The 56761-nt window shown below is 65.3% G+C and carries 52 protein-coding genes and 1 tRNA gene (2 of these 53 running past the window's edge); 27 read left to right on the top strand and 26 right to left on the bottom strand.

Going from position 1 to position 56761, the window contains the following annotated elements:
- The 10 genes from mdh to JQ633_RS16095 form a co-directional block, all read left to right on the top strand.
- A protein-coding gene (mdh, locus tag JQ633_RS16050) for a malate dehydrogenase (RefSeq protein ID WP_211985998.1) crosses the window boundary here: on the top strand, positions 1–222 show its final stretch. 747 nt of this gene lie to the left of the window's left edge; 222 of the gene's 969 nt are visible here — the last part of the coding sequence; its start codon lies off the left edge, out of view; it ends in the stop codon at positions 220–222.
- Between the two features lie 161 nt (positions 223–383).
- The gene (gene sucC / locus JQ633_RS16055; RefSeq protein WP_211985999.1) at positions 384–1580 is read left to right on the top strand and encodes an ADP-forming succinate--CoA ligase subunit beta; all 1197 of its coding nucleotides are present in this window, start codon (positions 384–386) and stop codon (positions 1578–1580) included.
- A 2-nt stretch (positions 1581–1582) separates the two neighbouring features.
- Positions 1583–2059, top strand: a complete 477-nt coding sequence (locus tag JQ633_RS16060) for a DUF1579 family protein (RefSeq protein WP_211986000.1) — start codon at positions 1583–1585, stop codon at positions 2057–2059.
- A gap of 4 nt (positions 2060–2063) precedes the next feature.
- On the top strand, positions 2064–2435 hold the full coding sequence (locus JQ633_RS16065; protein WP_211986001.1) for a hypothetical protein: 372 nt from the start codon (positions 2064–2066) through the stop codon (positions 2433–2435).
- 49 nt (positions 2436–2484) lie between these two features.
- Complete coding sequence (sucD, locus tag JQ633_RS16070; protein WP_211986002.1) at positions 2485–3366, top strand: succinate--CoA ligase subunit alpha; 882 nt, start codon at positions 2485–2487, stop codon at positions 3364–3366.
- 266 nt (positions 3367–3632) lie between these two features.
- The gene (locus tag JQ633_RS16075; RefSeq protein ID WP_211986003.1) at positions 3633–6593 is read left to right on the top strand and encodes a 2-oxoglutarate dehydrogenase E1 component; all 2961 of its coding nucleotides are present in this window, start codon (positions 3633–3635) and stop codon (positions 6591–6593) included.
- A gap of 160 nt (positions 6594–6753) precedes the next feature.
- Complete coding sequence (odhB, locus tag JQ633_RS16080) at positions 6754–8001, top strand: 2-oxoglutarate dehydrogenase complex dihydrolipoyllysine-residue succinyltransferase (protein ID WP_211986004.1); 1248 nt, start codon at positions 6754–6756, stop codon at positions 7999–8001.
- Positions 8002–8073: 72 nt separating this feature from the next.
- Positions 8074–8823: an SDR family oxidoreductase gene (locus JQ633_RS16085; RefSeq protein WP_211986005.1), complete on the top strand. Its 750-nt coding sequence runs from the start codon at positions 8074–8076 to the stop codon at positions 8821–8823.
- An 87-nt stretch (positions 8824–8910) separates the two neighbouring features.
- Entirely contained in the window at positions 8911–10311 is a 1401-nt protein-coding gene (gene lpdA / locus JQ633_RS16090) for a dihydrolipoyl dehydrogenase (protein WP_211986006.1), read from the top strand.
- 120 nt (positions 10312–10431) lie between these two features.
- The gene (locus JQ633_RS16095; protein ID WP_211986007.1) at positions 10432–10962 is read left to right on the top strand and encodes a hypothetical protein; all 531 of its coding nucleotides are present in this window, start codon (positions 10432–10434) and stop codon (positions 10960–10962) included.
- A 113-nt stretch (positions 10963–11075) separates the two neighbouring features.
- Here the strand turns inward: JQ633_RS16095 and JQ633_RS16100 are convergent, their stop codons facing one another.
- Both JQ633_RS16100 and JQ633_RS16105 read right to left on the bottom strand, forming a co-directional pair.
- Positions 11076–11666, bottom strand: a complete 591-nt coding sequence (locus JQ633_RS16100; RefSeq protein WP_211986008.1) for a DUF4337 domain-containing protein — start codon at positions 11664–11666, stop codon at positions 11076–11078.
- Positions 11667–11777: 111 nt separating this feature from the next.
- Positions 11778–12749 (bottom strand): tyrosine recombinase XerC, encoded by a 972-nt coding sequence (locus tag JQ633_RS16105; protein WP_211986009.1) that lies wholly within the window; start codon positions 12747–12749, stop codon positions 11778–11780.
- A 91-nt stretch (positions 12750–12840) separates the two neighbouring features.
- Here JQ633_RS16105 and JQ633_RS16110 point away from each other — a divergent pair, with 91 nt between their 5' ends.
- Positions 12841–15051 (top strand): primosomal protein N', encoded by a 2211-nt coding sequence (locus JQ633_RS16110; protein WP_211986010.1) that lies wholly within the window; start codon positions 12841–12843, stop codon positions 15049–15051.
- 164 nt (positions 15052–15215) lie between these two features.
- Here the strand turns inward: JQ633_RS16110 and JQ633_RS16115 are convergent, their stop codons facing one another.
- Entirely contained in the window at positions 15216–15701 is a 486-nt protein-coding gene (locus JQ633_RS16115) for a septal ring lytic transglycosylase RlpA family protein (RefSeq protein ID WP_211986011.1), read from the bottom strand.
- A gap of 634 nt (positions 15702–16335) precedes the next feature.
- On the opposite strand from JQ633_RS16115, the gene JQ633_RS16120 reads away from it, so the two are divergent.
- From JQ633_RS16120 to JQ633_RS16145, 6 genes are all read left to right on the top strand, one after another.
- Complete coding sequence (locus JQ633_RS16120; protein WP_211986012.1) at positions 16336–16896, top strand: F0F1 ATP synthase subunit delta; 561 nt, start codon at positions 16336–16338, stop codon at positions 16894–16896.
- A complete protein-coding gene (atpA, locus tag JQ633_RS16125; protein ID WP_211986013.1) occupies positions 16896–18425 on the top strand; it encodes a F0F1 ATP synthase subunit alpha in 1530 nt (509 codons plus the stop codon). Before JQ633_RS16120 ends, atpA begins: the two co-directional genes overlap by 1 nt.
- Positions 18426–18516: 91 nt before the next feature.
- Complete coding sequence (locus tag JQ633_RS16130; protein ID WP_211986014.1) at positions 18517–19395, top strand: F0F1 ATP synthase subunit gamma; 879 nt, start codon at positions 18517–18519, stop codon at positions 19393–19395.
- 27 nt (positions 19396–19422) lie between these two features.
- On the top strand, positions 19423–20865 hold the full coding sequence (gene atpD / locus JQ633_RS16135; protein WP_076864736.1) for a F0F1 ATP synthase subunit beta: 1443 nt from the start codon (positions 19423–19425) through the stop codon (positions 20863–20865).
- Between the two features lie 116 nt (positions 20866–20981).
- Positions 20982–21389 carry a F0F1 ATP synthase subunit epsilon gene (locus JQ633_RS16140; RefSeq protein ID WP_211986015.1) on the top strand — a complete coding sequence of 136 codons (408 nt, stop codon included), beginning with the start codon at positions 20982–20984 and terminating at the stop codon, positions 21387–21389.
- Between the two features lie 364 nt (positions 21390–21753).
- The gene (locus tag JQ633_RS16145; RefSeq protein ID WP_211986016.1) at positions 21754–22749 is read left to right on the top strand and encodes an AraC family transcriptional regulator; all 996 of its coding nucleotides are present in this window, start codon (positions 21754–21756) and stop codon (positions 22747–22749) included.
- Here the strand turns inward: JQ633_RS16145 and JQ633_RS16150 are convergent.
- The 12 genes from JQ633_RS16150 to JQ633_RS16205 all read right to left on the bottom strand — a co-directional run bounded on the left by JQ633_RS16150 (position 22695) and on the right by JQ633_RS16205 (position 34184).
- On the bottom strand, positions 22695–23207 hold the full coding sequence (locus JQ633_RS16150) for an RNA pyrophosphohydrolase (protein ID WP_211986017.1): 513 nt from the start codon (positions 23205–23207) through the stop codon (positions 22695–22697). The genes JQ633_RS16145 and JQ633_RS16150 overlap by 55 nt on opposite strands.
- Before the next feature lie 220 nt (positions 23208–23427).
- Positions 23428–23931: an RNA pyrophosphohydrolase gene (locus tag JQ633_RS16155; RefSeq protein WP_211986018.1), complete on the bottom strand. Its 504-nt coding sequence runs from the start codon at positions 23929–23931 to the stop codon at positions 23428–23430.
- A gap of 81 nt (positions 23932–24012) precedes the next feature.
- A complete protein-coding gene (locus JQ633_RS16160; RefSeq protein ID WP_211986019.1) occupies positions 24013–25239 on the bottom strand; it encodes a divergent polysaccharide deacetylase family protein in 1227 nt (408 codons plus the stop codon).
- 151 nt (positions 25240–25390) lie between these two features.
- Positions 25391–26755 (bottom strand): S41 family peptidase, encoded by a 1365-nt coding sequence (locus JQ633_RS16165; protein WP_211986020.1) that lies wholly within the window; start codon positions 26753–26755, stop codon positions 25391–25393.
- Positions 26752–28143: a murein hydrolase activator EnvC family protein gene (locus tag JQ633_RS16170; RefSeq protein ID WP_433995655.1), complete on the bottom strand. Its 1392-nt coding sequence runs from the start codon at positions 28141–28143 to the stop codon at positions 26752–26754. Before JQ633_RS16170 ends, JQ633_RS16165 begins: the two co-directional genes overlap by 4 nt.
- Before the next feature lie 38 nt (positions 28144–28181).
- Positions 28182–28664, bottom strand: coding sequence for a 23S rRNA (pseudouridine(1915)-N(3))-methyltransferase RlmH (rlmH, locus tag JQ633_RS16175; protein ID WP_211986081.1), 483 nt, complete (start codon positions 28662–28664; stop codon positions 28182–28184).
- Positions 28665–28714: 50 nt separating this feature from the next.
- Positions 28715–29083, bottom strand: a complete 369-nt coding sequence (gene rsfS / locus JQ633_RS16180; protein WP_211986082.1) for a ribosome silencing factor — start codon at positions 29081–29083, stop codon at positions 28715–28717.
- A gap of 186 nt (positions 29084–29269) precedes the next feature.
- Positions 29270–29893: a nicotinate-nucleotide adenylyltransferase gene (locus tag JQ633_RS16185; RefSeq protein WP_211986083.1), complete on the bottom strand. Its 624-nt coding sequence runs from the start codon at positions 29891–29893 to the stop codon at positions 29270–29272.
- A 42-nt stretch (positions 29894–29935) separates the two neighbouring features.
- Positions 29936–31228 carry a glutamate-5-semialdehyde dehydrogenase gene (locus JQ633_RS16190; protein ID WP_211986022.1) on the bottom strand — a complete coding sequence of 431 codons (1293 nt, stop codon included), beginning with the start codon at positions 31226–31228 and terminating at the stop codon, positions 29936–29938.
- A gap of 114 nt (positions 31229–31342) precedes the next feature.
- A complete protein-coding gene (gene proB / locus JQ633_RS16195; RefSeq protein ID WP_211986023.1) occupies positions 31343–32485 on the bottom strand; it encodes a glutamate 5-kinase in 1143 nt (380 codons plus the stop codon).
- A 68-nt stretch (positions 32486–32553) separates the two neighbouring features.
- Entirely contained in the window at positions 32554–33603 is a 1050-nt protein-coding gene (obgE, locus tag JQ633_RS16200) for a GTPase ObgE (protein ID WP_211986024.1), read from the bottom strand.
- Positions 33604–33704: 101 nt separating this feature from the next.
- Positions 33705–34184 carry a MaoC family dehydratase gene (locus tag JQ633_RS16205; protein ID WP_211986025.1) on the bottom strand — a complete coding sequence of 160 codons (480 nt, stop codon included), beginning with the start codon at positions 34182–34184 and terminating at the stop codon, positions 33705–33707.
- Positions 34185–34348: 164 nt separating this feature from the next.
- On the opposite strand from JQ633_RS16205, the gene JQ633_RS16210 reads away from it, so the two are divergent.
- On the top strand, positions 34349–35263 hold the full coding sequence (locus tag JQ633_RS16210; protein ID WP_211986026.1) for a DMT family transporter: 915 nt from the start codon (positions 34349–34351) through the stop codon (positions 35261–35263).
- 95 nt (positions 35264–35358) lie between these two features.
- Here JQ633_RS16210 and JQ633_RS16215 read toward each other — a convergent pair whose 3' ends face one another.
- The 4 genes from JQ633_RS16215 to JQ633_RS16230 form a co-directional block, all read right to left on the bottom strand.
- Positions 35359–35955, bottom strand: a complete 597-nt coding sequence (locus JQ633_RS16215) for a GNAT family N-acetyltransferase (RefSeq protein ID WP_211986027.1) — start codon at positions 35953–35955, stop codon at positions 35359–35361.
- Between the two features lie 171 nt (positions 35956–36126).
- Entirely contained in the window at positions 36127–36396 is a 270-nt protein-coding gene (gene rpmA, locus JQ633_RS16220) for a 50S ribosomal protein L27 (protein ID WP_211986028.1), read from the bottom strand.
- 117 nt (positions 36397–36513) lie between these two features.
- The gene (gene rplU / locus JQ633_RS16225) at positions 36514–36894 is read right to left on the bottom strand and encodes a 50S ribosomal protein L21 (RefSeq protein WP_211986029.1); all 381 of its coding nucleotides are present in this window, start codon (positions 36892–36894) and stop codon (positions 36514–36516) included.
- Positions 36895–37150: 256 nt separating this feature from the next.
- Positions 37151–38101: a GlxA family transcriptional regulator gene (locus JQ633_RS16230; RefSeq protein ID WP_211986030.1), complete on the bottom strand. Its 951-nt coding sequence runs from the start codon at positions 38099–38101 to the stop codon at positions 37151–37153.
- A gap of 126 nt (positions 38102–38227) precedes the next feature.
- Between JQ633_RS16230 and JQ633_RS16235 the strand changes: the two genes are divergently transcribed.
- Together JQ633_RS16235 and JQ633_RS16240 are read left to right on the top strand one after the other, a co-directional pair.
- Entirely contained in the window at positions 38228–39031 is an 804-nt protein-coding gene (locus JQ633_RS16235; RefSeq protein WP_211986031.1) for an SDR family NAD(P)-dependent oxidoreductase, read from the top strand.
- 107 nt (positions 39032–39138) lie between these two features.
- Positions 39139–40287: an ROK family protein gene (locus tag JQ633_RS16240; RefSeq protein WP_211986032.1), complete on the top strand. Its 1149-nt coding sequence runs from the start codon at positions 39139–39141 to the stop codon at positions 40285–40287.
- 207 nt (positions 40288–40494) lie between these two features.
- On the opposite strand, the gene JQ633_RS16245 is transcribed toward JQ633_RS16240, so the two are convergent.
- Entirely contained in the window at positions 40495–41358 is an 864-nt protein-coding gene (locus JQ633_RS16245; RefSeq protein ID WP_211986033.1) for an alpha/beta fold hydrolase, read from the bottom strand.
- A gap of 214 nt (positions 41359–41572) precedes the next feature.
- Between JQ633_RS16245 and JQ633_RS16250 the strand changes: the two genes are divergently transcribed.
- Positions 41573–41662, top strand: a tRNA-Ser gene (locus JQ633_RS16250).
- A 699-nt stretch (positions 41663–42361) separates the two neighbouring features.
- Here JQ633_RS16250 and JQ633_RS16255 read toward each other — a convergent pair.
- Both JQ633_RS16255 and JQ633_RS16260 read right to left on the bottom strand, forming a co-directional pair.
- Positions 42362–43951: an ABC-F family ATP-binding cassette domain-containing protein gene (locus tag JQ633_RS16255; protein ID WP_211986034.1), complete on the bottom strand. Its 1590-nt coding sequence runs from the start codon at positions 43949–43951 to the stop codon at positions 42362–42364.
- Between the two features lie 137 nt (positions 43952–44088).
- The gene (locus JQ633_RS16260) at positions 44089–45408 is read right to left on the bottom strand and encodes an Hsp70 family protein (protein ID WP_211986035.1); all 1320 of its coding nucleotides are present in this window, start codon (positions 45406–45408) and stop codon (positions 44089–44091) included.
- Positions 45409–45645: 237 nt separating this feature from the next.
- Between JQ633_RS16260 and JQ633_RS16265 the strand changes: the two genes are divergently transcribed.
- Positions 45646–46395, top strand: a complete 750-nt coding sequence (locus JQ633_RS16265; RefSeq protein WP_211986036.1) for a class I SAM-dependent methyltransferase — start codon at positions 45646–45648, stop codon at positions 46393–46395.
- A 31-nt stretch (positions 46396–46426) separates the two neighbouring features.
- Here JQ633_RS16265 and JQ633_RS16270 read toward each other — a convergent pair whose 3' ends face one another.
- A complete protein-coding gene (locus JQ633_RS16270; protein ID WP_211986037.1) occupies positions 46427–47386 on the bottom strand; it encodes a LysR family transcriptional regulator in 960 nt (319 codons plus the stop codon).
- A 105-nt stretch (positions 47387–47491) separates the two neighbouring features.
- Between JQ633_RS16270 and JQ633_RS16275 the strand changes: the two genes are divergently transcribed.
- Together JQ633_RS16275 and JQ633_RS16280 are read left to right on the top strand one after the other, a co-directional pair.
- Positions 47492–48673, top strand: a complete 1182-nt coding sequence (locus JQ633_RS16275; protein ID WP_211986038.1) for an MFS transporter — start codon at positions 47492–47494, stop codon at positions 48671–48673.
- Between the two features lie 16 nt (positions 48674–48689).
- A complete protein-coding gene (locus JQ633_RS16280; RefSeq protein ID WP_211986039.1) occupies positions 48690–49724 on the top strand; it encodes an aldo/keto reductase in 1035 nt (344 codons plus the stop codon).
- 30 nt (positions 49725–49754) lie between these two features.
- On the opposite strand, the gene JQ633_RS16285 is transcribed toward JQ633_RS16280, so the two are convergent.
- Positions 49755–50657, bottom strand: a complete 903-nt coding sequence (locus JQ633_RS16285; RefSeq protein ID WP_211986040.1) for a helix-turn-helix domain-containing protein — start codon at positions 50655–50657, stop codon at positions 49755–49757.
- 296 nt (positions 50658–50953) lie between these two features.
- On the opposite strand from JQ633_RS16285, the gene JQ633_RS16290 reads away from it, so the two are divergent.
- From JQ633_RS16290 to JQ633_RS16300, 3 genes are all read left to right on the top strand, one after another.
- Positions 50954–52594, top strand: coding sequence for a flavin-containing monooxygenase (locus tag JQ633_RS16290; RefSeq protein ID WP_211986041.1), 1641 nt, complete (start codon positions 50954–50956; stop codon positions 52592–52594).
- 139 nt (positions 52595–52733) lie between these two features.
- A complete protein-coding gene (locus JQ633_RS16295; RefSeq protein WP_211986042.1) occupies positions 52734–53927 on the top strand; it encodes a serine hydrolase domain-containing protein in 1194 nt (397 codons plus the stop codon).
- Positions 53928–54004: 77 nt separating this feature from the next.
- Positions 54005–55153: a PLP-dependent cysteine synthase family protein gene (locus JQ633_RS16300; protein WP_249159340.1), complete on the top strand. Its 1149-nt coding sequence runs from the start codon at positions 54005–54007 to the stop codon at positions 55151–55153.
- Between the two features lie 10 nt (positions 55154–55163).
- On the opposite strand, the gene JQ633_RS16305 is transcribed toward JQ633_RS16300, so the two are convergent.
- A complete protein-coding gene (locus JQ633_RS16305; RefSeq protein WP_211986043.1) occupies positions 55164–56297 on the bottom strand; it encodes a threonine synthase in 1134 nt (377 codons plus the stop codon).
- A 32-nt stretch (positions 56298–56329) separates the two neighbouring features.
- Positions 56330–56761 carry the 3' portion of an acetoacetate--CoA ligase gene (locus JQ633_RS16310; protein WP_211986044.1) on the bottom strand. It continues 1611 nt past the right edge of the window, so only the last 432 of its 2043 coding nucleotides appear in the window; the start codon falls outside the window, past its right edge — the gene reads right to left on this strand; it ends in the stop codon at positions 56330–56332.

A 56761-nucleotide genomic window follows, 5' to 3' on the forward strand; every position in this document is an offset into this window, starting at 1 on the left:
AAGAAGCGCGTGCTGCCCTGCGCCGCCTATCTCAACGGCGAATACGGCGTGAAGGACATGTATGTCGGCGTACCCGTCGTGATCGGCTCCAAGGGTGTCGAGCGCATCGTCGAGATCGAGCTGGCCGGCAAGGACCGTGAAGGCTTCGACAAGTCGGTTGCCTCGGTGCAGGGCCTGGTCGACGCCTGCAAGAAGATCGCGCCCGATCTGCTCGGCAAGTAATCTGGTCTGGCAATGACCCGATAGGCGATTGCGATCGTCTATCGGGTGCAAGATGATGAAATTCTGGCGGATTTTGTAGTTGCGCGAGCGTTGGTATATGGTATGCCAGTCGCAAGGCTGACGTGAAAGTTCGCCGCACGAGGGTTCGGGAGCGTCCATCCATGAATATCCATGAGTACCAGGCCAAGGCACTGCTGCATGAGTTCGGCGTGCCGATTTCGCGCGGCGTTCCGCTGCTGAAGCCGGAGGAGGCCGAGGCGGCCGCCAAGCAGCTTCCCGGTCCGATCTGGGTGGTGAAGAGCCAGATCCATGCCGGCGGCCGCGGCAAGGGCAAGTTCAAGGAAGCATCCGCCGGCGACAAGGGCGGCGTCCGCATCGCCAAGTCGGTCGGCGAGGTCGGCGAGTACGCCAAGCAGATGCTCGGCGCGACCTTGGTCACGATCCAGACCGGCCCCCACGGCAAGCAGGTCAATCGCCTCTACATCGAGGAAGGCTCCGAGATCGACAAGGAGTTCTACCTCTCGATCCTGGTCGACCGTGAAACCAGCGAAATCTCCTTCGTCGTCTCGACCGAAGGCGGCGTGAACATCGAGGACGTGGCGCACAACACGCCCGAGAAGATCGTCACCTTCTCGGTCGATCCGGCCACCGGCATCATGGCTCACCACGGCCGCACCGTCGCCGAGGCGCTGAAGCTGACCGGCGACCTCGCCAAGCAGGCCGAGAAGCTGACCAGCCAGCTCTATGCCGCCTTCGTCGCCAAGGACATGGCGATGCTCGAAATCAACCCGCTCGTCGTCACCAAGCAGGGCGCGCTGCGCGTGCTCGATGCCAAGGTGTCGTTCGACAGCAACGCGCTCTATCGTCATCCCGACGTGATGGCGCTGCGCGACGAGACCGAGGAAGACGCCAAGGAAATCGAGGCGTCGAAGTTCGACCTCAACTACGTCGCGCTCGACGGCAATATCGGCTGCATGGTCAACGGCGCCGGCCTCGCCATGGCGACCATGGACATCATCAAGCTGTACGGCATGTCGCCGGCGAACTTCCTCGACGTCGGCGGCGGCGCCAGCGTGGAGAAGGTCGCGGCCGCCTTCAAGATCATCACCGCCGATCCGAACGTGAAGGGCATCCTGGTCAACATCTTCGGCGGCATCATGAAGTGCGACGTGATCGCCGAGGGTGTGGTGGCCGCGGTGAAGCAGGTCGGCCTCAAGGTGCCGCTGGTGGTGCGCCTCGAAGGCACCAATGTCGACGCCGGCAAGAAGATCATCCGCGAAAGCGGTCTCAACGTCGTGCCCGCCGACAATCTCGATGACGCAGCACAGAAGATCGTGAACGCCGTCAAGGGAGGCTAACGATGGCCGATCATCTCGACGCACCGGCACCGCTGGAAGAACACCGCAAGCTCGCGGTTTTCGAAGGCGAGTGGAGCGGCGACGAGATGGTCTATCCCTCGCGCTGGACCAAGGGTGGTCCAGCGACCTCGCATGTTTCGGCGCACATCGCGCTGAACGGCTTCTATCTGATCCAGGACACGGTGCAGATGCGCGACGGCAAGCAGAGCTTCGCCACTCACGGCGTCTTCACCTATGACCGCGAGGATCGGACCTACAAGCTGTTCTGGCACGATTCGCTCGGCTACTACCCGCCGTCGCCGGCTTCCGGCGGCTGGATCAACAAATCGCTGATCCTGGTGCGCGGTTCGCTGCGCGGCAATGCCCGTCACGTCTACGAGGTCGTCGACGACAATACGTACAACATGAAGATCCAGTTCTCGCCTGACGCGGAAGGGTGGGCCGACGTGCTCACCGGCGTGTACCGGCGGGTGCAGTGAAGCCATGTCCATGCGGATTAGCGATGCGACGTTGCGCCAGAGTCTGATATGGAGCGTGCCTGCGCTGCTCTATGGCAACGTCACGTTTGCGGATGACGCCAAGAAAATCGCGGAAGCGCAAGCGGCGTGCGTGAAGCTCGCGACGACCTACCTTGACACGGTCTCTCAGCGCGACCGTTACGCCTTTGTCGAGACGGCCAACGTCTCGTCGGATCCGACTGACAACATTTTCCAGTTTCGCTGGGAAAACGCGAACTGCCAAGGCAATGCTGATCAACGCAAGATCACGCACCTATCCATTGGAAGCAAAGACCTGGCCTGCAGTACGCCAGACGATGATCTTCGCCTGACAGCGGCCTGCGCGCTCAGCTACTGACCCGTCCGAATGACGACCACGCACTAATCACAAGTTCGAAGGTGAATGTATGTCCATCCTGATCGACAAGAATACCAAGGTCATCTGCCAGGGCTTTACCGGCAAGAACGGCACCTTCCACTCGGAAGCGGCGATCGCTTACGGCACCAAGATGGTCGGCGGCGTGGCGCCGGGCAAAGGCGGCGCGACGCATCTCAACCTGCCGGTGTTCGACACCGTCGCGGAAGCGCGTGCGAAGACCGGCGCCGACGCCAGCGTCGTCTACGTGCCGCCGCCGGGCGCCGCGGACGCGATCTGCGAGGCGATCGACGCGGAAATCCCGCTGATCGTTTGCATCACCGAGGGCATTCCGGTGCTCGACATGGTGCGCGTCAAGCGCTCGCTGTCGGGATCGAAGTCGCGGCTGATCGGGCCGAACTGCCCGGGCGTGATGACCGCCGGCGAGTGCAAGATCGGCATCATGCCGGCCAACATCTTCAAGCCCGGCTCGGTCGGCATCGTCTCCCGCTCCGGCACGTTGACCTATGAGGCAGTGTTCCAGACCACCCAGGAAGGCCTCGGCCAGACCACTGCGGTCGGCATCGGCGGCGACCCGGTCAAGGGCACCGAATTCATCGACATGCTCGAGATGTTCCTGGCCGACGAGAACACCAAGTCGATCGTCATGATCGGCGAGATCGGCGGCTCGGCCGAGGAAGACGCCGCCCAGTTCCTCAAGGACGAGGCCAAGCGCGGTCGCAAGAAGCCGATGGTCGGCTTCATCGCCGGTGTCACCGCACCTCCTGGCCGCCGCATGGGCCATGCCGGCGCGATCATCTCCGGTGGCAAGGGCGACGCCGGTTCCAAGACCGCGGCGATGGAAGCCGCAGGTATCAGGGTGTCGCCGTCGCCGGCGCGCCTCGGCAAGACGCTGGCCGAGATGCTGAAGTAACCCGTCGGTCGACTGACGGTCAGCCTGCTTCTTCACTTTTGCGCGCGCTTCCCGGCGGTTCAGGCCTCCGGAAGCGCGCGTTTTACGTTTGTGGCCGGTGTTCGCGGCGCGACAACATGCTTCGAAATCGAATTCATTTCTTGGTTCTTTTAGGCAGGATTATCCGACCTAGATAGGGTAAAGGGTATCTATCCAGCCGGCCCCACTTTCCCAGACCGGCATGCGCCGTCTTCTACGCGCCAACCAAAAATCACCAGGACTTCCGCATGTCTCGCCAAGATGCGAACGCCGCTTTTGCCCTCTCGTCATTCCTGCAGGGCACCAACGCTGCCTACATCGATGACCTCTATGCCCGCTACGAGCAGGACCCGTCGTCCGTCGACGCCGAATGGCAGGAGTTCTTCAAGAGCCTGAAGGACGCCCCCGCCGACGTGCAGAAGAACGCCGAGGGCGCCTCCTGGAGCCGCGACAACTGGCCGGTGACGCCGCAGGACGATCTGACCTCCGCGCTCGATGGGAACTGGGCCCAGGTCGAGAAGGCGGTCGGCACCAAGCTCGTCGCCAAGGCACAGGCCAAGGGCGCCGAGCTCTCCGACGCCGAGGTCCATCAGGCCACCCGCGATTCGGTCCGCGCGCTGATGCTGATCCGCGCCTACCGGATGCGCGGCCACTTCCACGCCAAGCTCGATCCGCTCGGCATCGAGGCCCCGCGCGACCGCGAGGAGCTCGATCCGCGCTCCTACGGCTTCACCGAGGCCGATTTCGACCGCAAGATCTTCCTCGATCACGTGCTCGGCCTCGAATACGGCACCCTGCGCGAGATCGTGCAGATCTGCGAGCGCACCTATTGCCAGACGCTCGGCGTCGAGTTCATGCACATCTCCAATGCCGCGCAGAAGGCATGGATCCAGGAGCGCATCGAGGGGCCGGACAAGGAAATCAGCTTCACCCCCGAGGGGCGCCGCGCGATCCTCAACAAGCTGATCGAGGCCGAAGGCTTCGAGAAGTTCTGCGACGTCAAATTCACCGGCACCAAGCGCTTCGGCCTCGACGGCGGTGAATCGCTGATCCCCGCGCTGGAGCAGATCATCAAGCGCGGCGGCAATCTCGGCGTGAAGGAAGTCGTGGTCGGCATGCCGCATCGCGGCCGTCTCAACGTGCTGACCCAGGTGATGGCCAAGCCGCACCGCGCGCTGTTCCATGAATTCAAGGGCGGCTCGGCCAATCCGGACTCGGTGGAAGGCTCCGGCGACGTCAAATATCACCTCGGCGCATCCTCGGACCGCGAGTTCGACGGCAACCGGATCCATCTGTCGCTGACCGCGAACCCCTCGCATCTCGAGATCGTCGATCCCGTCGTGCTCGGCAAGGTGCGCGCCAAGCAGGATCAGCACGGCGATCCGCCCGACATGCGCATCTCGGTGCTGCCGCTGCTGATGCATGGCGACGCGGCGTTCGCGGGCCAGGGCGTTGTCGCGGAATGCTTCGGCCTCTCGGATCTGAAGGGCTACCGCACCGGCGGCTCGCTGCACTTCATCGTCAACAACCAGATCGGCTTCACCACCTATCCGCGTTACTCGCGCTCCTCGCCGTATCCGTCCGACGTCGCGAAGATGATCGACGCGCCGATCTTCCACGTGAACGGCGACGATCCCGAGGCCGTGGTGTTCGCCGCCAAGGTCGCGATCGAGTTCCGGCAGAAATTCCACAAGCCGGTCGTCATCGACATGTTCTGCTATCGCCGCCACGGCCACAACGAGGGCGACGAGCCGGCGTTCACCCAGCCGGTGATGTACAAGCGGATCGCCTCGCAGCCCTCCACGCTCGAGATCTACGCCAAGCGGCTGATCGCCGACAAGGTGATCACCGAAGGCGAGGTCGAGAAGGCCAAGGCCGACTGGCGCGCGCGACTCGATGCCGAGTTCGAGGCCGGCACCGGCTACAAGCCGAACAAGGCCGACTGGCTCGACGGCAAATGGGCCGGCTTCAAGATCGCCGACCAGGAAGAGGACGCCCGCCGCGGCGTCACCGGCGTCGACATCGCGGTGCTGAAGGACATCGGCCGCAAGATCACCAAGGTGCCCGACGGTTTCCGCGTCCACCGCACCATCCAGCGCTTCCTCGACAATCGCGCCAAGGCGATCGACACCGGCGTTGGCATCGACTGGGCGACCGGCGAGGCGCTGGCGTTCTGCACGCTGCTGCAGGAAGGCCATCACGTGCGGCTGTCCGGCCAGGACTCCGAGCGCGGCACCTTCTCGCAGCGCCATTCGGTGCTGATCGACCAGGAAGACGAGAGCCGCTACACGCCGTTCAACCATCTCGGCGGCGATGACACCGGCCACTACGAGGTCATCAACTCGCTGCTGTCGGAAGAGGCGGTGCTCGGCTTCGAGTACGGCTACTCGCTGGCCGAGCCGAATGCGCTCGCGATGTGGGAGGCGCAGTTCGGCGACTTCGCCAACGGCGCGCAGGTCGTGTTCGACCAGTTCATCTCCTCGGGCGAGCGCAAATGGCTGCGCATGTCGGGGCTGGTCTGCCTGCTGCCGCATGGCTACGAAGGGCAGGGACCGGAGCACTCCTCGGCGCGCCTCGAGCGTTATTTGCAGATGTGCGCGGAAGACAACATGCAGGTGGTGTATCCGACCACGCCGGCCAACTACTTCCACGTGCTGCGGCGCCAGCTGCATCGCGAGATCCGCAAGCCGCTGATCCTGATGACGCCGAAGTCGCTGTTGCGCCACAAGCGTGCAGTGTCGCGGCTCGACGAGCTCGGCCAGAACGCGACGTTCCATCGCATCCTGTACGATGACGCCCAGATGCTGCCGAACGAGGCGATCAAGCTGCAACCCGACGACAAGATCCGTCGCGTCGTGCTGTGCTCCGGCAAGGTCTATTACGACCTCTACGAGGAGCGCGAGAAGCGCGGCATCGACGACATCTACCTGATGCGCATCGAGCAGCTCTATCCGGTGCCGCTCAAGGCGCTGGTGCAGGAACTCGGCCGCTTCAAGGGTGCCGAGATGGTCTGGTGCCAGGAAGAGCCGCGCAACATGGGCTCCTGGCACTTCATCGAGCCCTATCTCGAATGGGTGCTGAACCAGATCAACGCGCCGAACAAGCGTCCGCGCTATGCCGGCCGTCCGGCCGCGGCGGCAACCGCCACCGGCTTGATGTCGAAGCATCTGGCGCAGCTCAAGGCGCTGCTCGACGACGCACTGAACTAACGACCTTCACTGAAGCCATGCCCCGACTCGCGCGGGGCATCCGGTACCCCGCGTCATCCAGCTCAATTGCTGTCGTCACGGAGTACCGGATCGTTCGCTGTTGGCGGACGGTGGTGGCCGCACAAGTTTCATGACCGCAGGGTTATCTGAGGAAAAGACCATGACTGAAATTCGCGTTCCAACGCTCGGCGAATCCGTGACCGAGGCCACCATCGGCCGCTGGTTCAAGAAGGCAGGCGAGGCCGTCGCGGTGGACGAGCCCTTGGTGGAGTTGGAAACCGACAAGGTCACGATCGAGGTGCCGGCGCCGGCCGCGGGCACGCTCGGCGAGATCATCGCCAAGGACGGCGAGACGGTCGCCGTCGGCGCGCTGCTCGGCCAGATCAATGACGGCGCGGCTGCGGCCAAGCCTGCTGCCGCTGCCCCGGCCGCCAAGGCTGCGGCGCCCGCCGCGGCCCCTGCCGCCGCGCCGGCAGCCGCCGCTGCGCCGAAGGCGCCGCCGGTCGATGCGCCGCTCGCGCCCTCGGTCCGCAAGCTCTCGGCCGAGAGCGGCATCGACGCCTCCACCGTGCCCGGCTCGGGCAAGGACGGCCGCGTCACCAAGGGTGACATGCTGGCCGCGATCGAGAAGGCCGCCTCGGCGCCGACCCCGGTCAACCAGCCCGCCGCCGCCGTGCAGGTCCGTGCGCCGTCGCCGGCCGACGATGCCGCCCGCGAGGAGCGCGTGAAGATGACCCGGCTGCGCCAGACCATCGCGCGCCGCCTCAAGGACGTGCAGAACACCGCCGCGATGCTGACGACCTTCAACGAGGTCGACATGACCAACGTCATGGCGCTGCGCGCGCACTACAAGGATGCGTTCGAGAAGAAGCACGGCTCGAAGCTCGGCTTCATGGGCTTCTTCACCAAGGCCGTGGTGCAGGCGCTGAAGGACATCCCGGCCGTCAACGCCGAGATCGACGGCAGCGACCTGATCTACAAGAACTACTATCACGTCGGCGTTGCGGTCGGCACCGACCGCGGCCTCGTGGTGCCGGTGGTGCGCGACTGCGATCACAAGTCGATCGCCGAGATCGAGAAGTCGATCGCCGATTTCGGCCGCCGCGCCCGCGACGGCCAGCTCAAGATCGACGAGATGCAGGGCGGCACCTTCACCATCACCAACGGCGGCATCTACGGCTCGCTGATGTCGACGCCGATCCTCAACGCGCCGCAGTCCGGCATTCTCGGCATGCACAAGATCCAGGAGCGGCCGATGGTGGTCGGCGGCAAGATCGAGGTGCGGCCGATGATGTATCTGGCGCTGTCCTACGATCACCGCGTCATCGACGGCAAGGAAGCGGTCACCTTCCTGGTGCGCGTCAAGGAGAGCCTGGAGGATCCGGCGCGGCTCGTGCTGGACCTGTAAGGTCGTTCGCGCGCGGCGCTCGACCTGCTCGGGCGCCGCAATCGGTTTGAGCGCTCATTGTTGGGGATCAAAGTGACGGATAAGGTTGTCATCATCACCGGCGGCAGCCGCGGCATCGGCCGCGCCACCGCCCTCGCTGCCGCGGCGCGCGGCTATCGCATCGTGGTCGGCTATGCCAGCAACAAGCAGGCGGCCGACGAGGTCGTCGCCCAGATCGAGGCCAGCAACGGCAAGGCCATCGCGGTGAAATGCGATGTCGCCGAGGAGAGCGAGATCCTCGAGCTGTTCAAGGCGGCGGACAAGTTCGGCGCGCTCGGCGCGCTGGTCAACAATGGCGGCATCGTCGGCACCAGCGGCGTGCGCGTCGACGAGATGTCAGCCGAGCGCATCCGGCGCGTGATGGCCATCAACGTCACCGGCTCCATTCTCTGCGCCCGCGAAGCGGTGAAGCGGATGTCGACCAAGCACGGCGGCAAGGGCGGCGTCATCGTCAACCTGTCCTCGGTCGCGGCGCGGCTCGGCGCGCCCAACACGTATGTCGATTATGCTGCCTCCAAGGGCGCGATCGATTCGTTCACCGTCGGCCTCGGCCATGAGGTCGCAGGCGAAGGCATCCGCGTCGCCGGCATCCGGCCAGGCCTGATCGACACCGAAATCCATGCTGCCGGCGGCGAGCCCGATCGTGCGCACCGCCTCGCGCATATGGTGCCGATGAAGCGCGTCGGTACCGCGGACGAAATCGCCAACGCCATCGTCTGGCTGATCTCGGACGAGGCTTCCTATGTCACCAGCACGATCCTCGACGTGTCGGGCGGTCGATAGAGCATGATCCGGAAAAGCGTGAAGCGGTTTTCCGAAAAGATCATGCTCGCCTAACTGTCACAGAACTTGGTTACAGGACTTTCCATCATGGCATCTTACGATCTCGTCGTTATCGGCACCGGGCCCGGCGGCTATGTCTGCGCGATCCGCGCGGCGCAACTCGGCATGAAGGTTGCGGTGGTCGAGAAGAACGCGACGCTCGGCGGCACCTGCCTCAATGTCGGCTGCATGCCCTCGAAGGCGCTGCTGCACGCTTCCGAGATGTTCGAGGAAGCCGGGCACTCCTTCGCCAAGATGGGCGTCAGCGTCTCCGCGCCGAAGCTCGATCTTCCCGCGATGATGAACTTCAAGCAGCAGGGCATCGACGGCAACGTCAAGGGCGTCGAGTTCCTGATGAAGAAGAACAAGATCGACGTGCTCAAGGGCACCGGCAAGATCCTCGGTGCCGGCAAGGTCGAGGTCTCCGGCGACGGCAAGACCGAGACCGTCGAGACCAGGAACATCGTGATCGCCACCGGCTCTGACATCGCGCGGCTGAAGGGCATTGAGATCGACGAGAAGCGCATCGTGTCGTCGACCGGCGCGCTGTCGCTGGAGAAGGTGCCGTCGAGCCTGTTGATCGTCGGCGCCGGCGTGATCGGGCTCGAGCTCGGCTCGGTCTGGCATCGCCTCGGCGCCAAGGTCACCGTGGTGGAATTCCTCGACCGCATCCTGCCGGGCATGGACGGCGAGATCGCCAAGCAATTCCAGCGCATCCTGGAAAAGCAGGGCTTTGCGTTCAAGCTCGGCGCCAAGGTCACCGCGATCGATACTTCCGCCAAGACGCTGCAGGCCAAGGTCGAGCCGGCCGCGGGCGGCGCGGCGGAGACGATCGAAGCCGACGTCGTGCTCGTCTGCATCGGCCGCGTGCCATACACCGAAGGGCTCGGGCTGAAGGAGGCCGGCGTCGTGCTCGACAATCGCGGCCGCGTTCAGATCGACGCGCACTTCTCGACCTCGGTGAAGGGCATCTACGCGATCGGCGACGTCGTGGCCGGACCGATGCTGGCGCACAAGGCGGAAGACGAAGGCGTCGCCTGCGCCGAGATCATCGCGGGCCAGGCCGGCCATGTGAACTACGACGTTATCCCAGGCGTCGTGTATACCACGCCGGAAGTGTCGTCGGTCGGCAAGACCGAGGAAGAGCTCAAGCAGGCCGGCGTCGCTTATACCGTCGGCAAATTCCCGTTCACCGCCAACGGCCGCTCCAAGGTCAACCAGACCACGGATGGCTTCGTGAAGGTTCTCGCAGATGCGAAGACGGATCGCGTGCTCGGCGTGCACATCGTCGGCATCGAGGCCGGCGAAATGATCCACGAAGCCTGCGTCCTGATGGAGTTCGGCGGTTCGGCCGAGGATCTGGCCCGCACCTGCCACGCCCATCCGACCCGTTCGGAGGCCATCAAGGAAGCCGCGCTTGCGGTGGGCAAACGCGCCATCCATATGTGATCGAGTGCCCGGCGCGAGCCGGGTGGAGTGTGATCCGGATAACTGAAACCGGCTTCACGCTCTGGCAAATTGATGAGATCATGATGCGGCGTTTCGCATCATGATCGAGAGATCACGACGATGTTGCGCCGCTTGCTTCAGCCGCTCTGGGTCCTGCTCGCGATCATCTTCCTGATCGAGGCGTGGCTGTGGGATCACCTCGAGCCGATCGTGGCGCGCGTGGTCGCGGCCATCCCGCTGCGCGCGGTCAAGCATTGGGTCGCCGAGCGGGTCCATTCGCTGTCGCCGCAAATGACGCTGATCATCTTCGTCGTGCCGGCAATCTCGCTGTTTCCGCTCAAGCTGATCGGGCTGTGGCTGCTGACGCACGAATACTGGCTGACCGCTGTTACGCTGATCCTGTTCGCGAAGTTCGTCGGCGTCGGCATCACTGCGTTCCTGTTCGACGTGACGCGGCCGAAGCTGATGCAGATGCGCTGGTTCCAGACGGTCTATGATTTCGTCATCTCGCTGCGCGCCAAGGCGACCGCTTTGGTCGAGCCGGTCAAGCAGCACGCCCTGGAAATCCTGCGCGGCGACGGCGACGGCTGGGCCGCGCGCACCTTCCGCATGATCGCGCGCTTCCGCAAGAGCGTGCATCAGGCGCGCTGAGTTTCCTGCAAATCCTGCTCAACCCGTCATCCTTGAGGTGCGCGTCTCGAGGATATCCCCACGCGTCGTCCCGGCGAAAGCCGGGACGACACCGTGGGTGGAGCTCCCTTAAATCAATGCAGATGCAGCAAATGCGGCTGGAACAGGCCGAGCACGGTCATCGCGACGCCGGCGAGGGTGACGATGCCGGCCACCCAGGCCAGCGTGATGATGCCGGTGATGATGGTTGCCGACGCCAGCACAATGGCGATCTGGAAGGCGGCCGAGGCCAGCTCGAAATGGTGATACTTCGCGGTCGCCTCATCCCGGTCATGCTCGGCATGCTTGGCGCGTTCGGCGAGTTGCTCCGACCCTTCGCCGGTGTCCGGCTCCGAGCGGTAGCGCTGCGCGGTCTTCTGCCAGTCGTCGATCTGCTTCTGCAGTGCCGCCTTGGCCGCATCGTCGGGGGCGGTGGCGAGGCCGAGCTTGCCCTGTTCGGCGGCGGTCTGCACCGTGGTGCGGCGGATGCTCTTGGCCTGGAAGAACGCCCACAGGTTGGAGGCCTCGACATTCTTGCTGATCGCCTCGGTCTGCGCGCCCTTGCCGAGGGTTTCCGACAGCGCCAGGCAGAGCGCGATCACGGCGATCAGGAGTGCGATCTTCTTGTTCTCGCCGCCCGCATGCTGGGCATGCTCGGCGTGCTCCATACTCTCATGTGCGCTCATGATTCCCCTCCGGATCAGTCCGCGGCACGATTGCCGAATGCGGTCTACAACGCAAGGGGCGGGCGCTTTATGGCAGGCGTATGAATATAACGAATATGAACGGCGCGGCGCTCAGCCGCGCGGATGCGCCGAGCGGTAGACCTCGAGCAGGCGCTCGCTGTCGATGCCGGTGTAGATCTGCGTGGTCGAGAGCGAGGCGTGGCCGAGCAGTTCCTGGATCGCGCGCAAGTCGCCGCCGCGGCTGAGCAGGTGGGTGGCAAAGGAGTGCCGCAGCGCATGCGGCGTCGCGCTGTCGGGCAGGCCGAGCGCGCCGCGCAGCCGCTCCATGGTGAGCTGGATGATGCGCGGGCTGAGCGGTCCGCCGCGCGCGCCGACGAACATCGGTCCGGTGGGGCCGAGCTGATGCGGGCAGACCGCCGCATAGTCCGCGATCAGTTGCAGCACGTTCTGCAGCACCGGCACCATGCGGGTCTTGTTGCCCTTGCCGGTCACGATCAGCACATCGCCTTCGCCCGGCTTCGGCACGTCGCGGCGCTTCAGCCCGAGCGCCTCGGAGATGCGCAAGCCCGAACCGTAGAGCAGCGCCATCACGGCGGCGTCACGCATCAGGATCCAGGTCTCGCGCTCCTCGCCGGCGCGTTCATCGGCATCGGCGAAGCGCTTTGCGGCGTCCATGTGGATCGGCTTCGGCAGGCTCTTGGCTACCTTCGGTGCGCGGATCGCCGAGAGCGCGCCGACCTTGCCCTTGCCCTCGCGTTCCAGGAAGCGGCCGAACGAGCGCAGGCCCGCCAGCGCCCGCATCAGCGAGCGGCCGCCGATCGCGTCCGCGCGGCGCATCGCCATGAAGGCGCGGACATCGCTCGCCTCCAGCGCGGCGAAGGCGTCCAGCGTGACCGGCGCGCCCCAATGTCCGGCGAGGAAGGCGAGGCACTGCCTGACATCGCGGGCATAGGCCTCCAGCGTCTTCGGCGACAGCCGCCGCTCGGCGCGCAGATGCGACAGCCAGCGCGTCATCTGCTGCGTGACCGAGATGTCGGCGCAGTCGAGTTCGATCGGTTGAACGGGCGGATCGGTCCGGGCCATAAGGGCTATTGGTGCTGCGATTCTCCTGATTATATCGCACTTCTTTCGTTTACCGTTCGCTAAGGCGGCGCAGCGGTGTTAGGCGATTCCGATGGACCACACCACGCGCAGCAGCACGGCCTCCGCCTCGGCGACACGCATTGTCGACGTGCTGGTGCCTGTCGCGCTGAACCAGACCTATTCCTACCGCGTGCCGCGCGGCATGGAGCTTGCGCCCGGTGACGTGATCGCCGTTCCGCTCGGGCCGCGCGAGGTGGTCGCGGTGGTGTGGGCCGAGAACGCCCGGCCCGATCCGCGGCTGCACAACCGACTCAAGGACGTCAGCGAGAAGCTCGACGTCCCGCCGCTGAAAGCGGAACTGCGCCAGCTGGTCGACTGGGTTTCCAACTACACGCTGTCGGCGCGCGGCATGGTGCTGCGGATGACGCTGCGGATGGGCGACAACCTCGGGCCGGAACGCACCCGCCTCGGCGTGCGCCTGGTCGGCGCGCCGCCGCAGCGGCTGACGCCGGCACGGCGGCGCGTGATCGAGGTGCTGTCGGACGGTCTGTTGCACGGCAAGTCGGACGCGGCGCGCGAAGCCGGCGTCAGCTCCGGCGTGGTTGATGGGTTGGTCGACGAGGGCACGCTGACGGTCGAGGCGATGCCGCCGCCGGCCCCGCCACCGGCGCCCGACCCATCCTACGCGCAGCCGGATTTCTCCCGCGAGCAGCGCAGCGCGGTCGACATGATGCGTACACTCGCGGCGAGCGGCAGCTTCCACGTCGCGCTGCTCGACGGCGTCACCGGTTCCGGCAAGACCGAGGTCTATTTCGAGGCGATCGCCGAAAACATCCGGCGCGGCAGGCAGTCGCTGATCCTGATGCCGGAGATCGCGCTGACCGGCCAGTTCCTCGACCGCTTCGCGCAGCGCTTCGGCGTGCGGCCGCTGGAATGGCATTCCGAGCTGACGCCGCGCACACGTGCGCGCAACTGGGCGGCGATTTCGGAAGGCAAGGCGCCGGTCGTGGTCGGCGCGCGCTCGGCGCTGTTCCTGCCCTATGCCGATCTCGGCCTCATCATCGTCGATGAGGAGCACGACCAGGCCTACAAGCAGGATGAAGGCGCGCATTATCACGCCCGCGACATGGCCGTGGTCCGCGCCCATATCGCCAAGATCCCGATCGTGCTGGCGTCGGCGACGCCGTCGGTCGAAAGCGAGGTCAATGCGCGCAAGGGCCGCTACCAGCGCGTCGCGCTGCCGTCGCGGTTCGGCGGCCAGCACATGCCGCAGATCGAGGCGATCGACATGCGCCGCGCGCCGCCGCCGCGCGGCCGCTTCATCTCGCCGCCGCTTGCCGAGCAGATCCGCTACGCGATCGAGCGGCGCGAGCAGGCGCTGCTGTTCCTCAACCGCCGCGGCTATGCGCCGCTGACGCTGTGCCGCGCCTGCGGCCACCGCTTCGCCTGCACCATCTGCGATGCGTGGCTGGTCGATCACAGGTTTCGCCAGCGGCTGGTGTGCCATCACTGCGGCTTCTCGATGCCGCGCCCGAACATCTGCCCGCATTGCTCCGCCGAGGAATCGCTGGCCGCCGTCGGTCCCGGCGTCGAGCGCCTGCAGGAGGAAGCCGCGAGCATCTTCCCCGGCGCCCGCACCATGGTGCTGTCGAGCGATCTCATCACCTCGATCGAGACCATGCGCAGCGAGTTGAACGAGATCGCGGAAGGGCGCGTCGACATCATCATCGGCACCCAGTTGGTGGCCAAGGGCCACAATTTCCCGCGGCTCAATCTGGTCGGCGTGGTCGATGCCGACCTTGGTCTGAGCAACGGCGATCCGCGTGCCGCCGAGCGGACCTTCCAATTGCTCAACCAGGTGGTCGGGCGCGCCGGCCGCGAGCAGGGCCGCGGCGTCGGCTTCCTGCAGACCCACCAGCCCGAGCATCCCGTGATCAAGGCCCTGATCGCCAGCGACCGCGAGGCATTCTACGCCAGCGAGATCGATATCCGCGAGCGCACCGGCTATCCGCCGTTCGGCCGGCTGGCGAGCCTGATCGTTTCCGCCGGCGACCGTCCGACCGCGGAGGGCTTTGCGCGCAAGCTCGCCGCGATCGCGCCGCTCGACGACCGGATCCAGGTGCTCGGTCCTGCCGAAGCGCCGCTCGCCGTCATCAAGGGCCGTTACCGCTTCCGCCTGCTGGTGAAGTCGCTGCGCAATGTCGACCTGTCGCAATATCTGCGCGACTGGCTCGCCGCCACTCCCAAGACCACGGGCAATCTCAAGCTCGAGGTCGACGTCGACCCGCAGAGCTTTTTGTAGGTGGTGGCACTCCCTCGTCATTGCTTCGCTTCGCTCGCAATGTGGGGTGATTGTCGTGCCGGCAACAAAAAAGCCTGCCGTCATTCGCGACGGCAGGCCATTTGTCGGAGGCGCGAAGCTTGGCGCTTCGCGGCCCTACGCAACGCTACGCTTACTGAACGCTATCAGATGACCTCGGCGGTGACGCGGCCGACGCCGGCGCCGGTCAGGCCGATGGCGCGGGCAGCGCCGGTCGAGAGGTCGAGCACGCGGCCGCGGATGAACGGGCCACGATCGTTGATGGTGACGACCACGCTGCGGCCGCCATGGGTGACGCGGAGCTTGGTGCCGAACGGCAGCGAGCGGTGGGCCGCGGTCATGGCGTTCTGGTTGAATCGCTGACCGGAGGCGGTGCGGCTGCCGGACTCGTTGCCGTAGAACGAGGCCATGCCCGAGAAGCTATGGCCGCCGCCCGACTGCACCGAGGCATTCGCATTACGCCAGGACGACCCCTCGGCCTTGGCGTGATGATGGTGGTGATGATGACGATGATGCCGGGACTTCGCGGACGCCTCGGTCACGCTGCCCCCGACCAGAAGCGTCGCTGCAACAACAGCGACCGCCGTACGCGACTGGGTAACGCCCAGGACCGCCTTCTTGATATTCGTCATTTGATATAAGACCCTCAGACAGTATTGCCACAATTGTGGCAAGTGGAACCCCCGTCCCTCGTTGACCAAGGCCGTTTGATTTCGCAATGAGGCATGAATTGGGCAGTAAATCCGGATTGGCCTCGGTAGAGATATCTTGTTACCGGCCGAGGGAATTTGTAGCGGGTTCCATATTCTTGCTGTTTAACGAATTTTTAACCAGTCTAATACTGTCGAATACTGTTTAACCGAGCGGCGGTAAGGTTTGAGTAAGTAATCGCCAAGTGGAACTCCAAGGCAGCGAATCGTTCCGCCCGCCGCTTTCATGGGGCCATGCAAATTTTTGCGGGAACAAAATCAGGGGCGGGAATCCGGCGGCCCGGCGGGGCCGATTCCCGGAGCTCGGACTTCGCGGATTCGGCACCCGGTGATCGGCGGCCACACCGCGTGCGACATCGCAGCACCGGCTTGTGCCGTCATGTTGCACCTGCGCGATTGCTATGTTAGCAAAGCCCGCGATTTTAACGGTCCCGGCACGTCCTGTGCCGGTCGAAAATCGAAGTCCCGCTTGAATTCCAAGGGCTTGGATCGCTAGGCGCTGCTTTGGTGGCGACGGTTTTTCCCTTGCGAATTTAACAGCAAAAAGAGCGAGCTCGTGGCTGCTGAAGATCCGTCCGTTTCGGGAGTGTCCGGCCGTTATGCAACGGCGTTGTTCGAGTTGGCGCGCGACGAGCAATCGATCGACGCCGTAAAGGCCGATCTCGACAATTTCGAGGTCATGCTGAACGGCAGCGATGATCTCAAGCGGCTGGTTCGCAGCCCGGTGTTCTCCGCCGATGCCCAGTTGAAGGCGCTGACCGCGATTCTCGACAAGGCCGGTATCACGGGCACGACGGCAAAGTTCCTCAAGGTGCTCACCGCCAATCGACGGCTGTTCGCAATTGCCGATGTGATCCGCGCCTACCGCGCGCTGGTGGCGAAGTTCAAGGGCGAGGCGACTGCCGAAGTCACCGTCGCCGAGCAGCTCAGTGACAAGAATCTCGACGCGCTGAAGGCCGCACTGAAATCAGTGACGGGCAAGGACGTCGCGCTCAACGTGAAGGTCGATCCCTCCATTATTGGTGGCCTGGTGGTCAAGCTTGGCAGCCGCATGGTGGATAGTTCGCTTCGCACCAAACTCAATTCGATCAAGAACGCGATGAAAGAGGCAGGCTGATGGACATCCGCGCCGCAGAAATTTCTGCGATCCTCAAGGACCAGATCAAGAATTTCGGCCAGGAAGCCGAGGTCACCGAAGTTGGCCAGGTGCTGTCGGTCGGTGACGGTATTGCCCGCGTCTACGGTCTGGACAACGTCCAGGCCGGTGAAATGGTCGAGTTCGAGAACGGCACCCGCGGCATGGCGCTGAACCTCGAAACCGACAACGTCGGCATCGTGATCTTCGGCGCCGACCGCGAGATCAAGGAAGGCCAGACCGTCAAGCGCACCCGCGCCATCGTGGACGCGCCGGTCGGCAAGGGCCTGCTCGGCCGCGTCGTCGACGCGCTCGGCAATCCGATCGACGGCAAGGGCCCGATCCAGGCCACCGAACGCAAGCGCGTCGACGTCAAGGCGCCCGGCATCATTCCGCGCAAGTCGGTGAACGAGCCGATGGCCACCGGCCTCAAGGCCATCGACGCGCTGATCCCGATCGGCCGCGGCCAGCGCGAGCTGATCATCGGCGACCGTCAGACCGGCAAGACCGCGATCGCGCTCGACACCATCCTGAACCAGAAGCCGCTGAACGCGCAGCCGGACGAGAACATCAAGCTGTACTGCGTCTACGTCGCGGTCGGCCAGAAGCGCTCCACCGTCGCGCAGTTCGTCAAGGTGCTCGAGGAGCAGGGCGCCCTGGAATACTCGATCGTCGTTGCGGCGACCGCGTCCGATCCGGCGCCGATGCAGTACATCGCGCCGTTCACCGGCTGCACCATGGGCGAATACTTCCGCGACAACGGCATGCACGCCGTGATCATCTATGACGATCTGTCCAAGCAGGCCGTCGCCTATCGCCAGATGTCGCTGCTGCTGCGCCGCCCGCCGGGCCGCGAAGCCTATCCGGGCGACGTGTTCTATCTGCACTCCCGCCTGCTCGAGCGCGCGGCGAAGCTCGGCAAGGACCACGGTTTGGGTTCGCTGACGGCGCTGCCGGTCATTGAGACCCAGGCTAACGACGTGTCGGCCTACATCCCGACCAACGTGATTTCGATCACCGACGGCCAGATCTTCCTGGAGACCGACCTGTTCTTCCAGGGCATCCGTCCGGCGGTGAACGTCGGTCTGTCGGTGTCGCGCGTCGGTTCGTCGGCGCAGACCAAGGCAACCAAGAAGGTCGCCGGCAAGATCAAGGGTGAGCTCGCGCAGTACCGCGAAATGGCGGCGTTCGCGCAGTTCGGCTCCGATCTCGACGCCTCGACCCAGCGTCTGCTGAACCGCGGTTCGCGCCTGACCGAGCTCTTGAAGCAGCCGCAGTTCTCGCCGCTGAAGATGGAAGAGCAGGTTTGCGTGATCTGGGCCGGCACCAACGGCTATCTCGATCCGCTGCCGCTCAGCAAGGTGAAGCCGTTCGAGGATGGGCTGTTGTCGCTGCTGCGCGGCAAGAACGTCGAGATTCTGGATGCGATCCGCACCAGCCGCGATCTTTCCGACGACACGGCCGCCAAGCTGAAGTCGGTGGTCGACGGTTTCGCCAAGACGTTTGCGTAACAAATGGGGCGTCGCCCGGCTTGTCGCCGGGCGTTACGAACAGAGGCTTGCGATCTGACCGTTGCGGTCGGATCGCCGGGGTGGACGAAGAATGGCGTCACTGAAAGACATGCGGTCCCGCATCGCCTCGACCAAGGCGACGCAGAAGATCACCAAGGCCATGCAGATGGTCGCAGCCTCCAAGCTGCGCCGCGCGCAGAACGCCGCCGAGGCGGCGCGGCCTTATGCCAACAAGATGGACGCGGTGATTTCCAACATCGCTGCCGCAGCCAATGGCACGCCCGGCGCGCCGGCGCTGCTGGCGGGCACCGGCAAGGACCAGGTGCACCTGTTGCTGGTCTGCACCGGCGAGCGCGGCCTGTCGGGCGCGTTCAACTCGGCCATCGTGCGCCTGGCGCGCGAGCGCGCGCAGTCGCTGCTCGCGCAGGGCAAGGAGGTCCAGTTCTTCTGCGTCGGCCGCAAGGGCTACGAGCAGCTGCGCCGGACCTACGAGAAGCGCATCGTCGAGCATCTCGATCTGCGTGCGGTGCGCCAGATCGGCTTCGTCAATGCCGAGGATATCGCCAACAAGGTGCTGGCGCGGTTCGAGGCCGGCGAGTTCGATGTCTGCACGCTGTTCTATTCGCGCTTCCAGTCGGTGATCGCACAGGTTCCGACCGCGCAGCAGATCATCCCGCTCGAAGTGGCGGCGCCTGCGGCCAACGCGGCTCCCTCCACGTCCTACGAATACGAGCCCGAGGAAGACCAGATCCTCAGCACCCTGTTGCCGCGCAATCTCGCGGTGCAGATCTTCCGCGCGCTGCTCGAGAACAACGCTTCGTTCTACGGCGCGCAGATGAGCGCCATGGACAGCGCCACGCGCAACGCCGGCGAAATGATCCGCAAGCAAACCCTGATTTACAACCGGACCCGTCAGGCCCAGATCACGAAGGAGCTGATTGAAATCATCTCCGGCGCTGAGGCGGTCTAAGGCAAGATTTTCGAAGGAGAACAGTCCATGGCTACAGCAGCCAACCCGATCGGTCGCGTTACTCAGGTCACGGGCGCCGTGGTCGACGTGCAGTTCGAAGGCCACCTTCCGGCGATTCTGAATGCGCTCGAGACCAAGAACGGCGGCAATCGCCTGGTGCTCGAAGTTGCTCAGCATCTCGGCGAGTCGACCGTCCGCACCATCGCGATGGATATCACCGAAGGTCTGGTGCGCGGCCAGGAAGTGACCGACACCGGCGAGCCGATCCGGGTGCCGGTCGGTGAAGGCACGCTCGGCCGCATCATCAACGTGATCGGCGAGCCGATCGACGAAGCCGGCCCGATCAAGGCCGAAGGCGTGCGCGCCATTCACCAGGAAGCGCCAACCTACACCGACCAGTCGACCGAAGCGGAAATTCTCGTCACCGGCATCAAGGTCGTCGACCTGCTTGCTCCGTACGCCAAGGGCGGCAAGATCGGCCTGTTCGGCGGCGCCGGCGTCGGCAAGACCGTGCTGATTCAGGAACTGATCAACAACGTCGCGAAGGCGCACGGTGGTTACTCGGTGTTCGCCGGCGTCGGCGAGCGCACCCGTGAAGGCAACGACCTCTATCACGAGTTCATCGAATCCAAGGTCAACGCCGATCCGCACAATCCGGATCCGAGCGTGAAGTCGAAGTGCGCGCTGGTGTTCGGCCAGATGAACGAGCCGCCCGGCGCCCGTGCCCGCGTCGGCCTCACCGGTCTGACCGTCGCCGAGCACTTCCGCGACCAGGGCCAGGACGTGCTGTTCTTCGTCGACAACATCTTCCGCTTCACCCAGGCGGGCTCGGAAGTGTCGGCGCTGCTCGGCCGTATTCCTTCGGCGGTGGGTTATCAGCCGACGCTCGCGACCGACATGGGCGCGTTGCAGGAGCGCATCACCACCACCCAGAAGGGCTCGATCACCTCGGTGCAGGCGATCTACGTGCCGGCCGACGACTTGACCGACCCGGCGCCCGCCACCTCGTTCGCGCACTTGGACGCCACCACGGTGCTGTCGCGCGCGATCTCGGAAAAGGGCATCTATCCGGCGGTGGACCCGCTCGACTCGACCTCGCGCATGCTGTCGGCGCTGGTCGTCGGCGAGGAGCACTACAACACCGCGCGTCTGGTCCAGCAGATCCTGCAGCGCTACAAGTCGCTGCAGGACATCATCGCCATTCTCGGCATGGACGAACTGTCGGAAGAGGACAAGTTGACGGTGGCCCGCGCCCGCAAGGTCGAGCGCTTCCTGTCGCAGCCGTTCCACGTCGCCGAAATCTTCACCGGCTCGCCGGGCAAGTTCGTCGACCTCGCCGACACCATCAAGGGCTTCCGCGACCTCTGCCAGGGCAAGTATGACCACCTGCCCGAAGCGGCGTTCTACATGGTCGGCACCATCGAAGAAGCCGTCGAGAAGGGCAAGAAGCTCGCCGCCGAGGCGGCCTGAGCTTCATGATGTCGTCATCGCCGGACTTGATCCGGCGATCCATCGCACGAGACTTGTTTTGACTGATGGACCCGCGGGTCGAGCCCGCGGGTGACAGCGCAAAGAACGGAAAGACCATGACCACCTTCCACTTCGATCTCGTCTCTCCCGAAAAGCTCGCCTTCTCCGGCGAGGTCGATCAGGTTGACGTTCCCGGCGTGGAAGGTGATTTCGGCGTGCTCGCCGGCCACGCGCCGGTCATCGCCACCATTCGTCCCGGCATCCTGACCATCACCGCCGCCGGCAAGCGCGAGAAGGTGATCGTGCTCGGTGGTCTCGCCGAAGTGTCGGACAAGGGCCTCACCGTGCTCGCCGACGTCGCGACCGCGATCGCCGATCTCGATCGCGCCACGTTCGCCGAGACGATCAAGGAAATGGAAGAGAAGCTCGCCGAGAAGGAGGGCTCGGAGCTCGACCACGCGATCGAGCGGCTCGACCACTTCAAGAGCATCCAGCACGAGGTCAACGCGACCGCGATGCACTAAAGCACGACGAGATGAGGACGAATCTCATCGCGCTTCAGTCTCTTGTTTGAGCATGATCTTTTCGGAAAACCGCTTCGCACTTTTCCGGATCATGCTTTAAGCGCGGCGACGATTCGCCGTCGCGCCTTGTGAAATCGCTCACAGTTTTTCCGGCTATCACCTACGAAAACTTGAACAATTCAGCGCTCGCCGACCCTGGCGGACGCTGAATGTTTATTGCCTCGGGGAACTTCTGACGGCATTGTGCCCCGGCGCATGATGGTTGCGGTGCGGGCGATTTGCGTCAGGCGCGAGATTGATTGCCGACTGGTCGCGGGCCGATCGCGGTCAGCCGCCTGGTTTTTCATGCAATGGACAGTGCCCCGTGCTGACGTTCTCCACCGACGCAATTCGTCCGGAAGACCGTTTCGATCATTGGTGCGAGGTGCGCGGCAAGGCGCTGTTCGGCGTGACCATCGAACTCGAACGCGAGAGGCGGCCGGATTTCCGCGGACGATTTTCCGCGACCCAGGTCGGCAATGCGGTGCTTGCCGAGATGCACGCGTCCTCCTATCGGGTCAGCCGGACATCGACGGACATTGCGCGCGTTCCCAGCAACAGCATGCATCTTGCCTGGCAGGTGCGTGGACCGGGCCACCTGAACATCGGCCGCGATCGCATCCAGCACGTGCGTAACGGCGATCTGGTGTTCGGCCACTCCAACCTTCCGTTCGCGTCGACGCCGGACCGCAGCGACGGCTTCCACTTCTACAGCCTCAAGATTCCGGTCACGACCGATCTCGTGCTCGGCACCAGGATTGAGGACGTGCCGCCGGTCACGCTGGCGCGCGATGCCGGCCTGACCCGGCTGCTGGGCGCGATGCTCCGCGCCATGACCCGCGAGCCGGCGCAGGCCGAGCGGTTCGCCGGCGACGTCACCCATATGGTGCGCCTCGCGCTGCTGGCGCGCGGACGGCTGCGGCCGCGGCAGGACGAAGTCCGTGCCGCGCTGCATGCGGGCTATCTCCACGCCGCTCGCGAGATATTGCTCCGCGACCTGCATCGTCCGACGCTGTCGCCGGCGCCGGTCGCGGCCGAGCTCGGCATTTCGCTCCGGCAATTGCACGCGCTGTTCGAGCCGACCGGGCTGTCGTTCGCGCGGACGCTGACGGCGGCAAGGTTGAAGGAAGCGAGGCGGCTGCTCAACACCATGCAGGAGCGCGGCATCGACGAGATCGCCTTCGCATGCGGCTTCGACAGTATCGCGACCTTCTATCGCGTGTTCCGGGCGACCTATGGCATGACGCCGGGCGAAGCGCGGCGCGGTCAGCTCGAAGACGCGCCGGCGAATCCGGCGAAATTGGCGGCGACCGCGCGATAGACGTCGCGGCGGAACGGCACCACGAGATCGGCGACACGGTCGAGGCGCTCCCAGCGCCATTGATCGAACTCGGCGGGCTGGCCGTTGCGCGGCGTCAGCGGGTCGATCTCGTCGTCGCGGCCGGTGTAGCGCAGCGCGAACCATTTCTGTCGCTGCCCGCGGAAGCGCGCCAGCCGATGCGAGGCCGGTCCGTCATAGGGCGGGAATTCGTAGGTGACCCAGTCGGTCTCGCCGAGATAATCGGCGCTGACGGCGCCGGTCTCCTCCCACAATTCGCGCATCACCGCCTGGCGCGGATCCTCGCCGGCATCGATGCCGCCTTGCGGCATCTGCCATTCGAGGCCGGGCAGGATGATCTCCGGCCCGTCATCCTTGAATCGGCGGCCGATCAGCACGCGTCCCGCGGCGTTGAACAGCGCGATGCCCACGTTCGGGCGATAGGGCTTTTCGTATGACATGACGGCGGGTCGCAATGACGATGGAGGGAGCACCGGACACAGCACGGCTGTTGCGTGGCGGCGGGGCGTTGCAGGATTTCGGAATAATGAAAAAATATCACTGAGTTGCCCGACGCGTCAAGCCGCTTTTCCGGGCGTCGCGGCAACGGCTACTTTGCATGGGGTTGTTTTCGCTGTTTTGCGATGCGCGACCTTTGCGTCGCCGCAAAGGCCTTGCAGGTCAGCTGCCGGCGAGACCCGCGAATTCCTTCACCACGCGCTCATAGACCGGGCGCTTGAACGGCACGATCAACTCCGGGAGATTCTGCATCGGCTCCCAGCGCCAGGTGATGAACTCTGCCTTGTGGCCGCCGCCGGGGTGCGCGACGTTGATCTCGTTCTCCTTGCCGGTGAAGCGCAGCGCGAACCACTTCTGCCGCTGGCCGCGATAGCGGCCCTTCCAGGCGCGGCCGGCGACGGTGCGCGGGATGTCGTAGATCAGCCAGTCCGAGACCTCGCCGAGCTTCTCCACCGACTTGATGCTGGTTTCCTCATAGAGCTCGCGCTTGGCGGCCTGGAACGTGTCCTCGCCGGGATCGACGCCGCCTTGCGGCATCTGCCAGACATGGGCTTCGTCGACATGCTCGATGCCGCCGGCGCGGCGCCCGATGAAGACCAGCCCAGCGGGATTGAGCAGCATGATGCCGACACAGGTTCGATAGGGCAGGTCTTCGTAACGTGCCATGCCGCCGCTACCTCGCGAGTCCTGGGGCTAGCCCGACCCGGCCCCCCGGCAAGGTCGGAAGTCGCACCAACGGATTGATCTTTAGCTCGATTTTGATTTCAGCATCGCCGTTGTCAATGGCACAAGCATGATGCCTTTGGAGTCCAGTGTCTTGATCCACGCGCCGAGCCGCTCGATCGAGACCGGCAGCGCCGAGGCGACGCCCACGGCCGTGCCGCGCTCCTTGGCGAGGGTCTCCAGCTTGACCAGGGTGCGGTCGATCTCCGCCGAGGTCGGCACCGCGTCGATGGTGAAATCGGCCTTGGCGAACGGCATGCCCTGCGCCGACGCCAGCGACTGGGCGACGCTGCGCGGGGTGGAACCGTCGTCGAAATAACCGAGGCCGCGCTTGGCGGCGTCGCGGATGATCGGCTGCATCACCGGGTCGCTGGCGATGAAGCGGGCGCCCATGAAGTTGGCGATCCCGGCATAGCCCTGCAGGCGGCTGAGGTGCCAGTAGAAGCGGTCGAGGTTCTGCTCGGCGCCGAGCGTCGTCAGCAGCGTCTGCGGCCCCGGATCATTGTCGGGATAGTCAAACGGTTCCATCGGGATCTGCAGCAGGATCTCGTGGCGCTGGGCCCGGGCGCGCTCGGCCAGCTTGCCGGGGTCGGCGCCATAGGGCGTGAACGCCAGCGTCACGGCCGGCGGCAACTTCATGATGGCATCGGCCGTCTTGGCCGCGCCGACACCGAGGCCGCCGAGCACGATGGCCACCACGGGCGTCCTGGCGGCCTTGGTGCGGTCGGCATCGGCCGCATAGGCCGTGAAGGGCTTCAAGCCGTCGGCTACCACCGGGATCATGCCGTAGCGCGATTTCTCCAGCAGCCGCGGGTCGACACCGGTCATCGCGGCGACGGGTGCGGGGCTGTCGCCATCGGCCTTGCCGGTGCCGTCGGCGGCACCGATCACGACGTCCTGACGCTTGCCGCTGGAGCCGTCGATGATGGTGACGGTCTTGGCATCGCTCTTTGCGTCGACGGCCGCAGCGGGCGCCTTGGCGGCAGCCTTGGCCGCTTCGGCTGGGGCAGCCGGGGCGTGGCTGTCCGGCGTCGTCGCGGCGGGTGAAGCCTTGCGGAGCGCAATATGCGCGACCGGCTCGCCGCCCAGCGGATTGTCGTTGAACAGCACGACGCCGACGAAGCCGACCAGCACAAGCCCGAGCAGCACGGCAAGCGCCTGCATCGCCGTGAACGGCAGGCGGTACCGGCGCGTCTTGCCTGTCCTCTTTTGCCCAAGCGGCGTGCTGAGCTCGTCGGCCGCCTCTGTCATGACCCTCCCCGAATCAATAGCGCGAACGATACCACGATGCGGCCCGGTCCCGCGCGCTGTGCACGCCATGGTGCGGTGCCGACAGCGCCGGCTCCACAAACAAAAAGGGCGGCCCGAGGGCCGCCCTTTTCGCAAAACGAATCAGGCCGGATCAGTTCGCAGCCTTGGCCGGCTTGTCGACCGCGGCCTTGTCGCGGGCGGCGTCCGGCCCCGGCGTCGCGCTCGAGGTCGACTTGATGCCGTGCAGCAGGTCGTCGGCCATCTTCAGCGCCTTGTCGTCCTTGGCATCCGGCGGCACGTAGGACTGCGAACCGGTCTTCTCGTCGCCGTCCGACTTCAGGTGGCCGCGCAGCGAGGCCTCGCCCTTGGTGTCGGTGCGCGCCTTCAGCTCGTCCGGCACGTCCTGCAGCACCTCGATGTCGGGCACGATGCCCTTGGCCTGGATCGACTTGCCCGACGGCGTGTAGTAGCGCGCGGTGGTCAGGCGCAGCGCGCCGTTACCCGAGCCGAGCGGGATGATGGTCTGCACCGAGCCCTTGCCGAACGAGCGGGTGCCGACCAGCGTCGCCCGCTTGTGGTCCTGCAGCGCGCCGGCGACGATTTCGGACGCCGATGCCGAGCCGCCGTTGATCAGCACGATGACCGGCTTGCCCTTGGTCAGGTCGCCCGCATGGGCGGCGCGGCGCTGAGTCTCCTCGGCGTTGCGGCCACGGGTCGACACGATCTCGCCGCGCTCGAGGAACGAATCGGAGACCGTCACCGCCTCTTCGAGCAACCCGCCCGGGTTGTTGCGGAGGTCGATGATGTAGCCCTTCAGCTTGTCGCCGATCTGGCTCGAGAGATTGGCGATCTCCTTCTTCAAGCCTTCGGTGGTCTGCTCGTTGAAGGTGGTGATACGGATGTAGGCGATGTCGTCGGCCTCGACGCGCGCGCGCACCGAGCGGACCCGGATGTTGTCGCGCACCAACGTGACTTCGATCGGATTGTCCTGGCCCTTGCGGACGATCTTGAGCTTGATCTTGGTGTTGACCGGACCGCGCATCTTCTCGACGGCCTGGTTCAGCGTCAGGCCCTGCACCGCCTCGTCGTCGAGCGTGGTGATGATGTCGTTGGCCATGATGCCGGCCTTCGAAGCCGGGGTATCGTCGATCGGCGAGACGACCTTGATCAGCCCGTCTTCCATCGTGACCTCGATGCCGAGGCCGCCGAACTCGCCGCGGGTCTGCACCTGCATGTCGCGGAAGCTCTTGGCATCCATGTAGCTCGAATGCGGATCGAGGCCGGACAGCATGCCCGAGATCGCAGACTCGACCAGCTTCGAATCGTCCGGCTTCTCGACATAGTCGCTGCGCACGCGCTCGAACACGTCGCCGAACAGATTGAGCTGGCGGTAGGTGTCGGAGGTCGCGGCGCGGGCGCTCGATCCCATCAGCACAGCGCGGGGCTGCGTGACGAACAGCGTCAGGGCCGCGCCGGTGGCGGCGCTAAGGAGAATTACAGAAGTCTTGCGCATCATCCGCGAACCTTTTCGCCTTCATTTGCGGCCCACCATGGGCCTGGATCGATTGGAGTGCCGTCTTTGCGGAACTCGACATAGAGCACTGGCTGGCTCGCACTGGTCGCGAAAATAGATGCGACTTGGGATGTCGAACCCATGGTCGCGACCGGCTCCCCCGTAAGTACAAACTGGCCGATGTTTACCGAAATACGCTCCATCCCGGCGATCAGGACATGATACCCGCCCCCGGCATTCAGGATCAAGAGTTGTCCGTAGCTGCGGAAAGGACCGGCGTAAACAACCCAGCCGTCACACGGGGTTGTGACCTGCGCGCCCGGCTTGGCTGCCAAAGAAATGCCTTTTTGTACGCCGCCGACCCCGTCGGAACCGCCAAAATCGCGAATCTTGGTGCCATTCACGGGGAACGCGAACAGGCCCTTGGCCGAGGCGAAGGCGACCGCCGGGCTCAACCGCGCCGGGTCCTTGAAGGCCCCCAGATTCGGCTTGCCGTTAACCGTAGCGGGCGCCCCCTGGAGATTCGCGGTCGCGGCGGCCTTGGCCGCGCTCTTGAGGTCCTGCTCCATCTTGGCGATCAGGCCCTGCAGGTCGGTGACCTGCTTCGACAGCGCGATCGCGCGGGCGCCTTCCGCCTCCATGTCCTTTTCTGCGGCGCTCTGCTGCCGCTGCCGCTCGTCGACCAGTGCCGCGAGGCGGGTCTGGTCCTCAGTGAGTTTGTCGCGATCCCGCGCCAGCACATCGCGTTCGCTGGCGATGGTCTTGCGTAGCGTGACCAGCTCGCCGAGGTCGGTCGCGAGCTTCTCGGCGCGGCCGCGCAATTCCGGCACCACCGCGCCGAGCAGCATCGCGGTGCGCAGCGACTGCAGTGCGTCCTCGGGCCGCACCAATAGCGCCGGAGGCGTGCGTCGGCCTGCGCGCTGCAGTGCGGCCAGCACTTCGATGACTTCGGCGCGGCGCGAATCGAGCGAGGTGCGGATCTGACGCTCGCGGCCGTCGAGCGGCTGAAGCCGCGCCTCGGCGTCGGCGATCCGGGTCTCGACGCCGCGCACCTGGCCTGCGATGTCGATCAGCTGCTGATTGAGCTTGCTGCGGTCCTGGCCGATCGCGGCGATGTCGGCCTTCAGCTTCTCCTGCAGCTCGGTCGCCTTGCGCTGCTGCTCGCGCGCCGCCTCGAGCTCCTGCTCGCGCTGCTTGATCGCATCCTGCGATGCCGGGTCAGCCGTAGCCTGTTGTGCCGGCGGCGCGACTGATGGCGCCGGTGGCGTCGCTTGCGCATGCAGCGGCGTTGCCGAACACGCGGCGATCGCCATCGACAAGGCCAGCGTCACCTTTCGCCAGCCGCGAGGTGCGGGGCCGGATTCCGAAAGCATGTCGCGCTTGTGCTGCATCCGAGTTGGTTAGCGCTTTCGACGCTGCGTCACCGCGTTCACGCGCGGTGATAGGGGTGGCCGGCCAGAATGGTGGCGGCCCGATAGATCTGTTCCAGAAGCATGACGCGGACCATTTGATGCGGCCAGGTCGCGGAGCCGAATGCGATGCGCAGTGACGCCTTGCGCTGCAATTCCGGCGAAAGTCCGTCCGCGCCGCCGATCACGAACACAGTATTTGCGATTCCCTCGTCGCGCCAGCGGCCGAGTTGTCCGGCAAAGCTTGCGCTGTCGACGCTTTTGCCGCGCTCGTCGAGCGCCACGAGCATGTGCTTGTCCGGCATCAGCGCCGAGATCGCCGCTGCCTCTTCGGCGATGCGCGCGCCAGTGTCGCGCGCGCGACTTTCCGCGATCTCGTGAATGTCGAGGCCGCGAAACCCGAGCTTGCGGCCGATATCGTCGAAGCGCTCGCGGTAACGCTCGGCGAGCTCCCGTTCAGGGCCCTGTTTCAGCCGGCCGATGCAGATCACAACAAGACGCATCAACGCAGACTAGCTGCGCTGCCGCCGATTCGCATCGGCTTCGGTTCGCCTTAGACCGCAGCGACCGCCGGGTTCTGAGTCCACAATCTCTCGAGATTGTAGAACTCGCGCACCTCCGGGCGGAACACGTGCACGATCACCTCGCCGGAATCGATCAGCACCCAGTCGCAATTGGGCAAGCCCTCGACGTGGATGTTCTTGACCCCGTTTTCCTTCAGGCTCTTCGTCACATTTTCCGCGATCGCGCCGACGTGCCGGTTGGCCCGGCCCGAGGTGACGATCATGTAATCGGAATATGCGGATTTGCCGCGAAGGTCGATGGTGACCGTCTCTTCCGCCTTCATATCCTCGAGGCGGGAGAGGATCAGGCTCAGCCTCTTGTCGGCGTCCGGTTTGTCGGCATCCGGTTGCGCCTGCAAGGCCGCGGTTTTCGTCGATGTTTTACGCGCAGTCTTTGGAACCTTGGGTAAAACAGACTTGGACAATACAGATGTGGCCAGGGACCATTCCTTTCACTGTATCGCGGGTGCCGAATCCTCGGCCCCTCGGACCATATTACGCATGTGGGGTTAATGGTTTCAATATTCCAGTAACCCTTTTGCGCTTCACGCCGTCCTCCAGCTCCCGTCCGGGTTCCGCAGTCCGGTCGAAGACAGATTGGATTTCATTCCTGTCAGGAAAACCCAAGCCGGCGCGCGCTGGTCGGCCAGCCGCCTTGCCTGGTTTTCGGGCATGCGATAGCGCGCGAGTGCCTGCGCCGCCGGTGCGGCAAGGGCGCGAAAGCTTTGAGGTGGTCGGTCGATCACGGCCATCGGCACATCGGACGCGATGCGGCGCCAGTCTTTCCAGCGATGGAATTGCGCGAGATTGTCAGCGCCCATGATCCAGACGAAGTGCACGCCGGAGACACGGCGGCGCAAGTGGATGATCGTGTCGACAGTGTAGCGCGTACCGATGACAGCTTCGAGACATGAGATGTCGATGCGCGGATCGTCGGCAACGCGTCGCGCGGCATCGGCGCGCTCGGCAAGCGCGTGCAGGCCGTCGTGGTTCTTCAGCGGATTGCCCGGCGTCAGCAGCCACCAGACGCGGTCGAGCTGCAGGCGCTTGAGCGCGAACTGGCTGATGGCGCGGTGCGCGGCGTGCGGCGGATTGAATGAACCGCCGAGCAATCCGATGCGCATGCCGTTGGTGTAGAACGGCAGTGCCTGGGCCGCGGAGAGCGGCACGGTGGAAGCTTGCTGCAAGGGTCTACCGTGCACGGGCGTTGATCACGGCCGCGTCTGCCCGGTGCCGTGGACGCGGTATTTGAAGCTCGTCAGCTGCTCGGCGCCGACCGGGCCGCGGGCGTGAAATTTGCCGGTGGCGATGCCGATCTCGGCGCCGAAGCCGAACTCGCCGCCATCGGCGAACTGGGTCGAGGCGTTGTGCAGCACGATCGCGGAGTCGACCTCGTTGAGGAATCGTTGCGCGGCGGCGGTATCCTCCGTCACGATCGCATCGGTGTGATGCGAGCCGTGATTCTGGATATGCGCGATCGCCGCATCGAGGTCGTCGACGATCTTCGCCGAGATGATCGCGTCCTCATATTCGGTGTCCCAGTCCTCGTCGGATGCCGGCTTCACCCTGGCGTCGGCGCCTTGCACGACGTCGTCGCCGCGCACCTCGCAACCGGCCTCGATCAACAGCTCGACCAGCGGCTTCAGCTTGGTCGCGGCAGCGTTGCGATCGATCAGCAAAGTCTCGACGGCGCCGCAGACTCCCGGACGGCGCATCTTGGCGTTGAGCACGACCGACTTGGCCATCTCGAGCTTCGCGCTGGCATCGACATAGATGTGGTTGACGCCCTCGAGGTGCGCGAACACCGGAACGCGTGCCTCCGTCTCGACACGCGAGACCAGGCTCTTGCCGCCGCGTGGCACGATCACGTCGATGCCGCCGTTCAATCCCGTCAGCATCAGGCCGACCGCCGCACGATCGCGCGTCGGCACCAGGGTGATCGCGGCTTCAGGCAGGCCGGCTTCACGCAGGCCCTGCACCAGGCAATCATGAATCGCGCGGCAGGAGCGGAAACTGTCGGAGCCGCCGCGCAGGATCACGGCGTTGCCGGCCTTCAGGCACAGCACGCCGGCATCGGCGGCGACATTGGGACGGCTCTCGAAGATCACGCCGATGACGCCGAGCGGCACGCGCACGCGTTCGATGGTCATGCCGTTCGGACGCTGCCAGCTCTCGGTGACGGCGCCGACCGGATCGACGATCTCGCGCACGGTCGCAACACCATCGGCCATGCCGTCGACCCGCGCCTGCGTCAGGGTCAGGCGGTCGACGAAGGCGGACGTCATGCCGGCGGCACGCGCCTCTGCGACATCCTCGGCATTGGCGGCAAGGATGTCAGGCGCATTGGCGCGGATCGCACGCTCGATCGCAGACAGCGCCCGGTTCTTCTGCTCCGGCGGCGCCAGCGCCAGCACGCGCGCGGCAGCACGCGCCTTGGCGGCGAGGTCGGTCATCAGGGCGGCGAGATCGGCGTTACCGTCGATCGCCTTCAGGGGCGCGGTCATGGAAGTCCCAGCTTTGGTATTAAGGCCATGTACTAGCATGGCAATTGAGAGGTGGCGAGGTACGGAACCGGCATGGCAGGTGGGCGGGCCGGCTGCCGGCCGTTGGTCAACGGCTTATTTGGCCGGGATTGCCCCGGCCGGGCCGACCACGAGGTCATCGCGGTGGATCATCTCGGACCGGCCGCTGGTGCCCAGAATCGCCATCACGTCCGGCGAGGAGCGGCCCCTGATCCGCTCGGCGTCCTCGGCGTCATAGGCGACGAGGCCACGGCCGATCTCATGGGTATCCGGGCCACGAACCACCACAGCGTCGCCGCGGGCGAACTGGCCGTCGACCCTGATGACGCCGGCCGGCAGCAGGCTCTTGCCGGCGCGCAGCGCTGCGACGGCACCGGCGTCGATGGTCAGCGTGCCCTTCGGCTCCAGCGAGCCGGCGATCCAGCGCTTGCGCGCAGTGACGGGATTGGCCGGGGTCAGGAACCAGGTGCAGCGGCCGCCGTCGGCGATCGCGGCCAGCGGATGCTCGATCTTGCCTGAGGCGATCAGCATATGCGTGCCGGCGGTGGTCGCGATCTTGGCGGCTTCGATCTTTGTGTACATGCCACCGCGCGACAGCTCGGATTCGGCGGCACCCGCCATCGCCTCGATTTCGGAGGTCACGCTCTCGACGATCGGGATCAGCTTCGCGTCCGGATTGGCCGAAGGGGGAGCGGTGTAGAGGCCGTCGATGTCGGACAACAGGATCAGCAGGTCCGCGCTCGCCATGGTGGCGACGCGGGCGGCGAGGCGGTCGTTGTCGCCGTAACGAATCTCGTTGGTGGCGACGGTGTCGTTCTCGTTGATCACGGGCACCACGCGCCAGTCCAGTAGCTTGGCGATCGTCGAGCGTGCGTTGAGATAGCGGCGCCGCTCTTCCGTGTCCTGCAACGTCACCAGGATCTGCCCGGCGCCGATGCCGTGATGGCCGAGCACCTCCGACCAGATCCGCGCCAGCGCGATCTGGCCGACCGCCGCGGCGGCCTGGCTCTCCTCGAGCTTCAGCGGCCCGCGCGGCAATTTCAGGCGGCTGCGGCCGAGCGCGATCGAGCCCGACGACACCACCAGCACCTCGCGGCCGTCCTTGTGCAGTTTGGCGATGTCATCGACCAGTGCCGCGAGCCACGTAGCGCGTACCTCACCGGCCTGCGAATCCACCAGCAGTGACGAGCCGACCTTGACGACGATGCGGCGAAAATTCTTGAGCGCGGGGCGTTTCATGGGCTTGGTCTAGCGGGACGGTGGAAGCAATACGCGCCACGATGTGGCTTGGGAAGGCCGGAGGGCGGTCAACCCTGCGGCACCGGCGTCGCCCACGGCTCCGTCTGACCCTTGGCCTTGTTGGAGACCGGCGCTTCGCCGATCACATCGACCAGCGCGCGAAGCGCCTCCTGCACGCCTTCGCCGGTAACGCCCGAGAGCAGTAGCGGCGTCTTCTTCGCCGCCCGCTTCAAGCGGTCCTTCTGCTTCTTCAATTCGTCCGGCGCGACCGCGTCGATCTTGTTCAGCGCGACGATCTCGACCTTGTCGGCTAGCTGGCCTTCATAGGCCTCGAGCTCGGTGCGCACCGTCTTGTAGGCCTTGCCGGCATGCTCGCAGGTGGCATCGATCAGGTGCAGCAGCACGCGGCAGCGCTCGACATGGCCGAGGAAGCGGTCGCCGAGGCCGGCGCCTTCATGCGCGCCCTCGATCAGGCCCGGGATGTCGGCGAGCACGAATTCGCGGCCGCCGACATCGACCACGCCGAGCTGCGGATGCAGCGTGGTGAACGGATAGTCGGCGATCTTCGGCCGCGCGGCGCTCACCACTGAGAGGAAGGTCGATTTGCCGGCGTTGGGCAGGCCGACGAGGCCGGCATCGGCGATCAGCTTCAGCCGCAGCCAGATCCAGCGCTCCTCACCCGGCGCGCCGGGATTGGCGTTGCGCGGCGCGCGGTTGGTGGAGGACTTGAAATGCGCGTTGCCGAAGCCGCCATTGCCGCCCTTGGCGAGCACGAACTTCTCGCCGAGCTCGGTGAAGTCGTGCAACAGCGTCTCGCGGTCCTCGTCGAACACCTGGGTGCCGACCGGCACCTTCAGCACGATCGACTTGCCGTTGGCGCCATGGCGGTCCTTGCCCATGCCATTGCCGCCCTTCTGGGCCTTGAAGTGCTGCTGGTAGCGGTAGTCGATCAGCGTGTTGAGGCCGTCGACGGATTCGATGATGACCTCGCCGCCGCGGCCGCCATTGCCGCCGGACGGGCCGCCGAACTCGATGAACTTCTCGCGCCGGAACGCGACGCAGCCGTTGCCGCCGTCGCCCGAGCGAATATAGACCTTGGCTTCATCGAGAAATTTCATGATGTCCACTAATTAGGGCAGGGGGGCCGCTGCGGCAACCCGGAAGCGCCCTGAACTCGGCGAAAAGCCTTAATTTTCGGCCTTTTTTGAGGCCTTGGCGGCTATGCGGGCCGCCGCCGCACGAGGAATTTCTGCATGCCTTCCAGCACCAGCTCGCGGCGCTGGTTGTGCACGGTCGAGCGCAGGGTCACGACGCCGGTGCTGCGGCCGGGGACGAGCTCGATTACTTCAAGCGCGGGGTAGATGGTGTCGCCGGCATAGACCGGTTTGAGGAACTTGCTGGACTGTTCGAGGAAGCCGATCAGCGACTCCTCGACGACATAGGGGAACAGGCCCGCGCCGGGCGCGGTGTGGACCAGCGTCTGGAAGCCGTGCGCCAGCAGGTCGGGCATGCCGCGCGTCCGGCAATATTCGACGTCATAGTGGATCGGATGGGTGTCGCCGCTCGCGGTCTGGAACGCCGCGAACACCGCCGAGGTCTGGGTCCGGCTCGGAATCACGAAACGCTCGCCGAGCACGAAATCCTCGAACCAGCGCTGTGCGGGGACCATGCGATGCTGGGCGGGGTCGAACTCGGTCATGCGGCGTTTCCTGCTCTGTTCTTGAAATGCTGACCTACCGGTAGCGTAGGCGCCGCACTGCGACAATTGGTTCGATTTGGCCCCGTGGGGTTGTCCTGCCCGGCCACGCCGCTAAAACCGGCAGCAAGACCAGCCCGATTCACGCCTGGCGACAACAAGAGCACATGAGCCTGTTCGCAAAGCTGTCCTCCTATGACGATCGGTCCGCACGGCTCGCCGGCATCGGGCTGATGCTGCTGTCGATCTTCATGTTCTCGTTCGGCGATGCGATGGGCAAGTTCATCGTCGCGACCTATTCGGTCGGCCAGCTCTTGTGGCTGCGCGCCTGCGCGGCGCTGCTCGTGCTGCTGCCGATCGTCTGGAAACGGCGCGCGGATTTCCTGCATCTGGAGCGGCCGTGGCTGCAATTGCTGCGGGTCACGCTGTCGACGCTGGAGGTCGCCGCGTTCTTTCTCGCAACGGTCTATCTGCCGCTCGCCGACGTCATTACCTATTACCTGGCCGGGCCGATCTTCGTCACCGCGATGTCGGGCCTCGTGCTCGGCGAGCATATCGGCTGGCGGCGCTGGACCGCGATCCTGGTCGGCTTCTGCGGGGTGCTGATCGCGCTCCGGCCGTCGGCGCAGACGATCAGCTGGCCGGCGATGATCGCGCTGGGCGGCAGCTTGTCGTTTGCCGTGTTGATGCTGATCACCCGCTCGCTGCGCGATACGCCTGATATCGTGCTGGCGACGACACAGTTCGGCGGCACGTTCATCCTGGGTGCGGTGCTGTCGCCGTTCGGCTGGGTGACGCCGTCGGCCGGCAGCCTCACGCTGTTCTTCGCCGCCGGCATCATCTCGGTGGCCGCGCTGCTCTGCGTCAACCGCTCACTGAAGCTCGCGCCGGCCAGCGTCGTCGTGCCGTATCAGTATTCGATGATCGTCTGGGCGGTGATCTTCGGCTTCGTGGTGTTCGGCGACGTGCCGTCCTGGGCCACCATCGTCGGCGCCGCGATCATCATCGCCGCCGGCCTCTACATCTTCATCCGCGAGCAGCAGCTCGGCCGCGCGGATCCGGCGGTGAATCCGCCGGCGTAGCTTCGTAGGGTGGGCAAAGCGAAGCGTGCCCGCCCTTCTGGCTCAGTGCGCGGGAAGGTGGGTGCGCTTTGCCCACACTACGCAGTTTGCGTGCTTCACGCATTCCGCCGGATCGAGTTGTTCCAACTCTTCAGCGAGGCCCAGACGCTGCGCGACAGGCGGAAGCAGTCGACCGGGGTCGATGATCCCAGCGCCTCGAAGCGGTGCAGCTCGACGCCGCTCCACTGGAAGCCGCACTTCTCGAGGATGTTGCGCGACGACGGGTTGGCGACGCGGGCGCCCGAGATCAACTGGTCGAGGTCGAACTCCTCGAAGAAATAGTCAATCACCGCGCGCGCGGCCTCGGTGCCGAAACCTTGACCCCAATGGTCGAAGCCGAGCCAATAGCCCAGTTCTGCCGTGGTCTCCTCGCGCCAGTCGATACCGACCATGCCGATCGGCGTGTGATTGTTCTCGATCAGGAACACCGTCTCGCGACCGCCGTCGGCCACCGCGCGCACGAAATCGATGGCGTCGTCCTGGGTATAGGGATGCGGCAGGCGGCGGGTGTTCTCCGCGATGCGGCGATCATTGGCGAGTCGTGCAATTGCTTTTACGTCCGCGAGCGTCGGCTTGCGCAATGTCAGCCGTTCGGTCTCGAGGACGCATGCTCTTGCCTCGCGCAAGGTCGGCGTCGGGATGTCCTGCAACATGTCGAGCTCCTGTGATGCGAAATAAATGATACGCAACGCTTGGAACGCTACGCGTGGTCGAACTGGAACACGCGCAACAAAAAAGGGAGGCCGGTTATCCCGCCTCCCCTTGGAGCCCTTTGCGACTCCACCGGTTCAACAGGACCCGGCGGACTCGTGTATGTCCACCGTCTATTCGGCCGCCTCCGCCACCGGAATAACCGATACGAAAGTGCGGCCGTTGGCTTTGGCGCGGAACTCGACATGACCCTCGATCTTGGCGAAGAGAGTATGGTCGGTGCCCATGCCGACATTAAGGCCGGGATGCCAGGTGGTGCCGCGCTGACGCGCGATGATGTTTCCAGGGATTACCAGCTCGCCGCCGAACGCCTTGACGCCAAGGCGCTTGCCCTTGGAATCACGTCCGTTGCGCGATGAACCGCCTGCTTTTTTGTGAGCCATGGCTCGTCTCCAAAATTCGCTTTGATCTCTAGATCAATTCCTTGACGGAATCATTTCACGTTTTGTCACGCTTCAACTCTTGCCGCGTGACGATCACTTGTTCTCGCGTCCGGCGCCTTACTCGGCGGCCTCGGCGGGAGCAGCGACCTTTTCCTTCTTCGGCCGCGGGCCGATGGTCGGCTTGGCGTTATCGGCGAGGATCTCGGTGATGCGAAGCACCGTGAGCTCGTCGCGATAACCGCGCTTGCGGCGTGAATTCTTGCGGCGACGCTTCTTGAACGCGATCACCTTGGGGCGGCGCTTGTGGTCCAGCACTTCGGCTGCGACGGACGCGCCTGCCACGGTGGGCATTCCCAGCACCGGCGTGTCGCTGCCGAGCACCAGAACTTCGTTAAGCTGCACGATCGTGCCGACATCGCCGGCGATCTTGCCAATCTCGAGTACATCATTCGGAACGACGCGGTACTGCCGGCCGCCGGTTTTGATGACTGCGAACATCGTTTGATTCCTTCGTGTTCGATTCCGGCCTCGGACGGTTCGCCCGGGTCGGCTTTTTGTTCAGTCGCTATGGGTTCAGATTTTCGCGCGAAGGGAACGAATTCCCAAAACGGCTCGCGCAAAAACAAGCGGCGCGAGAAATCCTCGCGCCGGATGAAGCGGACTTATAGTCGCAAACCGCGGAGAGTCAAGGTAAAGCAGGGCAAAACCCGGCCAAAAATGAATGGTTTGGCATGATTTTAGCCCGGATTTGCCGTTAGGCCGGCGTCTGCGCGGCCGCCCTGGCGTGCCGGCGGATGGTCTGCGGCGGCTGGCCCAGCACCCGCAGAAATGCCCGCCGCATCCGCTCGCGGTCGGCAAAACCGGTCTCGCCCGCAATCTCGTCCATCGAATGGCGGCCGTCGCCGATCAGTTCGCGCGCGGCCTCGACCCGTAGATGCTCGATCGCCTTGGCCGGCGACTGGCCGGTCTCGGCGCGGAAGGCGCGGCTGAACTGGCGCGGGCTGAGCCGCGCCACGCCGGCCAGTTCCTCGACCGACAGCTCGTTCCGCAGATGCGCCTTGGCGTAGTTCAGTGCGTCCTGGATGCGGTCGGATTTCGGGTCGAGCTCGAGCAACGCGGAGAACTGCGACTGCCCGCCGGTGCGGCGGTGATAGACCACGAGCTTGCGCGCGACCGATCGGGCCACCTCGACGCCGAGATCGTGCTCGACCATCGCCAGCGCCAGATCGATCGTCGCGGTCATGCCGGCCGAGGTCCAGATCGGTCCGTCGATGATGTAGATGCGGTCCTGCTCGACCTTGAGCTTCGGGAAGCGCGCCTGCAATTCAGCGGCGAATTGCCAGTGCGTGGAGACGCGCCGGCCGTCGAGCAGGCCGGCTTCAGCCAGCGAGAAGGCGCCGATGCAGGGCGCGGCGATCCGCTGCGATGCCGTCATGGCGCGGCGGATATAGCCGGTCAGTTTTGGCGACGCCGGATGCAACTCATGGCCGGCTCCGACGAACAGCGTGTCGAAGCTGCGCTCGCCAAAGGCCTGCGTTTCGACGTTGAAGCCGGCGGATGAGCGCACCGGGCCGCCATCCTCGGACAGCAGCGTCACCTCATAGAACGGCTCGCCTGCGATCAGATTGGCGATCTCGAAGGCGGTGATGGCGCTGAAGCCCATCACCTGGAAGCCCGGGAAAACGACGAAGCCGATTTGCTGCATGGAACCCTCCGGCGATACCTCTATGTCTTAAAAAGGTGTATATATGACATTTGAGACATGCAAGGGGGGCTGTAGAACCTGAACCAACGGCCAAGAACGGCCGTCCGGGTCAAACAGGAGACCAACATGACCAAGTCAGCCAAAGGCACGGCGCTCGTCACCGGCGCGTCGTCCGGAATCGGTGCCATCTACGCGGACCGGCTCGCACGGCGTGGCTACGATCTGATCCTCGTCGCACGCAACCGCGAGCGCCTCGATGGGCTCGCGAAGCAGCTTGCGAAGGAGACAGGCCGAGCGATCGAGATCGTCGCCGCCGACCTCGGCAAGCGCGAGGACCTCGCGCGGATCGAGGCCATTCTGCGCAGCAATGCCGGCATCACCATGCTGGTGAACAATGCCGGCGTCGGGGCCACAGCGCCGCTGCTCGCCTCCGACGTCGACAAGATGAGCGACATGATCGCGCTCAATGTCAGCGCGCTGATGCGCCTGACCTACGCGGCTGTGCCGGGATTCGTTGCGCGCGGCGGCGGTACCGTCGTCAACATCGCCTCGATCGTCGGCGTCGCGCCGGAAATGCTCAACGGCGTCTACGGCGGCAGCAAGGCCTTCGTGCTGGCGCTGACGCAGTCGCTGCAACACGAGTTGAAGGACAAGAACATCCGAGTTCAGGCGGTGCTGCCGGGTGCCACGGCCACCGAGTTCTGGGGCATCGCCGGCACGCCGGTCGAGCATCTGCCGGGTGAGATCGTGATGAAGGCCGAAGACATGGTCGATGCCGCGCTTGCCGGCCTCGATCAGGGCGAGGTCGTCACCGTGCCGTCGCTGCCTGACCTTGCCGATTGGCAGGCTTATGAGGCCGCCCGCCAGAAGCTGATGCCGAATCTGTCGCGCAGCACGCCGGCGGCGCGCTACGGAAGCAAGGCCGCCTGATATCTCGGAGAAAATTGCGTCCCGCGCCGGCCAAAGCGCCGCAGCGCGGGACGCAACCATTTGAGTTCCCGTCCGTTAACGAGTGAACCTCAAGGCGGGCAGGGCGAATGGCTGAAGAATCGGGACTGACCACGGGCATCGCGCACCACGGTGCCGCACGGCTGCCGTCTGTCGATATCGACAGCTTCAATGTCGAGCTGAAGGACGACGAGGGCTTTCTCGGCGACCGCGCCTCCAAGGGTGCGTTCCGCAAAATCCTCGATCGCTGGCGCAAGCCGCTGCGCCAATCGGGCGAGGACCCGTTCGGCGACGAGCCATCGGACAAGATCAGCAAGAAGACGCTGGATGCGATGCTGGTGGGAGACGACACCGAGGCGTCCGCGGTGGTGCACAGCGCGATCGAGGAGTTCGCGCAGGAGCTCGCCTATGTGACGCGGCGCTTTCTCAACACCAAGGCCTGGGCCAAGACCGAGCGCATCGTGGTCGGCGGCGGCTTTCGCGACAGCCGGCTCGGCGAGCTCGCCATCGCGCGGACCGAGATCATCCTGAAGTCAGAGGATTTCAAGGTCGACATGGTGCCGATCCGGTTTCATCCCGACGAAGCCGGTCTGATCGGGACGTTGCATCTGGCGCCGTCCTGGATCTTCGAGGCGCATGACGGCATGCTCGCGGTCGATATCGGCGGCACCAACATTCGCTGCGGCGTGGTCGAGACGCGCTGGAAGAAGGCGCCGGACCTGTCCAAGGCGTCGGTGTGGAAATCGGACCTCTGGCGCCACGCCGACGACGAGCCGACGCGCGAAGGCGCGGTGAAGCGGCTGGTGAAGATGCTCAAGGATCTGATTGCCGCCGCCGAAGCCGAGGGCCTGAAGCTCGCGCCTTTCATCGGCATCTCCTGTCCCGGCGTGATCAACGAGGACGGCTCGATCGAGAAGGGCGCGCAGAATCTGCCGGGCAATTGGGAGAGCAGCAAGTTCAACCTGCCGGCGAGTCTGGTCGAGGCGATCCCGCAGATCGGCGGTCATGACACCGCGATCGTGATGCATAATGACGGCGTGGCGCAGGGGCTCGCCGAGGTCCCGTTCATGCAGGACGTCGCGCGCTGGGGCGTGCTGACGATCGGCACCGGCCTCGGCAACGCCCGCTACACCAATCGCCGGAAGGACAACGGCAAGGACGAGAAGAAGACCAGGAACGGCGACGACGGCGAGAAGAGCGAAAAGAAGGCAAAAAAGGCCAAGAAAGCCGATGCGTGAGTTGCCCGCCGTCAATCTCTCGGGCACCCACCCGGTAAGGTTGACAGGTTAGGTTAAGATCGGCTTCGCGTTGCCGTTTCGATGGTGGCCGCTACGGTGAGCCATGTCGCTCCGCCGACCGGCGAAGCCGCACTTCCCGGCCGGCAATATTGAGAAGCGGCACGGGACCGCCAGTTTTTTGTCGCGTCCTGGCGGTCCCACCCTTCTCTATCTCCAGTTGATGCGCGCAAAGAACCCGGCGATCTCGGCGGCCGCACGGTCCGGATCCTCGCGATGCGGGAAATGTCCGGCATCGCCGAACATCGCAAGATCGAGGTTGGTGAAGGTCTCGCTCAGCCGGTCGGTCCAGGCATAGGGAAACAGCGGATCGTGCTCGGCCCAGCGGACGCAGGTCGGCGCGGTGATCGGCGGCAGCTTCGGCGCTTCGCCCTGCATCATCTTCACGCGCGCCGCATGCGCCGCGCGGTAATGCGCAAAGCCGCCGGCGAGGTTGCCGGGCTTGAAGAAATTGTCGGCAAAATCATCCAGCACGTCGTCGAACGCCGCCTTGCGATGCGACCAGTTGCGCAGGAAGTGCCCGATATAGGTCCGGCAGCTCTCGTGCGTCGCTCCCACCAGCGCCGGCGCCATCTCCATCTGGTGGAACGACTGGTACCAGATGTGATTCAGCCGGTCCGGCGCCGCCATCCGCGGGCCGATGCCCGGATAGACGAAATCGAAGAAGAACAGCCCGGCGATCCGCGGCGGCGCCTTGCGCGCCAGCGGCTGCATCACCGCGCCGCCGACATCGTGGCCGACCACGCCGGCCGCGTCGATGCCGAGCGCATCCAGCAGCGCCAGCATGTCGTCGGTATGTTGATCGGGGCCGTAGGGGCCCTCGGGCTTGTCGCTGTCGCCGAAGCCGCGCAGGTCGGGCGCGATCAGGGTGAAACGGTCGGCCAGCCGCGTCATCACCGGCTTCCAGGTCAGCCAGAATTCCGGCCAGCCGTGCAACAGGAGCAACGGCTTGCCGCTCCCGATCCGCGCGACGTGGAACGCGGCGCCGTTGGCCCGGATCGTGAGATGCTCCATAGCTCCGCTCCCTGTTCAGGCGGCTAGCCGGCCGCCGATCAGGCCGCAGCCACACCGCTAGCACTTTGTTTCCGCGTACTTTCTTCGGCAGTCGCGACAGCCGTGCCGTCCGATGGATGCCGTGGCGGAAATATTATTGCAGCGCCTTGTCTGTCCCGCCATCCTCGCCTAGAACACGCCCCGACCGCGGGTGGCGCAAATCACCCGGTCCACCGGAGAGGTGGCAGAGTGGTTGAATGCACCGCACTCGAAATGCGGCATAGGTGCAAGCCTATCGGGGGTTCGAATCCCTCCCTCTCCGCCACCCTTCGCCCTCGCGGGCTACGGGTGGCAGGCCACCCTTTCAATCAGGGCGAAGGGTGTCTCCCGAAGCTTCGAAGAAGCGTACTGAGACCGTCGACGACGTCGAGGCTGCGTTCCGCATTGCTCGGAGAGCGGCGCGTTGGCGCGCCCGCTCGCCGGTAACCTTAATTTTCCCTTTCGATTGTCGTTAAAGTTTTATCGATTATCGTCGTGACAGTTGAGCGGCGTGACGAACCGCACGATGGGAGGCAACAGCCGAGTGGCTCGACGACCTCTCTGAAATCGAAGGATGGGCAGAGCGCAGTGCCAGCCATCTTTCGGGCTGTTCGGCGGCGGCCGGCAGGGCAAATCCATTTCTGAAGTGCATTTGATTGCCATGCTGCGGCGCATACCGCGCCGCATGATGCTTCACAATTGGGATGCTCCAAATGACGTTCGCGCATTTCTTGATCGCGGTCGGTGGCGGTGTTTTGTTGCTGACTGGCTTCGTCGCATTTGCCCTTCGCAGAAACGCGCTGCATTCGACGGCGCGGATTTAGCAACAACTGAAATTCAACTCCGACGGCCTCGCTCACGGGGGTGGGCGAAGCTTGCGGGGATGGCCGCACCGCCGCGCGGCCTGGCAGCCGAGCACCACGCCTACACCCTGCCCCAAGGCGATGTGTGCTCGGCTGTTCCCTTTCTGACTAACCTTCGCCGTTCACCTCCAAGCAGCGAGATCCAGTCTGCGGGTGGTCGCGATTGCCTCGAGGAAGGCCTCATCGTGGCTCACGACCAGCAGCGCGCCATCGTAGGCACGCAGTCCGGCCTCGACGGCCTCCATCGATTCGATGTCGAGGTGATTGGTCGGTTCGTCGAGGATCAAGAGCGGTGGCGGCGTCGGGCCGCCGAGGACGCAGGCGAGTCCGGCTCGGAGCAACTGGCCGCCGCTCAGGCTCGCGACGGTCTGCAGGGCAGCATCGGCGCGAAACATGAACCGCGCCAGCGCGGCGCGACAGGCGTTCTCGTCGGCATGCGGATTGATGCGGCGGAAATTGTCGAGGATCGAAGTCGAAGCATCCAGCAGGCTGACCGCCTGATCGAACATCGCGAACCGGGTCATCACCTCGACGGTGCCGCGCGATGGCAGCAAATCGCCGCTGATGAGCCTGAGCAACGTCGTCTTGCCCGCGCCATTGGGGCCGACGATCGCGACGCGTTCCGGACCCGACATTGAAAACGTCACGTCACGCAGGATCGGCGCATCAGCTTTATAGCCCACATCGGCCGCTTCGATCCGTAGCACCATCCTCCCCGCGGATAAACTGGTCGACGGCAGTTGCACCGAGAACGGCTGCAGCACCTCGATGCGCTGCCGTGCCGCATCTGCGTGTTCGAGCGCCTGCGTCCGCCTGCGCTCGGCGAGCCGCGCATTCTCGCCGCCGCTGTCCTCGCTGCGATCCTTGCGCAGGCCGGCGGCAATGCGCGGCATATCGCCCTTGGCGCGCTGCTTCGCGCCCGCGCCGTCCTTGCGTGCCTTCCGCTCAGTCGCGTCCTGTGCCTTGCGGTCGATTTCGGCGACGCGCTTCTCGGCATCGGCGAGGTCGTGCCGTGCTGCCGAAAGCTCGATCGCCTTGCGCGCGCGGTACTGGCTCCAATTGCCGCCGTAGCGTCTGGCTTCGAGCGAGGTCAATTCGACGATCGCATCCATCGTCTTCAGCAGCTCACGGTCGTGGCTGACGATGATGGCGCCGTGTCCCCAGGTGGCGAGCAGGTCGATCACCGCCATGCGTCCGTCGCGGTCGAGATTGTTGGTGGGTTCATCCAGCAGCAGAAAGTCAGGCTCCGCGAAGGTCAGCGCGGCGAGGCGGGCCCGGGTCGCCTGTCCGCCGGACAATGTCGCCAGCGGCGCATCGAAAACGTCGCTCAATCCGGCGCGCGCCAGCGCGGATGCAATACGCGTGTCCAGCGTCCAGTCGACATCGGCGATCTCCTCCGCACTCGCAAGGCCCTGTTCGGCGCGGCGCAGCGCTTCCAGCGCCTGGCGAGCGCCGAACAGATCGATCACGCATTCGTCCGGGTTCACCTGAACGGCCTGATGCAACATCGCGACGCGTCCCTGTACCGAGATCGCGCCGGACTGCGGCGCGCGCATCCCTGCGATCAAGGCAAGCAGCGTCGTCTTGCCGACGCCGTTTCTGCCGACCAGGCCGGTTCGTTCGGGTCCGAAACTGAGATCGATGTTGGAAAGGAGTGTCCGGCCGTCAGGCGCGGACAGGGTCAAATTCGAGAGCGTGATCGATGCTGGCATGGCGATGGATATCCCGGTGGGCAACGCTGATGGGCTTTGCTGTCCGGATGAAATCCATGGACGTCGGCATCCTCTCGATTGATGATTGACGTGATGTAGTCGTATGTCGTGTCGGGATCAAGGCGCCGGGCTGGCCGTCACGCCGCCTCCGCCACGGTCCAGCGGTCTGGGTCCTGCGTGTGCCCGATCAGCGCGAGGCCGTAGGCGATCGATTCGAACTGGTCCGCCGAGGTCAGCCGTGCGGCCCCGAAGCGATCGGCGAACAGGCGCTGCACCGCCGGCACGAACGACGTGCCGCCGGTCAGGAACACCTTCTCGACCTCGCCGGCGGTGATGCCGGATTTGGCCAGCGCCTCGTCGACGGTTGCGCCGAGACGCTCGATGTCGTCGGCGATCCAGTTCTCGAACTCGTCGCGCGTGACGGTCGCGCCGATATCAATGCCCTCGCGGGCGAAGCGGAACTCGACACGGTCCTGGCTCGATAGCGCGACCTTGGTGTCCGACACGGCGCGATAGAGCGCGAAGCCGAGATCGTGGTCGACGATGGTGATGAAGTCCTGCAGCGGCGCCGGATCGAGCGCAGTGCGCACGAGCTGCTGCAGCTCGCGCAGATCGCCGTTGCCCCTCATCATCGCCAGTTGATGCCAGCGGGCGAGGCTGGAGTAGTAGTGATTGGGAATCGGCAGCTCCTTGTCGAAGGAGCGGTAGTTGGTGCCCTTGCCGAGCCGGGGCGAGACGATGTGGTCAACGATGCGATAGTCGAAGGTGTCGCCGGCGATGCCGATGCCGGCGTGGCCGAGCGGCTCGGCACGCAGCACGCCGCCCTTGCGCGAGAACCGCATCACCGAGAAGTCGCTGGTGCCGCCGCCGAAATCGGCCACCAGAACGGTGGCGTCATGATCGAGGCTGCGCGCGAACGAGAACGCGGCGCCGACCGGCTCGTAGACATAGCGCGCATGGCCGGCCCCTAACCGCTCGAATGCGGCGCGGTAGCGCTGCATCGCAAGCTCGTCATTGGGATTGCCGCCGGCAAAGCGCACCGGACGGCCGACCATGATGGTCGGCGCGCCCAGATCGAAGCCGTCGCCGGCATGGCGCGCCAGCGTGCGCAGGAACGCCGCCAGCAGGTCCTCGAACTTGTAGCGCTGCCGGAAGATCTGCGTGGTGTTGAAGGCGGAGCTTGCGGCGAAGGTCTTGAACGACTGGATGAAGCGGTGGATCGTGCGCCCTTCGAGGAACTGCTCGATCGCCCACGGGCCGCCTTCGGCGCGTGGATGCAGGCCGGCGCCCGGCCGCTCTTCCCAGAAGCACAGCGCCGACACGTAGACGCTGTGGGTGCGGCCGCCATGGTCGAATCGGATGGCCTCGACGCGGCCGTCGCCATCGGACAGGGCAACCACGGTGTTGCTGGTGCCGAAATCGACGCCGATCGAGACGGCGGGCGGGGCGCTCGACATGTCATGCTCAAATGGTGATGTGAAGGGGGCGGACCTTTAGCGGCTTTGGCTGCGCTTGCCAACCCGTCCGGCCGGCCTGCGCGTCTGCCATGCAGCACGTCGTTTCAGCGGAAAATGCCTTGTGACGCAAAGGTGACGAAAGCTCAGCGGATTTTGCATCGACACGCTCTTCCAAAGTGCTGCGCGCCACTGCTCTATACGCACCCGGCAAGCAAAACGGCGCGCAGGAGAAGCAAAATGACCCTGAACCCCACGGCGAAGAATTATCGTGTCGCGGTCGGCGCTTACGAGGCCGGCCGGCCGAGCTATCCGGCCGACATCATCGCCGCGCTGCCGCTTCAGGTCGCGCGCTGTGTGGTCGATCTCGGCGCCGGAACCGGCAAGTTCACCCGCCTGCTGCTGCCGCACCTCGCCCCGGCCGCGCGGCTGGTTGCCGTCGAGCCGGTCGCGGAGATGTCGGCGAAACTCGCCAGCGAAGGCAAGGCCGAGGTCATCAACACCCGTGCCGACGCGATTGATCTCGAGACCGGCAGCGTCGATCTCATCACCTGCGCCCAGGCCTTCCACTGGTTCGACAACGAGCCGTCGGTCGCCGAGATCGCCCGCCTGCTGCGGCAAGGCGGAATGCTGGCGCTGGTCTGGAACGTCAGGGATGACGGCACGCCGTGGGTCAAGGCGCTGTCGGTCATGATCGAGAAATACGCCGGGGATACGCCCCGCCATCAATCCGGGCGGTGGCGGTGGATCCTGAATGATCCGCGCTTTGTGCTCGACAAGGAAATCGTACAGCAGCATCCGCACCGGATGGCCCGGCGGGATGTGTTCGAGCGCGTCGCATCGACGAGCTATGTCGCCAATCTTCCGGATGCGGAGAAGGCGACGCTTCGGACCAGGACGGACGATATCCTGCGCGAGGCCGGTCTCGGCGACGCTGACGAGGTGGTGTTTCCCTATGTCACGCGACTCTATCTGCTGAAGCGGGTCTGATCGGGGAGCGATCAGACCTCGATACGAGGTCTCACCGTCCGGGCACGATCTTCCACTTGCCGTCGGCGCCGCGCCGCAGCGCGGGATCGCCGATCCTGATGTCCCTGGCCAGGAAATCGATGAAGGCGCGGACGCGGGCCGGCAGCGGGCCGGCATGGCCGACATAGACCGCGTGAATGTCCTCGCGATCGCCGGGATTGAAGTTCTGCAGCACCGGCACGAGGTGCCCGGCCTCGATGTCGGGGCCGATATGGAATAGCGCCAGCCGGGCGATGCCGATGCCGCCGAGCGCGAGCCGGCGCGCGACCTCGCCGTCGCTGGCGCGGGCGACTGGCGGCGGCAGCGCCTCCTCGATTTTTTCGGCACGACGGAATGGCCAGCCGCGGATGCTGCGCGGAAAGGTCCAGCCGATGCCGCGATGGGTCGCGAGGTCCGCCGGCGTCTTCGGCGTACCGCAGCGGGCGAGATAGGACGGCGCGGCGACCACCGCCATGCGGCTGGTGCCGAGCTTGCGCGCGATCAGGCGCGAGGCGCCGAGCGGGCCGGCGCGGATCGCGACGTCGGCGCGCTCCTGCATCAGGTCGACCAGCGTGTCGGTCAGCACGACATCCAGGGTTATGTCGGGATGTTCGCTCATGAAGCGCGGCAGCAGCGGCATCACATGCAGCATGCCGAACGGGATGTTGCAGTTGAGGGTGAGGTGGCCGCGCGGCGCCGCGCCCGAGCCGGCGAGGCGCTCGGCCTCCTCGATGTCGGCGAGGATGGCGAGCGCGCGTTCATAGAAAGACTGGCCTTCCGCGGTGAGCAGCAGCTTGCGCGTGGTGCGGTTGACCAGCCGGGTGCCGAGCCGCGCCTCCAGCCGCGAGATCAGCTTACTTACGCCAGAGGGCGTCAGGCCGAGATTCTTCGCCGCAGCGGTGAAGCCGCCGAGATCGACGACACGGACGAAGACCTCCATCTCGCCGGAACGGTTGGTGTCGGATCGGGCCATGATGAATTCACGTCACAAATGATTGGATTACGGCGATCCTAATCCTTTTCGGCCGGCCTCGCTATGTCGCATCGCGCAATGCTATTCGATCCGGAGCGATCCCCCATGCCAGCTGCTGTCCTTGCCCTGACCGCCGGTGCCTTCGGCATCGGCACCACCGAATTCCTCATCATGGGCCTGCTGCTGCAGGTCGCCGCCGACATGCAGGTCTCGGTCTCCGCGGCGGGTCTTCTGATCTCCGGCTACGCGCTCGGCGTGTTCGTCGGCGCGCCGATCCTGACGCTGGCGACGCGGCGGATGCCGCGCAAGGCGGTGCTGCTGGCGTTGATGGCGATCTTCACCCTCGGCAACGCGGCCTGCGCGCTGGCGCCGAACTACGAGCTGCTGATGGCGGCGCGCATCCTGACCTCGCTGGCGCACGGCACCTTCTTCGGCGTCGGCTCGGTGGTGGCGACCAGCCTCGTCGCCGAGGACAAGCGCGCCTCCGCGATCGCGACGATGTTCATCGGGCTGACGGTCGCCACCCTGCTCGGCGTTCCCTTCGGCGCCTGGTTCGGCCTGATGCTCGGCTGGCGCGCCGCGTTCTGGGCGGTAGCTGCGATCGGCGTGATCGCCTTCATCGTGCTCGCCGTGCTGGTCCCCGGCCATGTCGGCGGCAAAGACAAGCCGGCGCCGCTGCGCGACGAACTCGCCGTGCTCGGCCGCCCGCAAGTCTTGCTCGGCCTTGCCATGACGGTGTTCGGCTTCGGCGGCCTGTTCGCGGTCTTCACCTATGTGCAGCCGATCCTGACCCGGCTCACCGGCTTCTCCGATGCTGCGGTGTCGCCGATCCTGCTGGTGTTCGGCGCCGGCCTTGCGATCGGCAATGTCGCGGGCGGCCGGCTCGCCGACAAGGGACTTGCGCGTGCATTGCTCCTGACGCTCGGTGCCCTCGCTGCTGTGCTGGTGGTTCTGGCGACGGTGGTCTCGGTCAAGGCGCTGGCCGTGGCGCTGCTGTTCATCCTCGGTATTGCCGCGTTTGCGACCGTCGCGCCGCTGCAACTGCGCGTGCTCGAAGCCGCCGGCGTCGAAGGGCGCACGCTGGCCTCGAGCCTGAACATCGCGGCCTTCAATCTCGGCAATGCGCTCGGTGCCTGGGCCGGCGGCGTCACCATCGATCGCGGCCTCGGTCTCGGCGCGCTGCCGCTGGTGGCGGCCGTCATCACCGCGGTCGGCCTGTTGCTGGCGCTGTGGAGCCTCCGGCTCGATCGGCCCGCCGTTCTCGCCGCCCAGTGCCCGGCGGAATAATCGAAAGGATTGGATCATGGACTATCGCAATCTCGGTGCGTCCGGCCTGAAAGTCCCGGTGCTCAGCTTCGGCACCGGCACGTTCGGCGGCCAGGGACCATTATTCTCCGCATGGGGCCAGAGCGGTGTCGACGAGGCACGGCGGCTGATCGACATCTGCCTCGATGCCGGCGTCAATCTGGTCGACACCGCAGACGTCTATTCGAACGGCGCGTCGGAGGAGATCCTCGGCGCCGCGATCAAGGGCCGCCGCGACAAGGTGCTGATCTCGACCAAGACCGGGCTGCCGATGGGCGATGGGCCGCTCGATGCAGGCACGTCGCGCCATCGTCTGGTCGCCGCGGTCGATGCCGCCCTGCGGCGGCTCGGCACCGATTATATCGACCTGTTTCAGCTGCACGCCTTCGACGCCTTCACGCCGGTCGACGAGGTGCTGTCGACGCTCGATGCGCTCGTCCGAGCCGGCAAGCTGCGCTATGTCGGCGCCTCGAATTTCTCCGGCTGGCATTTGATGAAGTCACTCGCAGCGGCCGAGCGGCACGGCTGGCCGCGCTACGTGGCGCATCAGGTCTATTATTCGCTGGTCGGCCGCGACTATGAGTCGGAGCTGATGCCGCTAGCGCTCGACCAGGGCGTCGGCGCGCTGGTCTGGAGCCCGCTCGGCTGGGGTCGGCTCACCGGCAAGATCAGGCGCGGGCAGCCGCTGCCGAAGAATAGCCGCCTGAACGAGACCGCGCAGTTCGGCCCGCCGGTCGATGACGACAGGCTGTATGCGATCGTCGACGCGCTGGATGAAGTGGCCGCCGAGACCGGCCGCAGCGTGCCGCAAATTGCCATCGCCTGGCTGCTGACGCGCCCGAGCGTGTCGTCGGTGATATTAGGCGCGCGCGACGAAGCGCAGCTGCGCGACAATCTCGGTGCGGTCGGCTGGACGCTGTCGCCGGACCAGGTCGCGCGCCTCGACAAGGCCAGCGCGGTGATGCCGGCCTATCCGTATTACCCCTACCGCATCCAGCAGGGCTTTGCGCGGCTCAACCCGGCACCGGTGTGAGGTGCATGCCGACTTGCGCGAGGGGCGATCCTACGCCTGCACCGTGCGCTCGCACATTTGCCGGCGATACTCGGCCGGCGTGATGTTCATGTGCTGCCGGAAGACGCGATTGAGATGGCTCTGGTCGGCAAAGCCGGCCAGCAGCGCGATCTCCTTCAGCGCCACGCGGTCCTTGCGCAGATGCTGGCACGCATGCTCCACCTTCCGTCGCAGCACATAGGCATGTGGCCGCATGCCGTAATGCGCGTGGAATTTGCGGGCGAACTGCACCGGTGTGCAACTGCATACGTTCGCGAGCTCGTCCAGCGTGATGTTCCGGAATATGTTCTGCTCGATATAGTCCTCGATCAGCCGCGCATGCGCCGGCCGGAACCTGCCCTGCGCGCATGGCATCTTGAACTCGATCGCGGCGTATTTGCGCAGGATGTGCACGCTGGCCTGCAGCGCCAGCGCGTCATAGCAGAGCCGGCCGCCCGGACCGCCGGCGGCGATTTCCTGCACCATCTGGTCGTTGATCCAGGTCAGCATCGGGTCCTCGACCTTGAGCAGGTCGTGAAGCTCGACCATCTCGGCATCGCGGTCGAAGGCATCGCTCGCGGTCTTCGTCATCAGGCCAGGAGAGATGTAGAAGTGGGTGACCTCGATGTCGTTCTTCCAGTGCCAGCTTGACGGCTCCGCGCGCGTCAACAGCGACGTGACCCCGCGACCGACGTGATCCTGCCGCCAGGTGCCGCTGACACGGCGGTTCATCGCTGTCGCGCCGTCACGATAGAGCACGACGAGGAAGTTTTCCGAGGGCGGGACCCAGATGTCGGATGGCGCATAGCGGAAGATCCGCAGCCGGAAATCGCTCCGGCCGATGGGCGAGCTATCCAGCTTCAACTCGCCGGGAGCGTAGCGCGGCAGTTCCTCGACCGTGATCAACTGGCCCATCGCGCGAGCCTCCTCCCTGTAATCCATCGGGGCGGTTGACCGCTTCTTGTTGGCCGGGCGGCGCGACCCAGAATAGGCCGCTTTCACGGTTTGCCAAGGAGACCAATGGCCGATGGAGAACGGCCGCGTTCCAGAGATTGTCGATTCCATCCAAGCCGCGGAAATCGCAACGACCGTAGCCTCCTGCGCGTCTCGAAAGCCCGTCCAGCCGCCGAGACCCAAATTGGCGCAACGCACCGCCATCCGCCGGCCCGCGGATGGGAAGGGCGTGCAGAGACCAGACCCAGGAGGAAACCATGACCGCGACCGCAACCAGGTCCAATGGAAGCAATGGCGCGCACGCGACCGCCAAATTCGATGCTGTGGTGATCGGTGCCGGCGTCGCCGGCCTCTATCAACTGTTCCGCCTGCGCGAGCAGGGCATGACGGTCAGGGCGATCGACGCCGGATCGAGCGTCGGCGGCACCTGGTACTGGAACCGGTATCCCGGCGCGCGCTTCGATTCCGAAGGCCACACCTATCAGTACCTGTTCTCCGAAGAGCTCTACAAAGGCTGGAGCTGGAGCGAACGCTTTCCCGGGCAGCCGGAAATCGAGCGTTGGCTCAACTATGTGGCCGACCGTCTCGACCTCAGGAAGGACATCCAGTTCGGCACCACGGTGAAGAGCGCGCATTTCGACGAGGCGGCGCAACGCTGGCTGGTGACCACCGACAAGGGCGAGGTCATCGACACCCAGTTCCTGGTCACCTGCTGCGGCATGCTCTCGGCCCCGCACGTGTCCTTCCCGGGACAGGAGACATTCAGGGGCGAACTGTTCCATACGGCGCGCTGGCCCAAGGGCCCGATCGAACTCGCCGGCAAGCGCGTCGGCGTGGTCGGCAATGGCGCGACCGGAATCCAGGTGATCCAGTCGATCGCCGGCGAGGTCGGCCATCTCAAGGTGTTCATCCGCACGCCGCAATACATCATCCCGATGAAGAACCCGAAATGGGATGCATCGGATGCCGAAGCCTACAAGTCGAAGTTCAAATTCCTCACCGAGCGGCTGCCGAAGACGTTCACCGGATTCGAGTTCGACTTCGAGCATGCCTGGGCCGACCTGACGCCACAGCAGCGGCGCCAGGTGGTCGAGGATTGCTGGAATGACGGCTCGCTCAAATTGTGGGTCTCGTCGTTCGCCGAACTGTTTTTCGACGAAGCCGTCAACGCCGAGATCACCGAATTCGTGCGCGAGAAGATGCGCGAGCGGATCAGGGATCCCAAACTGTGCGAACAGCTGATTCCGGCCGATTACGGCTTCGGCACGCATCGGGTGCCGCTGGAGTCCAACTTCCTCGAGGCCTTCCATCGGCCGAATGTCGAGATCGTCAGCGTCAAGGACAATCCGATCGCCCGCATCACGCCCGAAGGCATCCAGACCGCCGACGGCACGGTGCACGCGTTCGATGTCATCATCCTGGCGACCGGGTTCGACGCAGGTACCGGCGCGTTGACGCGGATCGACATCCGAGGCCGCGACGGACGTTCGCTGAAAGACGATTGGGGTAGGGACATCCGCACCACGATGGGCCTGCAGGTCCATGGTTATCCCAACCTGTTCACGACAGCGGTGCCGCTCGCGCCTTCGGCCGCGCTCTGCAACATGACCACCTGCCTGCAGCAGCAGGTCGAGTGGATCGACGAATGCATCAAGTACATGCGCGAAAAGAATCTCAACGTCATCGAGCCCACCAGGGACATCGAGGATCAGTGGGTGACGCATCACGATGAGACCGCCAACGCGACGCTGATCGCGAAGACCAACTCCTGGTATCTGGGCTCCAACGTCGAGGGCAAGCCGCGCCGGGTGCTGTCCTACTGCGGCGGTGTCGGCACCTATCGCCAGAAATGCGACGAGGTCGCCGCAAGCGGCTATCGCGGATTCGCGATGCAATAGGCCGATCGCAACCGGATTTGTAGCCCGGATGCAGCGAAGCGCAATCCGGGACCGGTGACGCCGGACTGCACAAGCCCCGGATTTCGCTTCGCTGCATCCGGGCTACGCAAGTCAACATCACAAGATGGAGGAGGAAGACATGAGCACGAATTTCAGCGCGGCGGCAGATGCAATTCTGGACGGCGTCGTGACCTCGAGCCCCCGCGTTCCCGGCGTCGTCGCGATGGTGACCGACCGCCATCGCAACATCTACGAAGGCTCCGCCGGCAAGCGCCGCCTCGACCAGCCGGCCGACATGACCGCCGACAGCGTGTTCGCGATCTTCTCGACGACCAAGGCGATCACCGGGACCGCCGTTCTGCAACTCGTCGAGGACGGCAGGCTCGATCTCGATGCGCCGGCCAGGACCTATGCGCCCGACATCGGAAAGCTCCGGGTGCTCGAGGGCTTCGACGACAGCGGCGAACCGCGGTTGCGTGCGCCGAAGCGCGACATCACGACCCGCATGCTGATGGTCCATAGCGCGGGCCTGAGCTACGATTTCATCAATCACACCTACAATCGCCTGGCGCAGGAGAAGGGGCAGCCGAGCGTCATCACGGCGTCGAAGGCGTCGTTGATGACCCCGCTGCTGTTCGATCCGGGCGAACGGTGGGAGTACGGCACCAACCTGGACTGGTGCGGCCAGATCGTCGAGGCGATCGCCGGGCGCAGGCTCGGCGAAGTCTTCAAGAACAGGATCTTCGAACCGCTCGGGATTCACGATACCGCGTTCGAGCTCACCGACGCGATGCGCCGCAAGCTCGCGGGGATCCACGCGCGTAACGCCGACGGCTCGCTGACGCCGATGGATTTCGAATTGCCTGCCAATCCCGAAATCCACATGGGCGGCCACGGGCTCTATGGCACGATCGGCGACTACATGCGCTTCATCCGGATGTGGCTGAACGACGGCGCCGGCGAGCATGGTCGCGTCCTCAAGGCCGAGACCGTGCGGATGGCGGAGAAGAACCATCTCGGCAACAACAAGGTCACGGCGATCACGGGCGTGATCTCCTCGCTCGCCAACGACGCCGAATTCTTCCCCGGCCAGTCGAAATCCTGGGCGCTAAGCTTCATGATCAACGACGAGCAGGCCCCGACCGGCCGCCCCGCCGGCGCGCTCGGCTGGGCCGGTCTTGCCAACCTGTTCTACTGGATCGATCGCCAGAACGGGTTCGGCGGCTACTGGGCGACCCAGATCCTGCCGTTCGGCGACCCGGCATCGTTCATCGGCTACATCAATTTCGAGACGGCGTTCTACGATGCGCTGAAGCTGCGCAAGGCGGGCTAGGCCTGCTGCGTCACGGAGAGCCTGATGCTCTCCGTGTCCGTCTCGCCGTTCGAGGCGAACTATGGTTAGATGGCGCGATGTCGAACGAGCACATGCCGTCGCGCCAGAACCCGTCGGCCGGGCCGGCCTACCGGCGCGGCTGGGTCGATGATGCCGTCACCGCGATCGAGGCGGATCAGTGCCGCACGGCCGACACTCATCTGATGCGCCTGATCGTGCCGGCGCTATCAGGCATCGACATCTACCTGAAGGACGAATCGACCCATCCGACCGGCAGCTTGAAGCATCGTCTCGCGCGCTCGCTGTTTCTCTATGCACTGTGCAACGGCCATATCCGCGAAGGCAGTGCCGTGGTCGAGGCATCGTCCGGGTCGACGGCGGTCTCGGAGGCCTATTTCGCGCAGATGATCGGCGTGCCGTTCTACGCGGTGATGCCGCGGACGACGTCGGCCGAGAAGATCGCCGCGATCGAGCATTACGGCGGCAACTGCCATCTGATCGACGACGGCCGCGCGCTCTATGCCGAGGCCGCGGCGCTGGCCGCGCGTCTCGGCGGCCACTACATGGACCAGTTCACCTTCGCCGAGCGCGCCACCGATTGGCGCGGCAACAACAACATCGCGGAATCGATCTTCACCCAGCTCAAGGGCGAGCAGCGGCCGCTGCCGGAATGGATCGTGATGGGTGCGGGCACCGGCGGCACGTCGGCGACGATCGGGCGCTATCTGCGCTATCGCCAGTTTCCGACCCGGCTTTGCATCGCCGACGTCGAGCACTCCGCCTTCTTCGACTGCTTCCGCACCCAGGATCGCTCCCATGTCTGCGAGCGGCCGTCGCTGATCGAAGGCGTCGGCCGGCCGCGCTGCGAGCCTTCGTTCGTGCCGGGCGTGGTCGACCGGATGATGAAGATTCCCGACGCGGCGTCGATCGCCGCGATGAATGTGCTGTCGCGCCTGCTGCGCCGGCCGGTCGGCGGCTCGACCGGCACCAATTTCCTCGCGCTCTGCCGCCTTGCTTCGGAGATGCGCGAGGCGGGAACGAACGGATCGCTGGTGACGCTGATCTGCGATTCCGGCGAGCGCTACCGGCAGACCTATTACGATGAGGCGTGGCTCGCCTCGCGCGGGCTCGATCCGGCACCTTATGAAGCCGAGCTGAACGCCTTCCTTGCCGGTGCGCAGCCACTGGCGCTCGCGGTCGCGGACGTCCCGAACCCACGCGCGTGACGCGATCGCGTCAGGCGCTGGCCAGCAGCTCCGTGATCAGCGACGCCGCCTTGATGCCTGTCCCGGAGATGATGACGACGGTGCGCTCGCTGGCGCGGATCGCGCCGCGGGCGCTGAGCACGTCGAGCGCAGCCGCGGCGGAGGCCGAGGTCGGCTCGACGAACAGGCCGGTATGCGCCATCCGCTTCAGCGCGGCGATGATGCCGTCTTCAGGGATCGCGACGGTGCCGCCGCCGCTCTCGCGCATTGCTGCGATCATCTGCTTCAGCCGCAGCGGATGCTTGATCGCGGTGCCCTCGGCGATGGTCTTGTGAACCTTGCGCGCAACAGGCGTGTCGACGCCGGCGGCGAAGCTGGCATCCACCGGCGAGCAGTTCAGCGGCTGCGAGGCGAACAGGCGCGGCAGGCGCGCGATCTGCCCGGCCGCGAGCAGCTCCTTGAAGCCGATGTAGCAGCCGAGCAGGCTACTGCCGGCGCCGACCGGCATGATGACGTTGTCCGGCGCGGTGAAGCCGCAATCCTCCCAGATCTCGTAGGCCAGCGACTTGGTGCCCTGCAGGAAGAACGGCTGCCAGTTGTGGCTGGAGTAGAAGATCTGCTTCGACTGGCGGATCGCCTCCGCCTCGGATTCCTCGCGCGGGCCCTCGACGAGCTGCACCTCGGCGCCGAACGCGTGCATCTGCGCGACCTTCATCGGCGATGTCGTGGCGGGCGCGAGGATTTTCACGCGCATCCCGCCGGCCGCGCCATAGGCCGAGACGGATGCGCCGCCATTGCCGGAACTGTCCTCCAGCACCGCGTCGACGCCGAGCTGGCGCAGCAACGACAGCATCACCGTGGTGCCGCGGTCCTTGAAGCTCGCGGTCGGATTGAACCATTCCAGCTTGAACTGCGGCCGCAACTCGCCCCACGCCTTCTCGACCAGCGGCGTGCAGCCTTCGCCCATGGTGATCGGCTGCCTGATCTCGACCGGCAGCGCGGCCCGATAGCGCCACAGCGAGCGCGTGCCGCGATCGATATCGTCGCGGGAGATGCCCGATAGCGGCGTCACCAGCAGCGGCTTGCCCTCGTCGGAGCACCAGCGCGGGACGCCGAGCGGATAGAGCTTTCCGTTGAGCGGGTCGATGTAGCTTGGTGAGGACATGTCGTTTGATCCCGGGAATGGCGGCACCGGCGTCATGCCGCGCCGGCCCGCTTGCTCAGATAGCCCTTGGCGAAGTCGAGATACCAGTCGAGGCAGCCGGGATTGGCCATCGCATCGCGGTTGATGACCTTCTCGACGGGATGGCCGAGCAGCAGCTTTTTGACCGGCAACTCCTGCTTCTTGCCGGACAGCGTGCGCGGAATCTCCGCCACCGCGAAAATATCGTTGGGCAGGAAGCGGCGCGACAGGCCGGCCTCGACCGCCTTGTTGATCTTCGCCTTCATCGCCGCATCCAGCACGATGCCCTCGCGCAGCACCACGAACAGCGGCATGTAGCTGTCGCGGCCGAGATATTCGAGGTCGACCACCAGCGAATCCAGCACCTCCGGCAGCGCCTCGATCGCCGAATAGAGCTCGCTGGTGCCCATACGCAGGCCGTGGCGGTTGATGGTGGCGTCGCTGCG

The sequence above is a fragment of the Bradyrhizobium tropiciagri genome, assembly GCF_018130505.1.
In the GTDB taxonomy this organism is placed as follows: domain Bacteria; phylum Pseudomonadota; class Alphaproteobacteria; order Rhizobiales; family Xanthobacteraceae; genus Bradyrhizobium; species Bradyrhizobium tropiciagri_B.

Bases quoted from the DNA above. Each gene is read 5' to 3' on its own strand.
- sucC (WP_211985999.1), top strand. From the start codon at position 384: ATGAATATCCATGAGTACCAGGCCAAGGCACTGCTGCATGAGTTCGGC.
- JQ633_RS16060 (WP_211986000.1), top strand. From the start codon at position 1,583: ATGGCCGATCATCTCGACGCACCGGCACCGCTGGAAGAACACCGCAAG.
- JQ633_RS16065 (WP_211986001.1), top strand. From the start codon at position 2,064: ATGTCCATGCGGATTAGCGATGCGACGTTGCGCCAGAGTCTGATATGG.
- sucD (WP_211986002.1), top strand. From the start codon at position 2,485: ATGTCCATCCTGATCGACAAGAATACCAAGGTCATCTGCCAGGGCTTT.
- JQ633_RS16075 (WP_211986003.1), top strand. From the start codon at position 3,633: ATGTCTCGCCAAGATGCGAACGCCGCTTTTGCCCTCTCGTCATTCCTG.
- odhB (WP_211986004.1), top strand. From the start codon at position 6,754: ATGACTGAAATTCGCGTTCCAACGCTCGGCGAATCCGTGACCGAGGCC.
- lpdA (WP_211986006.1), top strand. From the start codon at position 8,911: ATGGCATCTTACGATCTCGTCGTTATCGGCACCGGGCCCGGCGGCTAT.
- JQ633_RS16095 (WP_211986007.1), top strand. From the start codon at position 10,432: ATGTTGCGCCGCTTGCTTCAGCCGCTCTGGGTCCTGCTCGCGATCATC.
- JQ633_RS16100 (WP_211986008.1), bottom strand. From the start codon at position 11,666: ATGAGCGCACATGAGAGTATGGAGCACGCCGAGCATGCCCAGCATGCG.
- JQ633_RS16105 (WP_211986009.1), bottom strand. From the start codon at position 12,749: ATGGCCCGGACCGATCCGCCCGTTCAACCGATCGAACTCGACTGCGCC.
- JQ633_RS16110 (WP_211986010.1), top strand. From the start codon at position 12,841: ATGGACCACACCACGCGCAGCAGCACGGCCTCCGCCTCGGCGACACGC.
- JQ633_RS16115 (WP_211986011.1), bottom strand. From the start codon at position 15,701: ATGACGAATATCAAGAAGGCGGTCCTGGGCGTTACCCAGTCGCGTACG.
- atpA (WP_211986013.1), top strand. From the start codon at position 16,896: ATGGACATCCGCGCCGCAGAAATTTCTGCGATCCTCAAGGACCAGATC.
- JQ633_RS16130 (WP_211986014.1), top strand. From the start codon at position 18,517: ATGGCGTCACTGAAAGACATGCGGTCCCGCATCGCCTCGACCAAGGCG.
- atpD (WP_076864736.1), top strand. From the start codon at position 19,423: ATGGCTACAGCAGCCAACCCGATCGGTCGCGTTACTCAGGTCACGGGC.
- JQ633_RS16140 (WP_211986015.1), top strand. From the start codon at position 20,982: ATGACCACCTTCCACTTCGATCTCGTCTCTCCCGAAAAGCTCGCCTTC.
- JQ633_RS16150 (WP_211986017.1), bottom strand. From the start codon at position 23,207: ATGTCATACGAAAAGCCCTATCGCCCGAACGTGGGCATCGCGCTGTTC.
- JQ633_RS16155 (WP_211986018.1), bottom strand. From the start codon at position 23,931: ATGGCACGTTACGAAGACCTGCCCTATCGAACCTGTGTCGGCATCATG.
- JQ633_RS16160 (WP_211986019.1), bottom strand. From the start codon at position 25,239: ATGACAGAGGCGGCCGACGAGCTCAGCACGCCGCTTGGGCAAAAGAGG.
- JQ633_RS16165 (WP_211986020.1), bottom strand. From the start codon at position 26,755: ATGATGCGCAAGACTTCTGTAATTCTCCTTAGCGCCGCCACCGGCGCG.
- JQ633_RS16170 (WP_433995655.1), bottom strand. From the start codon at position 28,143: ATGCAGCACAAGCGCGACATGCTTTCGGAATCCGGCCCCGCACCTCGC.
- rlmH (WP_211986081.1), bottom strand. From the start codon at position 28,664: ATGCGTCTTGTTGTGATCTGCATCGGCCGGCTGAAACAGGGCCCTGAA.
- JQ633_RS16190 (WP_211986022.1), bottom strand. From the start codon at position 31,228: ATGACCGCGCCCCTGAAGGCGATCGACGGTAACGCCGATCTCGCCGCC.
- proB (WP_211986023.1), bottom strand. From the start codon at position 32,485: ATGAAACGCCCCGCGCTCAAGAATTTTCGCCGCATCGTCGTCAAGGTC.
- obgE (WP_211986024.1), bottom strand. From the start codon at position 33,603: ATGAAATTTCTCGATGAAGCCAAGGTCTATATTCGCTCGGGCGACGGC.
- JQ633_RS16205 (WP_211986025.1), bottom strand. From the start codon at position 34,184: ATGACCGAGTTCGACCCCGCCCAGCATCGCATGGTCCCCGCACAGCGC.
- JQ633_RS16210 (WP_211986026.1), top strand. From the start codon at position 34,349: ATGAGCCTGTTCGCAAAGCTGTCCTCCTATGACGATCGGTCCGCACGG.
- JQ633_RS16215 (WP_211986027.1), bottom strand. From the start codon at position 35,955: ATGTTGCAGGACATCCCGACGCCGACCTTGCGCGAGGCAAGAGCATGC.
- rpmA (WP_211986028.1), bottom strand. From the start codon at position 36,396: ATGGCTCACAAAAAAGCAGGCGGTTCATCGCGCAACGGACGTGATTCC.
- rplU (WP_211986029.1), bottom strand. From the start codon at position 36,894: ATGTTCGCAGTCATCAAAACCGGCGGCCGGCAGTACCGCGTCGTTCCG.
- JQ633_RS16230 (WP_211986030.1), bottom strand. From the start codon at position 38,101: ATGCAGCAAATCGGCTTCGTCGTTTTCCCGGGCTTCCAGGTGATGGGC.
- JQ633_RS16235 (WP_211986031.1), top strand. From the start codon at position 38,228: ATGACCAAGTCAGCCAAAGGCACGGCGCTCGTCACCGGCGCGTCGTCC.
- JQ633_RS16240 (WP_211986032.1), top strand. From the start codon at position 39,139: ATGGCTGAAGAATCGGGACTGACCACGGGCATCGCGCACCACGGTGCC.
- JQ633_RS16245 (WP_211986033.1), bottom strand. From the start codon at position 41,358: ATGGAGCATCTCACGATCCGGGCCAACGGCGCCGCGTTCCACGTCGCG.
- JQ633_RS16255 (WP_211986034.1), bottom strand. From the start codon at position 43,951: ATGCCAGCATCGATCACGCTCTCGAATTTGACCCTGTCCGCGCCTGAC.
- JQ633_RS16260 (WP_211986035.1), bottom strand. From the start codon at position 45,408: ATGTCGAGCGCCCCGCCCGCCGTCTCGATCGGCGTCGATTTCGGCACC.
- JQ633_RS16265 (WP_211986036.1), top strand. From the start codon at position 45,646: ATGACCCTGAACCCCACGGCGAAGAATTATCGTGTCGCGGTCGGCGCT.
- JQ633_RS16270 (WP_211986037.1), bottom strand. From the start codon at position 47,386: ATGGCCCGATCCGACACCAACCGTTCCGGCGAGATGGAGGTCTTCGTC.
- JQ633_RS16275 (WP_211986038.1), top strand. From the start codon at position 47,492: ATGCCAGCTGCTGTCCTTGCCCTGACCGCCGGTGCCTTCGGCATCGGC.
- JQ633_RS16280 (WP_211986039.1), top strand. From the start codon at position 48,690: ATGGACTATCGCAATCTCGGTGCGTCCGGCCTGAAAGTCCCGGTGCTC.
- JQ633_RS16285 (WP_211986040.1), bottom strand. From the start codon at position 50,657: ATGGGCCAGTTGATCACGGTCGAGGAACTGCCGCGCTACGCTCCCGGC.
- JQ633_RS16290 (WP_211986041.1), top strand. From the start codon at position 50,954: ATGACCGCGACCGCAACCAGGTCCAATGGAAGCAATGGCGCGCACGCG.
- JQ633_RS16295 (WP_211986042.1), top strand. From the start codon at position 52,734: ATGAGCACGAATTTCAGCGCGGCGGCAGATGCAATTCTGGACGGCGTC.
- JQ633_RS16300 (WP_249159340.1), top strand. From the start codon at position 54,005: ATGTCGAACGAGCACATGCCGTCGCGCCAGAACCCGTCGGCCGGGCCG.
- JQ633_RS16305 (WP_211986043.1), bottom strand. From the start codon at position 56,297: ATGTCCTCACCAAGCTACATCGACCCGCTCAACGGAAAGCTCTATCCG.